61 protein-coding genes, 1 tRNA gene, 3 rRNA genes and 1 riboswitch (2 of these 66 running past the window's edge) are annotated in these 57,671 nt (G+C 37.2%); of the genes, 26 read left to right on the forward strand and 39 right to left on the reverse strand.

Annotation, left to right across the window (positions count from 1 at the left end; genetic code table 11):
* A protein-coding gene (lmrP, locus tag QJV49_RS06630; protein ID WP_225512970.1) for a multidrug efflux MFS transporter LmrP crosses the window boundary here: on the reverse strand, positions 1-181 show its 5' portion. The gene continues 1,046 nt to the left of window position 1, outside the view; only the first 181 of its 1,227 coding nucleotides appear in the window; it begins with the start codon at positions 179-181; the stop codon falls past the left edge of the window.
* Positions 182-369: 188 nt separating this feature from the next.
* Positions 370-1,716, reverse strand: coding sequence for a glucose-6-phosphate isomerase (locus tag QJV49_RS06635; RefSeq protein WP_010906353.1), 1,347 nt, complete (start codon positions 1,714-1,716; stop codon positions 370-372).
* A gap of 343 nt (positions 1,717-2,059) precedes the next feature.
* Here QJV49_RS06635 and QJV49_RS06640 point away from each other — a divergent pair, with 343 nt between their 5' ends.
* Positions 2,060-2,566, forward strand: a complete 507-nt coding sequence (locus QJV49_RS06640) for a YkgJ family cysteine cluster protein (protein WP_225512980.1) — start codon at positions 2,060-2,062, stop codon at positions 2,564-2,566.
* A gap of 33 nt (positions 2,567-2,599) precedes the next feature.
* Here the strand turns inward: QJV49_RS06640 and QJV49_RS06645 are convergent, their stop codons facing one another.
* On the reverse strand, positions 2,600-3,445 hold the full coding sequence (locus tag QJV49_RS06645) for an NAD(P)H-binding protein (protein ID WP_225512971.1): 846 nt from the start codon (positions 3,443-3,445) through the stop codon (positions 2,600-2,602).
* A 172-nt stretch (positions 3,446-3,617) separates the two neighbouring features.
* On the opposite strand from QJV49_RS06645, the gene QJV49_RS06650 reads away from it, so the two are divergent.
* Positions 3,618-3,950 (forward strand): helix-turn-helix domain-containing protein, encoded by a 333-nt coding sequence (locus QJV49_RS06650; protein WP_023164672.1) that lies wholly within the window; start codon positions 3,618-3,620, stop codon positions 3,948-3,950.
* A 112-nt stretch (positions 3,951-4,062) separates the two neighbouring features.
* Positions 4,063-4,395 carry a hypothetical protein gene (locus QJV49_RS06655; protein WP_281449115.1) on the forward strand — a complete coding sequence of 111 codons (333 nt, stop codon included), beginning with the start codon at positions 4,063-4,065 and terminating at the stop codon, positions 4,393-4,395.
* Positions 4,396-4,431: 36 nt separating this feature from the next.
* Here QJV49_RS06655 and QJV49_RS06660 read toward each other — a convergent pair whose 3' ends face one another.
* The 8 genes from QJV49_RS06660 to QJV49_RS06695 form a co-directional block, all read right to left on the reverse strand.
* Positions 4,432-7,074, reverse strand: a complete 2,643-nt coding sequence (locus QJV49_RS06660; protein ID WP_225512973.1) for a valine--tRNA ligase — start codon at positions 7,072-7,074, stop codon at positions 4,432-4,434.
* 255 nt (positions 7,075-7,329) lie between these two features.
* Positions 7,330-7,986 (reverse strand): FusB/FusC family EF-G-binding protein, encoded by a 657-nt coding sequence (locus QJV49_RS06665; RefSeq protein WP_015427198.1) that lies wholly within the window; start codon positions 7,984-7,986, stop codon positions 7,330-7,332.
* A gap of 255 nt (positions 7,987-8,241) precedes the next feature.
* A complete protein-coding gene (locus tag QJV49_RS06670; RefSeq protein WP_003132639.1) occupies positions 8,242-8,490 on the reverse strand; it encodes a DUF1912 family protein in 249 nt (82 codons plus the stop codon).
* Between the two features lie 38 nt (positions 8,491-8,528).
* The gene (locus tag QJV49_RS06675) at positions 8,529-8,873 is read right to left on the reverse strand and encodes an MmcQ/YjbR family DNA-binding protein (protein ID WP_225512974.1); all 345 of its coding nucleotides are present in this window, start codon (positions 8,871-8,873) and stop codon (positions 8,529-8,531) included.
* Positions 8,874-9,383: a GNAT family N-acetyltransferase gene (locus QJV49_RS06680; protein WP_225512975.1), complete on the reverse strand. Its 510-nt coding sequence runs from the start codon at positions 9,381-9,383 to the stop codon at positions 8,874-8,876.
* A gap of 155 nt (positions 9,384-9,538) precedes the next feature.
* Complete coding sequence (locus QJV49_RS06685) at positions 9,539-10,246, reverse strand: B3/4 domain-containing protein (protein WP_225512976.1); 708 nt, start codon at positions 10,244-10,246, stop codon at positions 9,539-9,541.
* 55 nt (positions 10,247-10,301) lie between these two features.
* On the reverse strand, positions 10,302-11,843 hold the full coding sequence (gene rlmD / locus QJV49_RS06690; RefSeq protein WP_003132635.1) for a 23S rRNA (uracil(1939)-C(5))-methyltransferase RlmD: 1,542 nt from the start codon (positions 11,841-11,843) through the stop codon (positions 10,302-10,304).
* A 227-nt stretch (positions 11,844-12,070) separates the two neighbouring features.
* The gene (locus QJV49_RS06695) at positions 12,071-15,406 is read right to left on the reverse strand and encodes a mucin-binding protein (protein ID WP_225512977.1); all 3,336 of its coding nucleotides are present in this window, start codon (positions 15,404-15,406) and stop codon (positions 12,071-12,073) included.
* 285 nt (positions 15,407-15,691) lie between these two features.
* Here QJV49_RS06695 and recX point away from each other — a divergent pair, with 285 nt between their 5' ends.
* Positions 15,692-16,507, forward strand: a complete 816-nt coding sequence (gene recX, locus QJV49_RS06700) for a recombination regulator RecX (protein ID WP_225512978.1) — start codon at positions 15,692-15,694, stop codon at positions 16,505-16,507.
* Between the two features lie 99 nt (positions 16,508-16,606).
* Here the strand turns inward: recX and rrf are convergent.
* The 7 genes from rrf to gnd all read right to left on the reverse strand — a co-directional run bounded on the left by rrf (position 16,607) and on the right by gnd (position 25,924).
* Positions 16,607-16,722, reverse strand: a 5S ribosomal RNA gene (gene rrf / locus QJV49_RS06705).
* A gap of 83 nt (positions 16,723-16,805) precedes the next feature.
* Positions 16,806-19,706 (reverse strand): 23S ribosomal RNA (locus tag QJV49_RS06710).
* A gap of 138 nt (positions 19,707-19,844) precedes the next feature.
* Positions 19,845-19,917 (reverse strand) — tRNA-Ala (locus tag QJV49_RS06715).
* Between the two features lie 93 nt (positions 19,918-20,010).
* A 16S ribosomal RNA gene (locus QJV49_RS06720) occupies positions 20,011-21,557 on the reverse strand.
* The 16S, 23S and 5S rRNA genes sit together here with 1 tRNA gene alongside, the layout of an rRNA operon.
* A gap of 312 nt (positions 21,558-21,869) precedes the next feature.
* Positions 21,870-23,285 carry a gluconate:H+ symporter gene (locus QJV49_RS06725; RefSeq protein WP_255597882.1) on the reverse strand — a complete coding sequence of 472 codons (1,416 nt, stop codon included), beginning with the start codon at positions 23,283-23,285 and terminating at the stop codon, positions 21,870-21,872.
* Positions 23,286-23,414: 129 nt separating this feature from the next.
* Complete coding sequence (gntK, locus tag QJV49_RS06730; RefSeq protein WP_225513133.1) at positions 23,415-24,926, reverse strand: gluconokinase; 1,512 nt, start codon at positions 24,924-24,926, stop codon at positions 23,415-23,417.
* Between the two features lie 92 nt (positions 24,927-25,018).
* Positions 25,019-25,924, reverse strand: coding sequence for a phosphogluconate dehydrogenase (NAD(+)-dependent, decarboxylating) (gene gnd / locus QJV49_RS06735; protein ID WP_225513134.1), 906 nt, complete (start codon positions 25,922-25,924; stop codon positions 25,019-25,021).
* Between the two features lie 558 nt (positions 25,925-26,482).
* On the opposite strand from gnd, the gene QJV49_RS06740 reads away from it, so the two are divergent.
* Positions 26,483-27,331, forward strand: a complete 849-nt coding sequence (locus QJV49_RS06740) for a MurR/RpiR family transcriptional regulator (RefSeq protein WP_225513131.1) — start codon at positions 26,483-26,485, stop codon at positions 27,329-27,331.
* Positions 27,332-27,368: 37 nt separating this feature from the next.
* Positions 27,369-27,677, forward strand: coding sequence for a DUF960 domain-containing protein (locus QJV49_RS06745; RefSeq protein WP_015427205.1), 309 nt, complete (start codon positions 27,369-27,371; stop codon positions 27,675-27,677).
* 81 nt (positions 27,678-27,758) lie between these two features.
* Here QJV49_RS06745 and QJV49_RS06750 read toward each other — a convergent pair whose 3' ends face one another.
* From QJV49_RS06750 to QJV49_RS06770, 5 genes are all read right to left on the reverse strand, one after another.
* Positions 27,759-28,532 carry a metallophosphoesterase gene (locus QJV49_RS06750; RefSeq protein WP_225513130.1) on the reverse strand — a complete coding sequence of 258 codons (774 nt, stop codon included), beginning with the start codon at positions 28,530-28,532 and terminating at the stop codon, positions 27,759-27,761.
* A gap of 198 nt (positions 28,533-28,730) precedes the next feature.
* On the reverse strand, positions 28,731-28,976 hold the full coding sequence (gene rpsR, locus QJV49_RS06755) for a 30S ribosomal protein S18 (protein ID WP_003131952.1): 246 nt from the start codon (positions 28,974-28,976) through the stop codon (positions 28,731-28,733).
* 173 nt (positions 28,977-29,149) lie between these two features.
* A complete protein-coding gene (locus QJV49_RS06760; RefSeq protein WP_003131953.1) occupies positions 29,150-29,650 on the reverse strand; it encodes a single-stranded DNA-binding protein in 501 nt (166 codons plus the stop codon).
* Between the two features lie 29 nt (positions 29,651-29,679).
* Positions 29,680-29,973 carry a 30S ribosomal protein S6 gene (gene rpsF / locus QJV49_RS06765; RefSeq protein ID WP_225513129.1) on the reverse strand — a complete coding sequence of 98 codons (294 nt, stop codon included), beginning with the start codon at positions 29,971-29,973 and terminating at the stop codon, positions 29,680-29,682.
* 190 nt (positions 29,974-30,163) lie between these two features.
* Positions 30,164-31,018, reverse strand: coding sequence for an undecaprenyl-diphosphate phosphatase (locus QJV49_RS06770; protein WP_241893070.1), 855 nt, complete (start codon positions 31,016-31,018; stop codon positions 30,164-30,166).
* Positions 31,019-31,197: 179 nt separating this feature from the next.
* A riboswitch (Lysine riboswitch) is annotated at positions 31,198-31,380 on the forward strand.
* Positions 31,381-31,535: 155 nt separating this feature from the next.
* On the opposite strand from QJV49_RS06770, the gene QJV49_RS06775 reads away from it, so the two are divergent.
* Entirely contained in the window at positions 31,536-33,002 is a 1,467-nt protein-coding gene (locus tag QJV49_RS06775) for an amino acid permease (protein WP_225513076.1), read from the forward strand.
* Positions 33,003-33,035: 33 nt separating this feature from the next.
* Here the strand turns inward: QJV49_RS06775 and dnaX are convergent, their stop codons facing one another.
* The 3 genes from dnaX to QJV49_RS06790 are packed head-to-tail and all read right to left on the reverse strand — an operon-like array spanning position 33,036 to position 35,903.
* Positions 33,036-34,694 carry a DNA polymerase III subunit gamma/tau gene (gene dnaX, locus QJV49_RS06780; protein WP_225513074.1) on the reverse strand — a complete coding sequence of 553 codons (1,659 nt, stop codon included), beginning with the start codon at positions 34,692-34,694 and terminating at the stop codon, positions 33,036-33,038.
* A gap of 48 nt (positions 34,695-34,742) precedes the next feature.
* Positions 34,743-35,384: a phosphotransferase gene (locus tag QJV49_RS06785; RefSeq protein WP_225513073.1), complete on the reverse strand. Its 642-nt coding sequence runs from the start codon at positions 35,382-35,384 to the stop codon at positions 34,743-34,745.
* Between the two features lie 30 nt (positions 35,385-35,414).
* Complete coding sequence (locus QJV49_RS06790) at positions 35,415-35,903, reverse strand: GAF domain-containing protein (RefSeq protein ID WP_003131959.1); 489 nt, start codon at positions 35,901-35,903, stop codon at positions 35,415-35,417.
* A 343-nt stretch (positions 35,904-36,246) separates the two neighbouring features.
* Between QJV49_RS06790 and QJV49_RS06795 the strand changes: the two genes are divergently transcribed.
* The gene (locus tag QJV49_RS06795; RefSeq protein WP_281449117.1) at positions 36,247-36,399 is read left to right on the forward strand and encodes a hypothetical protein; all 153 of its coding nucleotides are present in this window, start codon (positions 36,247-36,249) and stop codon (positions 36,397-36,399) included.
* 40 nt (positions 36,400-36,439) lie between these two features.
* A complete protein-coding gene (locus QJV49_RS06800; protein ID WP_281449118.1) occupies positions 36,440-36,712 on the forward strand; it encodes a chorismate mutase in 273 nt (90 codons plus the stop codon).
* 88 nt (positions 36,713-36,800) lie between these two features.
* On the opposite strand, the gene QJV49_RS06805 is transcribed toward QJV49_RS06800, so the two are convergent.
* The 8 genes from QJV49_RS06805 to QJV49_RS06840 all read right to left on the reverse strand — a co-directional run bounded on the left by QJV49_RS06805 (position 36,801) and on the right by QJV49_RS06840 (position 43,632).
* Complete coding sequence (locus tag QJV49_RS06805) at positions 36,801-37,247, reverse strand: hypothetical protein (protein WP_225513071.1); 447 nt, start codon at positions 37,245-37,247, stop codon at positions 36,801-36,803.
* 289 nt (positions 37,248-37,536) lie between these two features.
* Entirely contained in the window at positions 37,537-38,721 is a 1,185-nt protein-coding gene (locus QJV49_RS06810) for a site-specific integrase (protein WP_225513070.1), read from the reverse strand.
* A 257-nt stretch (positions 38,722-38,978) separates the two neighbouring features.
* Positions 38,979-39,284 (reverse strand): bacteriocin immunity protein, encoded by a 306-nt coding sequence (locus QJV49_RS06815; RefSeq protein WP_012898670.1) that lies wholly within the window; start codon positions 39,282-39,284, stop codon positions 38,979-38,981.
* A 121-nt stretch (positions 39,285-39,405) separates the two neighbouring features.
* Entirely contained in the window at positions 39,406-39,570 is a 165-nt protein-coding gene (locus QJV49_RS06820) for a hypothetical protein (protein ID WP_058224134.1), read from the reverse strand.
* Positions 39,571-39,931: 361 nt separating this feature from the next.
* Positions 39,932-40,273: a hypothetical protein gene (locus tag QJV49_RS06825; RefSeq protein WP_225513069.1), complete on the reverse strand. Its 342-nt coding sequence runs from the start codon at positions 40,271-40,273 to the stop codon at positions 39,932-39,934.
* 278 nt (positions 40,274-40,551) lie between these two features.
* Positions 40,552-40,875 carry a hypothetical protein gene (locus QJV49_RS06830; protein ID WP_058223674.1) on the reverse strand — a complete coding sequence of 108 codons (324 nt, stop codon included), beginning with the start codon at positions 40,873-40,875 and terminating at the stop codon, positions 40,552-40,554.
* Between the two features lie 782 nt (positions 40,876-41,657).
* Positions 41,658-42,203 (reverse strand): GNAT family N-acetyltransferase, encoded by a 546-nt coding sequence (locus tag QJV49_RS06835; protein ID WP_017865215.1) that lies wholly within the window; start codon positions 42,201-42,203, stop codon positions 41,658-41,660.
* A gap of 820 nt (positions 42,204-43,023) precedes the next feature.
* On the reverse strand, positions 43,024-43,632 hold the full coding sequence (locus QJV49_RS06840) for a helix-turn-helix domain-containing protein (protein WP_225513068.1): 609 nt from the start codon (positions 43,630-43,632) through the stop codon (positions 43,024-43,026).
* Positions 43,633-43,795: 163 nt separating this feature from the next.
* Here QJV49_RS06840 and QJV49_RS06845 point away from each other — a divergent pair, with 163 nt between their 5' ends.
* The 17 genes from QJV49_RS06845 to QJV49_RS06925 all read left to right on the forward strand — a co-directional run bounded on the left by QJV49_RS06845 (position 43,796) and on the right by QJV49_RS06925 (position 53,969).
* Positions 43,796-43,990 (forward strand): transcriptional regulator, encoded by a 195-nt coding sequence (locus QJV49_RS06845; RefSeq protein ID WP_225513067.1) that lies wholly within the window; start codon positions 43,796-43,798, stop codon positions 43,988-43,990.
* A gap of 175 nt (positions 43,991-44,165) precedes the next feature.
* A complete protein-coding gene (locus QJV49_RS06850; RefSeq protein ID WP_281449119.1) occupies positions 44,166-44,858 on the forward strand; it encodes a Bro-N domain-containing protein in 693 nt (230 codons plus the stop codon).
* A 74-nt stretch (positions 44,859-44,932) separates the two neighbouring features.
* Positions 44,933-45,127 (forward strand): DUF1655 domain-containing protein, encoded by a 195-nt coding sequence (locus QJV49_RS06855; RefSeq protein WP_025016970.1) that lies wholly within the window; start codon positions 44,933-44,935, stop codon positions 45,125-45,127.
* Between the two features lie 3 nt (positions 45,128-45,130).
* A complete protein-coding gene (locus QJV49_RS06860; RefSeq protein ID WP_225513237.1) occupies positions 45,131-45,655 on the forward strand; it encodes a hypothetical protein in 525 nt (174 codons plus the stop codon).
* Entirely contained in the window at positions 45,652-45,903 is a 252-nt protein-coding gene (locus QJV49_RS06865; RefSeq protein WP_225513235.1) for a helix-turn-helix transcriptional regulator, read from the forward strand. The genes QJV49_RS06860 and QJV49_RS06865 overlap by 4 nt, the downstream gene beginning before the upstream one ends.
* A complete protein-coding gene (locus QJV49_RS06870; protein WP_225513234.1) occupies positions 45,900-46,181 on the forward strand; it encodes a hypothetical protein in 282 nt (93 codons plus the stop codon). Before QJV49_RS06865 ends, QJV49_RS06870 begins: the two co-directional genes overlap by 4 nt.
* A gap of 42 nt (positions 46,182-46,223) precedes the next feature.
* The gene (locus tag QJV49_RS06875) at positions 46,224-46,463 is read left to right on the forward strand and encodes a hypothetical protein (protein ID WP_139008467.1); all 240 of its coding nucleotides are present in this window, start codon (positions 46,224-46,226) and stop codon (positions 46,461-46,463) included.
* Positions 46,460-46,714: a hypothetical protein gene (locus QJV49_RS06880; protein ID WP_225513179.1), complete on the forward strand. Its 255-nt coding sequence runs from the start codon at positions 46,460-46,462 to the stop codon at positions 46,712-46,714. Before QJV49_RS06875 ends, QJV49_RS06880 begins: the two co-directional genes overlap by 4 nt.
* The gene (locus QJV49_RS06885; protein WP_225513181.1) at positions 46,711-47,022 is read left to right on the forward strand and encodes a hypothetical protein; all 312 of its coding nucleotides are present in this window, start codon (positions 46,711-46,713) and stop codon (positions 47,020-47,022) included. Before QJV49_RS06880 ends, QJV49_RS06885 begins: the two co-directional genes overlap by 4 nt.
* The gene (locus tag QJV49_RS06890) at positions 47,019-47,345 is read left to right on the forward strand and encodes an HTH domain-containing protein (protein WP_225513183.1); all 327 of its coding nucleotides are present in this window, start codon (positions 47,019-47,021) and stop codon (positions 47,343-47,345) included. Before QJV49_RS06885 ends, QJV49_RS06890 begins: the two co-directional genes overlap by 4 nt.
* 117 nt (positions 47,346-47,462) lie before the next feature.
* Complete coding sequence (locus QJV49_RS06895; RefSeq protein ID WP_225513184.1) at positions 47,463-49,148, forward strand: hypothetical protein; 1,686 nt, start codon at positions 47,463-47,465, stop codon at positions 49,146-49,148.
* A gap of 371 nt (positions 49,149-49,519) precedes the next feature.
* Positions 49,520-50,104 (forward strand): hypothetical protein, encoded by a 585-nt coding sequence (locus QJV49_RS06900; RefSeq protein WP_225513185.1) that lies wholly within the window; start codon positions 49,520-49,522, stop codon positions 50,102-50,104.
* 171 nt (positions 50,105-50,275) lie between these two features.
* On the forward strand, positions 50,276-51,517 hold the full coding sequence (locus QJV49_RS06905) for a phage major capsid protein (protein WP_281449120.1): 1,242 nt from the start codon (positions 50,276-50,278) through the stop codon (positions 51,515-51,517).
* Positions 51,518-51,535: 18 nt separating this feature from the next.
* Positions 51,536-52,156 carry a hypothetical protein gene (locus QJV49_RS06910; RefSeq protein WP_225513217.1) on the forward strand — a complete coding sequence of 207 codons (621 nt, stop codon included), beginning with the start codon at positions 51,536-51,538 and terminating at the stop codon, positions 52,154-52,156.
* Positions 52,157-52,235: 79 nt separating this feature from the next.
* A complete protein-coding gene (locus tag QJV49_RS06915; protein WP_309568386.1) occupies positions 52,236-52,544 on the forward strand; it encodes a sigma factor-like helix-turn-helix DNA-binding protein in 309 nt (102 codons plus the stop codon).
* 15 nt (positions 52,545-52,559) lie between these two features.
* Positions 52,560-53,078, forward strand: coding sequence for an HNH endonuclease (locus QJV49_RS06920; RefSeq protein ID WP_225513214.1), 519 nt, complete (start codon positions 52,560-52,562; stop codon positions 53,076-53,078).
* Between the two features lie 690 nt (positions 53,079-53,768).
* Positions 53,769-53,969 (forward strand): hypothetical protein, encoded by a 201-nt coding sequence (locus tag QJV49_RS06925; RefSeq protein ID WP_003131983.1) that lies wholly within the window; start codon positions 53,769-53,771, stop codon positions 53,967-53,969.
* Between the two features lie 58 nt (positions 53,970-54,027).
* On the opposite strand, the gene glnA is transcribed toward QJV49_RS06925, so the two are convergent.
* From glnA to ruvA, 5 genes are all read right to left on the reverse strand, one after another.
* A complete protein-coding gene (gene glnA / locus QJV49_RS06930) occupies positions 54,028-55,368 on the reverse strand; it encodes a type I glutamate--ammonia ligase (protein WP_003131984.1) in 1,341 nt (446 codons plus the stop codon).
* Between the two features lie 61 nt (positions 55,369-55,429).
* A complete protein-coding gene (locus QJV49_RS06935) occupies positions 55,430-55,795 on the reverse strand; it encodes a MerR family transcriptional regulator (RefSeq protein WP_003131985.1) in 366 nt (121 codons plus the stop codon).
* A 100-nt stretch (positions 55,796-55,895) separates the two neighbouring features.
* Positions 55,896-56,333 (reverse strand): low molecular weight protein-tyrosine-phosphatase, encoded by a 438-nt coding sequence (locus QJV49_RS06940; protein WP_225512957.1) that lies wholly within the window; start codon positions 56,331-56,333, stop codon positions 55,896-55,898.
* A gap of 148 nt (positions 56,334-56,481) precedes the next feature.
* A complete protein-coding gene (gene ruvB / locus QJV49_RS06945) occupies positions 56,482-57,483 on the reverse strand; it encodes a Holliday junction branch migration DNA helicase RuvB (protein ID WP_003131994.1) in 1,002 nt (333 codons plus the stop codon).
* 126 nt (positions 57,484-57,609) lie between these two features.
* Positions 57,610-57,671, reverse strand: the 3' portion of a protein-coding gene (gene ruvA / locus QJV49_RS06950) for a Holliday junction branch migration protein RuvA (protein WP_003131995.1). The gene runs 532 nt beyond the window's last position; 62 of the gene's 594 nt are visible here — the last part of the coding sequence; its start codon lies beyond the right edge, outside the window — the gene reads right to left on this strand; its stop codon occupies positions 57,610-57,612.

A 57,671-nucleotide genomic window follows, 5' to 3' on the forward strand; every position in this document is an offset into this window, starting at 1 on the left:
TTCCAGCGACAAAAGTGGCCACCGCAGATAAGGCAAGCAAAATCCCTGTAATGGCACTTCCCAAATGTTGATTATAATAAATGGTCATTGAAGAAAAAACGGTGCCATATGAAAAGGCACCTAAGAAAACAATTCCTAAACGGAGTTGCAAATTTTTGTCTAAATTCCAAAACTCTTTCATATTATTCCTTAAATTTTCCGATTTTTTTAATTTATCTATAATTGTAGCACAAATAATAAACAAAAACTAGGTAGATTTTTAAAAGTTGTTAATAAAATACAGAGATTGAAAATATAACTTATGAAAATATACAAAAAATCACTGACAGAAATCTTGTCAGTGATTTTTATGACACTTTTAATCAAAGATTAAAGGCGGTCATTCAATTCTTTGCTGAGTTCTTCAAATCCTGGTTTACCAAGAAGAGCGAACATATTTTTCTTGTAAGCTTCAACACCTGGTTGGTTGAATGGGTTAATTCCGTTCAAGTAACCAGAAACACCTATAGCAAGTTCAAAGAAGTAAATTGCATATCCAAGTGTGAATTCGTCTTGTTCTGGCAATGTCACGATCATGTTTGGAACATTTCCGTCAGTGTGAGCAAGAAGCACACCGTCAGCTGCTTTTTTGTTAACGAAGTCAACATCTTTACCTTGTAAGTATCCAAGTCCATCAAGGTCAGCGTCAAGTTCTGGAATGTTGATGTTTTTACGTGGTTTTTCAATACGGATTGCTGTTTCAAAAACAGTACGTGTTCCTTCTTGAATCCATTGTCCTAATGAGTGAAGGTCTGTTGAGAAGTTAGCTGAAGTTGGGTAAATTCCTTTTTGGTCTTTCCCTTCTGATTCACCAGCCAATTGTTTCCACCATTCTGAGAAATATTGAAGGCTTGGTTCGTAATTGATCAAGATTTCTGAGAATTTGCCTTTACGATAAAGGATATTGCGAAGTGCAGCATATGCGTAAGCATCATTTTCATGAACATTTGTAGAAGTGTATTCTTTACGCGCAGCGTTAGCACCTTCCATCAAAGCTGTGATATCAGCACCTGAAGCTGCGATTGGCAAAAGACCAACAGCTGTCAATACTGAGAAACGTCCACCAACTGAATCTGGAACAACAAAAGTTTCCCAGTTATTTGCGTCAGCATTAACTTTTACAGCACCTTTTTCTTTATCAGTTGTTGCATAAATACGTTTGTTTGCTTCTTCACGACCGTATTTTTTAACTAACATTTCTTCGAAGACACGGAAAGCAATCGCTGGTTCTGTTGTTGTACCTGATTTAGAGATTACATTTACAGAGAAATCTTTGTCAGCAACGTAATCTACAAGGTCAGCCAAGTATGATGAAGAAATTGAGTTACCAGCATAAAGAATACGTGGTGCTTTACGTTCTTCGGCAGTTTGCAAGTTAACAAAGCTGTTGCTCAAAAAGTCAATTGCTGCACGTGCACCGAGGTATGAACCACCGATACCGATAACAATAAGAACTTCTGAATCAGATTGAATTTTTTTAGCTGCTTTTTGAATACGAGCAAATTCTTCTTTGTCGTAATCTTCAGGAAGGTCAAGCCATCCGATATAATCGCTCCCAGCACCTTTTCCTTCGTGGAGCAATTTAGCTGCCCCGTCGATTTGCCATTGGATTTCGTCTAATTCATTTTCAGCTACAAATGGAGTGAGTTTTGAATAGTCAAATTTAATATGAGCCATTTTAATTCCTTTCAATTTCTCGTTTTTTACGAGAATTTAGCTATTGAAGAACGACAACTTTTGCATTGTTTTATCTTCGAATTTTCTAGTTCATTTTATCACTTTTTCGGCTTTTTAACAATACTAAAGGTTATGTAAGCGCTTATTTGTTTAGCTTTCCAGCTCTGAAACTTTTCCAGCTCTGAGACAGCTTTTTTCGTAAAAATTTAGTTTAAGATTTCAATGAATAATTATTGTTATCAAAAGATTTACTGATAAGTTGACTCCCAATTTTTTTGAGGGTGTCAAATCTCTTTGACGACTGACAAATCAGTCTTTCATGCAAATTTTTGCTAAAATATTAATGATGAAATATACATTTGAAATTGACCTTGACCGTTATAAAAATCTAGCCCAACAAAAACAAAAGACACATAAGAAATTTTTAGCTGGGCTTGCCAAAAAACCACCAAAGCAATTAGATAAAATCGTTAAAGAAGTTCATGAAGAAGTTTTTTTAGAAATTGACTGCACCAAATGTGCTAATTGTTGCAAGACCTTAGGCCCTCTTTGGACAGAGGCCGATATTGAACGCGTCTCAAAACATTTAAAAATGAAAGTGAGTGACTTTGAAGCCACTTATCTGCGAACTGACGAAGATGGTGACAAAGTTTTTCAAACCATGCCTTGTCAGTTTCTTGGTTCTGACAATCTCTGTAGTATTTACGAAGTTCGTCCTAAAGCTTGTCGCGAATTTCCCCATACTGACCGTAAAAAGATTTATCAAATCAACAATTTAACGATAAAAAATACACTTTACTGTCCAGCTGCTTATGAATTTGTTGAGAAATTATCTTATAAACTCAAATAAAAATTACTGACAGCTCTGTCAGTAATTTTTTTATTATGCCAAAAGTTCTTTCAAAGCTTCTTTTGTATCTGTCAGTGAATGTCCCAAGGCTTCTTCAAAATCTTTAGATTCCACATCTAAATCTTTTGCTTCAATATCTTTTTGGAATCCAAGGAAAAGTTCTGCTACAAAATCTGGAAGTCCAGTTTCAACTAAATGACTGACAAAAGCTTTGTCATCAGCTGCGACTACTTCAAATTCCTTATCAGAAACTGCTTTGAGTGCTTGAGCAAGTTCGGCGTAGGTCAATCTTTTTCCTGAAAGCTCCAAAACTTCTGGAAAATCTGCTCCCGCAAGTGCTTTTGCCCCAACTTCTGAGTATTCGCGTTTCAAAGCCCATCCCACTTTACCTGTTGGTGCATTGTAAACAAATTTTCCAGTTGAAAGTGCAGCAGCAATAATTGGCATTTCATTTTCAAAGTACCAGTTATTACGTAAAAATGTGTGGGCAATTCCTGATTTTTCAATCGCCTTTTCAGTATAAATATGGTCAGCAGCTAAGTCACTTGTTGCCGTTTCTGTTTGAGGAAAACTTGTATAAGCAATATAAGAAATCCCAGCACTTTTGGCTGCATCAACCACATTTTGATGCTCAGCTTGACGATTTCCCGGCGCTCCTGAAACAAAAAGCAAACGGTCAATTCCTGTAAATGCTTGTTCTAAAGCAATTAAATCTGAATAATCTGCCAAACGTACATCAAAACCTGCCGCTTTGAGTGGGGCTGCTTTTTCTTCTGTGCGAGCCAAAACCGCAATATCAGAAATTGGAACCAATTCTTTCAAAAATCCGAGTGCATAAGTACCGTATCCACCTGTCGCACCTGTTACTAAATATTTCATGTTAAATCCTCCATTTATTTATTATTTTATATCTTATAAAGTAGCTTGCTTTTTTGACTACCTAAGTGTATAATATCATTGTACTACCACTATGTAAAGTAAGCACTTGAAAATTAGATACATCCCTTTTATATACTATTGTATAATATCAGCGATTTGAGGTAATAAAAAAATGAAAAAAATTTCTGAACTTCCAGATTGTCCTGTTGAAACAGCACTTGTTTTGATGGGCGACCGCTGGAAAATGCTCATTGTCCGTGATTTATTAGAGCGAACCATGCGCTTTGGCGAACTTCAACGTTCAGTTGGACATATTTCACAAAAAGTTTTGACCCAACATTTACGTGCCCTCGAAGAAAGCGGGCTGGTTCATCGTGAAGTCTATGCAGAGGTGCCTCCTCGTGTTGAATATTCACTGACAGAACTTGGAAGAACTCTCAAACCAATCCATGATACGATGGCAGCTTGGGGAAATCTTTATAAAAAAGAAATCAGCAAAGCTTAGAGATAAAAATTACTGACAGGAAATTCTGTCAGTAATTTTTGTTTAATCATTTATAAATTTCTGCGCACTTTTTCTTAAAAAGAATTATAATAAAAGTAAGTATGGAGGTTTGATGATGTCAAAAAATACTAAATTTTATAAATTTGGTCTTATTCTTAGTATCTTCTTAGTGTTTTTAACTTTTGTCAGTACAATTATTTGCTCAATCCTATCTGTAAATTTCGTCAGAATTTCTGCCATCTTAGAATGCTTTAGCATTGCATTACTACTCTTCTTTTTTCAGAAATATGGTGAACAAACGGTCAGTAAAGAAACTGATTTCTGGACTCCACGAAAATTTAATTTAGGCGTAAGTATTAATCCACATACAAAATCTAGTAAAAGAATCACTGCTTTCCTTATTTTATTTTTTGTTCTCTTAGGAATTTTTTTGATTTTACTCTAAAAAAACCAGTAGCTTAAAAGTTACTGGTTTTTTATATTAGTTTTCTTTCAATTCTGCAATACGAGCTTTCACAGTATCGAATTTTTCTTGATAATCAGCTAATTTATCTTTTTCTTTTTGAACAACTTCTGCTTTAGCATTCGCCACAAAACGTTCATTACCCAATTTTTTATTCACTAAATCTAACTCTTTTTGCCATTTAGCCAATTCTTTTTCAAGTCGAGCAATTTCTTCTTCGATGTTAATCAAACCGGCCAATGGTAAGTATAATTCTGCTCCAGTAATGACCGCTGACATCGCTTGTTCTGGAACCGCCAAGTCTTTAGCAATTGTTAATTCCGAAGGATTAGTGAAACGGCTGATATAAGGAGAAACAGCATTCAAGAAATCTGCATGTTCAGATTTAATCAACATTGGAACAGCTTTAGACAATGGAGTATTAACCTCAGCACGAATATTACGAACGGCTGTAATTAATTCAATTAACATCGCCACACCTTCGCTTGCTTTGTCATCATTAAATTCTGGACGTACTTTTGGATATTCGGCAACAACAATTGAACCAGAAGTGTTTGGTAATTTTTCAAAGATTTCTTCAGTGAAGAAAGGCATAATTGGGTGTAATAGACGTAAAACTTGATCTAAAACATGGAGCAATACTGCACGTGTAATGTCTTTTTCAGCTTCATCCTCACCAAACATGACTTCTTTTGTTAATTCCAAATACCAGTTTGCAAACTCATCCCAAATGAAATTGTAAAGAATATGACCAGCAACACCAAATTCAAATTTATCCATTTGTTCAGTCACGCGCCGGGCAGTATCATTCAAACGTGTCAAAATCCAACGGTCAGTGACATTACCAGCAGTTTTATTTGCAACTTTTGTCAAAGCCGAAGAAACAGCATCAGCGCTGACATCTTCTGCATTCATCAAAATATAACGTGAAACATTCCAAATTTTATTGATGAAATTCCAAGCGGCATCCATTTTATCATAAGAAAAACGTACATCTTGTCCTGGTGCAGAACCATTTGATAGGAACCAACGGAGTGCATCAGCTCCATACTTTTCAATCACATCCATTGGGTCAATTCCGTTACCGAGCGATTTAGACATTTTACGTCCTTCTTCGTCACGAATCAAACCATGAATCAAAACATTGTGAAATGGTGATTTACCAGTGAATTCTAAAGATTGGAAAATCATGCGTGAAACCCAGAAGAAGATAATATCATAACCTGTTACAAGGGTACTTGTTGGGAAATAACGTTTGAAGTCTGCTGAGTTTTCGTCTGGCCAACCCATTGTTGAAAACGGCCACAAAGCTGAACTAAACCAAGTATCAAGTACATCGGCATCTTGTGTCCAACCTTCTCCCTCAGGTGCTTCTTCACCAACATACATTTCACCCGCTTCATTATACCAAGCTGGAATTTGATGTCCCCACCAAAGTTGACGTGAAATAACCCAATCATGAACATTTTCCATCCATTGCATGAAAGTATCATTGAAACGTGGCGGATAAAATTCTACTGCATCTTCTGTTGTTTGATTAGCAATTGCATTCTTAGCTAATTCGTCCATTTTGACAAACCATTGTGTTGATAAACGTGGTTCAACAACCACTCCTGTTCGCTCTGAGTGCCCAACTTCATGGCGGACTGGTTTTATATCAACCAACTGCCCCAATTCCTTGAGGTCAGCAACAATTTGTTTGCGGGCTTCAAAACGGTCAAGTCCTTCATATTTTCCACCATTTTCATTGATGGTTCCGTCATTGTTCATCATGTTAATCATTGGCAAATCATGACGCATCGCAACTTCAAAGTCATTAGGGTCATGTGCAGGTGTAATTTTTACAACCCCAGTTCCTTTTTCCATATCAGCATGGTCATCTGTCAAAATCGGAATGACACGATTAATGATTGGGAGGATAACATTTTTGCCCACTAAATGTTTATAGCGTTCATCTTTTTCATTGACGATAACAGCTGTATCACCAAGGAAAGTTTCTGGGCGTGTTGTGGCAATTTCAACAAACTCATCACTTCCTTCAATTTGGTAAGTGATGTGGTAAAAAGCCCCATCAATTTCTTTGTGAATGACCTCAATGTCTGACAAAGCAGTCATCGCTTTTGGATCCCAGTTGATGAGTTTTTCGCCACGATAAATCCAACCTTTATTATAAAGTTGGACAAAAACTTTACGAACCGCTTGCGAAAGTCCTTCATCAAGAGTAAAACGTTCACGAGAATAATCAACAGAAATCCCCATTTTTCCCCATTGTTCCTTGATGGTTGCAGCATATTCATCTTTCCACTCCCAAACTTTATCAAGGAATTTTTCACGTCCAAGATCTTGTGGTAAAATACCATCTTCGGCAAGACGGGCAGCAACTTTTGCTTGAGTGGCAATCCCCGCATGGTCCATTCCTGGCAACCAAAGCGTATCAAAACCTTGCATCCGTTTTTGGCGAATGATGATGTCTTGTAACGTTGTATCCCAAGCATGACCCAAGTGGAGTTTTCCTGTCACATTTGGTGGTGGAATAACGATGCTATAAGGCTCTGCATCGGGATTTCCAGAAGGTTTGAAAACATCAGCTTCAAGCCATTTTTCGTAGCGTCCTGCCTCAACCTCTGTCGGGTTGAATTTTGGGGTTAGTTCGTTTGTCATGTTCTTCTCCTTTGGGTACAAAAAAAGCACCCTGATTTATTCTCCAGGGTGCTTCCGCACGGTACCACCTGATTTTCGTCAATTGACGACACTCATTTTATGCCTTAATTTTCTTGAAATGACGCAACCTTCATAAAGTTTGACTGAACACTTTCACCAGCCGTGTTCTCTCTATAAGTCTTGCTTTATTACTCCTCGTCAACTTGCTTTTATTTTAGCAGAATTCTTGTTTTTTTACAAGATACTTCTAAATTTTTATTTTTCTTTAATGATTTCTAAAAAATGCTCCAAGCCTTCTTTGGCTTGAATTTGCTGATTACATTGTTCAGAATCTAAGCAAATATAGGTACCATTTTTAGTATAGGTCCCGTCTGCGCCTCTTTTTGTTGTCGCTAGAAATTGAGTGACGATACTTGTTTTTTGGCAAATGGCACAGATATTTTTCATACTGCCAGAGATACTGCCATAGAAACCACGCCCGTCAGCGGTCAAAAGATATTTTCGGCCACTGGAAACTTCATTCCAAGCAAAGTAAGTGACATCACGTAAATCCCATTGACTTGTCGCTGGAATTTTTAACTTTTTAACTTTTTTGAAAGCTTTTTTCATTTGAGCTTCGCTCGGTAAATGAAAAGCTTCGACTAAAGTTTTAAGTTCTGTCAGTAATTTTTCAGCTTGTTCTCTTGATAATTTAGGATTATCAATGGCTGATAAGTATTCTTGAATAGCAACTTTTACTGACAGATTATTTTCACTGACAAGACTGTCAGCATTTTCAGCGATTTGCAAAATTTCTGTGGCGACTTGGGCGTAAACTGCCTCAACTGTCGATTTATCATTGACAGAGTGATAGACATTGACCAGGTCAAAGGTCAGGTATTTAATTCGATTATATTCATATGGTTTTAACATTTTCTTATTCCTTAAGATGTGAACCCGACTGCTTTGAAGTTATGAAAATTGAGAAAATGTGGTTCTGTGCAAGACACAGGTTCCATTTTGTCTATTTTCATCCACTTCAAGGAGGGTGAACTAAATTTGTTCTTATCCGCAAAGAAATAAGACTTTGCGGTAATCTAAGCGAGAGCTCTTACTCGCACTTGATTACCAACCATCTTCTTAAAATTCATTTGAATCTCCTTTTATCTAATGGTTAGAAGTCACTCATTAAAATGTTTTTGTTCCAAAATCCGGAACGTCATGGAAATCTTTACCATTTTTGTAGTTTTCAAATTTTCCTTGCAAAAATTGGTAAGCGTCTAAACGACTTTCATAGCGAATAGCTGCTTCTTTCGCTTCTTTTTTACCGTCTTCTGTGGCAATTTTTTCAGCTGCTTTCATGGCAAGTTCAGAAATTTGAACTTGTTGGTCCACCCATTCTTGAAAATCTTTTAAAAAATTTTGTTCGTAAGTCATTTTTTCTCCTATTAAAATTCAGAGCTGTTGGCTCATCATTATCTTTTGGGTTTGATTAAATCATAGCTTTGCTCAACCATTTTGCAAACTTGCTCATCAGCAACATCTCCATCAAGCAAAACATCATTCCAATGCGTTTTATTCATGTGAAATGCTGGATTAATATCCACAAAGAAATCTCGCAATTCGATTGCGATTTCTGGCTTCTGCTTGATTGCGATATTGACTCGGCCTTCTCGCTCAGAAATATAAGCAAATGATTTTTTATTCTTTAGATGTCGCATCACTACCGTCGGCTGACCCTTCTCCATTTTGGCAAAGGGAGTATCTGCAAAAGTCGGCCCAAGAGACAAGCAAAAATCAATAAGTTCTTTTTTATTCATCTATTTATTGAGCTCCAATTGATAAGCAAAACGGTCACCTTCAAATTGAACAAGCCCTCGTTTTACAAAGCCTTCACGTTCAAAGACATGTTGCATCAATTTATTGACCGGGTGGGTATCTAGGCGAAAATCAGAGTATCCTTTAGATAACATCAAGGTAAAAATATTTGAAAATAGATATTTTGTCAAAGATTGTCCACGAAATTCGTTAGATAAAGCAATTCGATGAATAGTCACATAATCAAAATTTTGATTTGACCAAGCGCCGTCAGTAATTTGAGTATAAGCTGGTTCTTCACCTGTAATAATTGCACAATAACCAGCTATTTTATCATCAGCTAGCAAGACATAGGCCTGTTCTTTCGCAAAATCCTCTTCAATATCAAAAACAGCTGGATAAGCATTTTGCCATTGGTCACTGCCAGAATCAGCCAAAAAAGCTCTTGCTTCTTCAATAATTTTCATAATTGAAAGCAAATCTTTCGGGCCTGCTTTTCTCATATAAATCATATACAACCTCAGATTTTTTCTATTTTATCATAAAAATAATTAATGACAGAACCGTCAGATTTACTGACGGCTCTTTTTTATTGACAGTATCATCAACTTTCCTACTAAAACTCTTATCTGTCAGTAAATCTAATTTTTTTAGATGTCATAAAACGCTAGTCTAAAGAAATTTCTGGATTTTCTTTAGTGACTAGGAGGACTTCTGCTGTTCCTCCTAAGTATTTTTCACTCAATTCAGCTAATTTTTGCGTTGCAGCCTCTAAAACTTGACCGCGTTCAGGGTCGACAGATTCAATAATCAAAAAAGCATTTTTGGTTTGTTCTGTCAGCATCGTTCTTTGACCATCACGCCAATTCCATGAACGACAAACTGCCCCTTCATCATCAAGATAGCAGATTTCGCCAGGCAGGGCATTGTCAGCTTCATCATCACCCAAAGCCAAGAAATGTTCGCCACCAGCAGCTTTTGTCAAACGTAGATTTCCTGCAAAAGTATCAATATCCTCACCACCAGCAGGTAGTCCATAGTTCAAACTAATACTATTGTAAATATCAACCAAAGGATTAATCGAGCCCACAGCTTTACCTTTATCTACTCGTTTAAGCAGATTTTCAATCGAACTTCTAGCCCCTTTTTTTGTTTTAAATTGTTGATAAGCCTTGCGCCAAACAGAGACTACAGGATTTTCACTAAAAACAGCCGCTTCTAAAAATTGCTCTGCATTTTCATTCGCTTCAGCAAGATTTTTTTTGATGTCAACACTTGATTCCATACTATTATCAATATTTTTAGCTAAAACAATTCCAATTTTTGTCTCAGGAAAAAGTTCCCAAAATTCAGGTTCAACTATAAATTTTTTCATTTTTTCTCTCATTTTTTCTAAAAGTTACTGATAAAAATTCTGTCAGCAAAATTTCTCAATATTTACCATATTTTTGCGGACGACGTCCACGTTTTTTACCTTTAGCAAAAGCTTCAGCTTTACGTTCTTCTTCCAAATGTTCAAATTTAACAATTTTCAAAGGTTCATCACGTTTTGTCAATTTAACAACTGCTTCAGTTCTTGCTGTATGTGGGAACATATCCACAGATTGGATGTATTCTACTTTATAATAATTGGCCAAAACGACTAAATCTTTTGCCAAAGTTGAAACGTTACAGCTGACATAAACCATTTTTTCTGGTGGGAATTTAGTAATTGTTTCAAGCAATGCATCATCAAGCCCTGTACGTGGTGGGTCAACAATCATTGCAGTTGCTCTATGACCAGATTTGTTCCAGTTTGGAATAATTCGCTCCGCTTTACCAATTTCATAGTGGCAATTTTTAAGACCCAATCGTTTGGCATTTTCACGCGCATCAAAAATTGATTCTGGTGTAATATCCATTCCATGAACCGATTTTACTTTTTTAGCCACCGCAAAACCAATCGTACCTACACCACAGTAAGCATCAATGACACGGTCATCTTTTTTAGGATTCAAAGCCTTAACTGCTTCACCATAAAGTACATTGGCTTGCTCAGAGTTCAATTGATAGAAAGCACGAGGACTTAATTCAAATTCATAATCCAAAACGCCTTCGGTAATTGTTTCTTTTTCATTGAACAAAATTTGTGTGCGTTCGCCATAAATTTCACTGGTTTTTCTTGGGTGGAAATTGACCGCAACCGTCACAATTTCTTCAAATTCTTCTGTCAGTGCTGACAACATTTTATCAAATTTAACAAAAGAATTTTTTTGACGTTTTGAAGGTTCTTCACGTAATTCTGGCCAAACTTGACCGTCCAAAATAATTGGTGTTGAAGTCACAAAAATAATTTGTACTTCGCCTGTTTTTTGTGAACGACGAACCATGACCGTACGAATTCCGCCGATTTTACGTTCATCATATACAGGTAAATCAAATTTTTCAATCAAACGGCAAATGTGATTGATAATTTCTTGGGTTTTCGGATCTTGAACCAAACAGTTATCTAGGTTAACCAAATGATGCGTTCCTTCTTGATAAAGTCCCGCAATCACTGTTCCGTCATTCAAACGACGCACTTGAAACTGCAATTTGTTACGATAACCAAGTGTATTTTCCATTCCCAAAGTTGCACGTAATTCATAATTACGCCAACCTGCTGGTTTATATTTTTCTAAGGCCTGACGCATAACATCACGCTTAAATTCTAATTGCATTGGATAAGAAAGATGCATGATGTGAGATTGACTCATTTCATGATAAGCTCTATCCTGTGGTTTCACGCGGTTTGGAGATTTTTCAATAATCTTAACCAATTTTGCACGACTAAAATTTCTAGCATTTTCAGTAATTTCAACTAAAACTTCTTCCCCTGGAAGCGCATAAGGAATAAAAACAAGTCGTCCTGAAATGACGCCAATTCCCTCCCCATTTATCCCCATTCGCTCGATTTCGAGTTGAAGTTTCTGTCCTATTTTTAAATTTATCATTCTTTAATTTTTTTCCCTCTAGTTCGTCAATTAAATGACCATTTTCAATCCGTTATAAAAAATCACTAATAAAGGATTGTGTGATACACTATTATAACATTTCACAATTTCTTTTTGTAGTCTTTTTCTACTTGAATCCTAAAAGATTTGAACTTATTTTTTCATCTATGAATATTACTCTCCAAATAAAAAGCCTGACACTGTCAGACCTTTTATTTTTTCTTTAATTATTGTTTTTTACGTCTAAGTAAAAGAGCAAGTGGCGAAACAATCACTGCCATGATTCCTAGCAGAGTCAAAACAATTTGTGATTTTTGACTATCACCAGTACTTGGGAGAACATCTGCTGGTTTACTATCTTTAACAGCCTTAGCCGTAGGTGTAGGTGTTTTTGATTGATTGTCAGAAGACGGTTGACTTGGTTTATCTGGGCGAACTGGAGGAACGATAATTCCCGCAGGCACCTTATGATAAACGACAGTTCTTTCAATGTCCGCTGTATCTACCGTAATTCCTGTCATTTCATCAATCTTGAGTTGACTTGCGATGTAATCTTTAATGACTGGTGAAAGAACTGCAGCAAATTTTCCACCATTGTCAGCTGTCCAGTCACTATAAGTTTTCTCACCCGTCACTTTGTCAGTAGTGATTGTCCGACTAAAGACAATTGTTGCCTTATAGTTGTCAGCAGCCTTATCCCCATTATCATAAACATAATGAATGACTTCATTAACTGATTTATTTTCAGTCTCAACTACTGTGCCATGTTTTAATCTCACAACATAATGTTGAGGGTCATCAGCAAATTTAGTTCCATCTTTTGGATAATCATTTGAAACTAACTCGTAGCCCATGTCTGTATAAGTTTTGATATCTGCATCAGTAGTGTAGTTAGAAGAATCACCCGTTCCACCAGACAAATCTTTCGTAGTCAACACTTTTCCAGTCGTTTCATCAATATAAGTAATATCAATGGTTCCTTGATTTCGACTATAAGTTACCGTCACCGAAATATCTTTTGTATCAGAAGTAATTCCTGTCATTTCAGAAACTTTAAGTTGATCAGCCGTATAGCCATCAATCACCGGAGACGTCACTGACGCAAAACTATCACCATTGTCAGCTGTCCAGTCACTATAAGTTTTCTCACCCGTTACTTTGTCAGTAGTGATTGTCCGACTAAAATCAACTGTAGCATTATGGTCATCAGCTGCTTTACTTCCATTATCTTGGTAAACATAATGAATCACTTGATTGACCGATTTATTCTCAGTTACTTCTGTTATTCCATGTTTTAATCTCACAACATAGTGTTGAGGGTCATCAGTAAATTTAGTTCCATCTTTTGGATAATCATTTGAAACTAACTCGTAGCCCATGTCTGTATAAGTTTTGATATCTGCATCAGTAGTGTAGTTAGAAGAATCACCCGTTCCACCAGATAAATCTTTCGTAGTCAACACTTTTCCAGTCGTTTCATCAATATAAGTAATATCAATGGTTCCTTGATTTCGAGTATAAGTTACTGTCACCGAAATATCTTTTGTATCAGAAGTAATTCCTGTCATTTCAGAAACTTTAAGTTGATCAGCCGTATAGCCATCAATCACCGGAGATGTTACTGACGCAAAACTATCACCATTATCAGCCGTCCAGTTACCATAAGTTTTGTCATTCGTTACTTTATCAGTAGTAATTGTCCGACTAAAGTCAACCGTAGCATTGTGGTCAGTAGCTGCTTCACCTCCACCTTCATAAACATAATGAATCACTTGATTGACAGCTTTTTTATCAGTTGATTCTGTTAAGCCGTGTTTTAATTTTACTACATAGTGTTGTGGGTCATCCGTAAAGACCGTCCCACCACTTGGGTAATCATCAGAAACTAATTCATAGCCTTTATCTGTATATGCCTTGATATCATCAGCAGTTGTATAATTTGACGGATCATCCGTTCCACCAGATAAATCTTTTTTAGTCAGAACCTGACCAGTTGATTCATCAATGTAAGTCACATCAATCGTTCCTTGGTTACGTTTATAAACAACCTTCTTCTCAATATCTGCTGAATTAGCTGTGATTCCTGTCACTTCATCAATCTGAGTTTGGTCAGGTGTTTCTCCTTTTATAACTGGTGAAATGACTTTAGCAAAACTATCACCATTTTGTGCTTGCCAATCGCCATAAGTCTTTTCGCCAGTTACTTGATTGGTTGTCACACTTCTCGTAAAGTTCAATGGTGGAGCTTTATAATCATCTGCTGCCTTACTTCCATCTTCATAAACATAGTGGATTGTTTCATTTACTTGTTTTTGCTCAGAACTAACAACTAATTTTTGTTTCAAATTAACAACATAATGTTGAGGTGTATCCGCAAAGACTGTGCCACCACTTGGATAATTATCTGAAACCAATTCGTAACCCGCATCTGTATAAGATTTAATGGTGTCAGTTGTTGTGTAATTAGAAGGATCTCCTGTTCCACCAGATAAATCTTTTTTACTTAAAGTCTGTCCCGTTGTTTGATCAATATAAGTGACATCGATAGTTCCTTGATTCCGAGTATAAACATAATTCACGATTTGGTCATTGGCAGCATAATTCCCTGTAGTTGCTGCTCCATTTGAAACCTTAAACGTATAACCTGGAATAGTCTTTTGACTTGTCGCATATGGAGTATCAATATCTCCACTTGTTGTTTCTGACGGAGCAATCGTCTTTCCTTGTTCATCCACATAATTTGCAATAACAGTACCTTGAGCTACCGTATAAGTGAAATTAACATTGCGCAATTGTTGCAAATTCATAAGTGCTCCAGTTGAAGCTGCAATTGAGAAAGACATTGCTTGATTTGTTCCAATAAAGGAAGAAACATCTTCTGTCCATGTTTTCCCACCATAAGTAACTGACATCACTCTAGTTGCACCGTCATAGCTCATCGTAAAGTCTACAAAATTATTATTTGACGGTTCAGAAATACTCTGAGCACTAGAAGCTATTGTTTTAGCTTGTCCATTCAAACCATCAACAAAAGCTCCAAATGGTTTTCCTTTAAAGTTTGAAGGGTCAGGTGTAAAACTGTTCTCACCAACACCATTATAGTAAGTATCAAGCTTGAAACCAAAAGCTCCATTAACACCACCAATACCTGCAGCTCCACCAGGCGCTCCTACGACATTTGTATCACCAGGGTGGAAAAGAAAACCTACACCATCTGCTCCACCAGCATTCTGTGCTTTATCTCCTAAATTAATTTTTCCAGTGAAAGTAAAGTTTTGTGACATATCAACTTTAGTCTTCAAAGTTACATTTCCTGCTTGACTTGCTTTATTGGGCGTCAAAGTTTGAGTATAGGTAGTTAAATCATAATCAAATCCAGCAGCAGAACCATTTCTCTGAAAATAGGTTAAAAAATCTTTAGGAAGAACTGTAACCTCTCTAGAAGTAGCAGCATAAACCCTTTGTATTTTAAAAGAGTCAGGAAGGTTTGTTAAAACAATTCCGCCACTTGCGAGAAGTGTTAAAGTTCCCATAGTTAAGAAAGCACTCGATTTTTTCTTCATTTCTTCATCTCCGTCATATTTGTAGATAGTTTGTTATAATTTTACTACAAAAAAAGGAAAAAGGGGGTATTTTGTCTTATTTTTATTACATCATCTAAATTTATACTTTTTAAAAGTTTGGATAAACCATCAAAATCACGCTACGGAAGGGGTTTCATCTGTAATCATAAAGAAATAATCATATTTTACAAACAGGTTTATAAGCTACATTTGTATTTCATGTAATGATTTTACTACAAGTGTTATCAGTGACAAATTTTAATTAATTTCGTATATAATATAGATATGGGAAAAATCGTAGCAATAAAAAAATTAAAGCATCTTTACCTTGTAGACTTATCAGGTTTTGATGGAGAAGATGAAAAAATATATATTTCTGAGGATACAATCGTGCATTTCTTCCTCAATATTGACAAAGAAATTGAGCAATCAGATTTAGAAGATATAAGAGCCTATGACCAGTTTGCCCGAGGTAAAGCATTAGCCCTCTATTATATATCCTTTAAAATGAGAACCAGTTCGGAAGTAAGAAGATATCTTAGAGAACACGAGATTGAAGATAGCGAACAGATTGACGAAGTCATAAATGTCCTATCTGAAAATAATCTAATCAATGATAGGGACTATGCTGAAAACTATATTGAAGGAAAAATTTCAATGGCAAGTACAGGTCCCTATCAAATCAAACAAAAATTAATGGCAAAGGGAATTGATGCTAGTACTATTAGTGAAGCACTTTCTAATATTTATAATGAAGAAAAACAAATAGATATCGCATACAAACTTGCTGAAAAACTAAGTAGAACTCATGGACACAGATTAACTTTAAAACAACTGAACGATAAAATAATCCAAAACCTAATGAACAAAGGTTTTTCATATTCCATCTCTTCTATCGCTTTAGAATCTCTTGAATTAAAAGTAGACGAGCAAAATGAAGACGAATTACTCCATAATGAATTAGAAAAAATTGCTAAACGATACAGTAAAAACTATGAAGGATATGAACGTAAACAAAAAATAACACAGGCTCTTGCAAGAAAAGGTTTTTCATATGCCGCTATTAATAGTGCATTACACGACTATACATTTCCAGAATAAATAAAAAAGCCCTTTTGGGCTTTTTTATCTATTTCCTAACACTTTTATCTTGACTATTGTTAGCAGAATAAAAAAAGGAGCCCTAGCTCCTTCTGTTTCACTTGGCCACTTGCCTATCTCCCAGGGGGCAACCCCCAAGTACTTCCGCCGTAGATGGACTTAACTTCTGTGTTCGACATGGGAACAGGTGTATCTCCATCGCAATGATGACCAAATCATTAAATGTTACCTTGAACATTCAAAACTAAATAACAATTCTTCTAACTTCTAAACCTTAAGCTTTTTATATTTGACTCTTTTGGTAAAGTCCTCGAGCGATTAGTACTGGTCCGCTCCAAGTCTCGCAACTCTTCCACTTCCAGCCTATCTACCAGATCATCTCTCTGGGCTCTTAATTCTTACGAATGGGTAATCTCATCTTGAGGTGGGCTTCGCACTTAGATGCTTTCAGCGCTTATCCCTTCCCTACATAGCTATCCAGCCGTGCTCCTGGCGGAACAACTGGTACACCAGCGGTAAGTCCATCCCGGTCCTCTCGTACTAAGGACAGATCCTCTCAAATTACCTACGCCCGCGACGGATAGGGACCGAACTGTCTCACGACGTTCTGAACCCAGCTCGCGTGCCGCTTTAATGGGCGAACAGCCCAACCCTTGGGACCGACTACAGCCCCAGGATGCGACGAGCCGACATCGAGGTGCCAAACCTCCCCGTCGATGTGAACTCTTGGGGGAGATAAGCCTGTTATCCCCAGGGTAGCTTTTATCCGTTGAGCGATGGCCCTTCCATGCGGTACCACCGGATCACTAAGTCCTAGTTTCCTACCTGCTCGAGTTGTAGCTCTCGCAGTCAAGCTGGCTTTTACCTTTACACTCTACGATTGATTTCCAACCAATCTGAGCCAACCTTTGAGCGCCTCCGTTACTCTTTAGGAGGCGACCGCCCCAGTCAAACTGTCCGTCAGACACTGTCTCCCTGGCCGATTATGCCAGCGGGTTAGAGTAACCATAAGTCAAGGGTAGTATCCCAACAACGCCTCAATAGAAACTAGCGTCCCTATTTCAATGGCTCCTACCTATCCTGTACATGACTTACAGGTACTCAATATCAAACTACAGTAAAGCTCCATGGGGTCTTTCCGTCCTGTCGCGGGTAACCTGCATCTTCACAGGTACTAAAATTTCACCGAGTCTCTCGTTGAGACAGTGCCCAAATCATTACGCCTTTCGTGCGGGTCGGAACTTACCCGACAAGGAATTTCGCTACCTTAGGACCGTTATAGTTACGGCCGCCGTTTACTGGGGCTTCAATTCATACCTTCGACTTACGTCTAAGCACTCCTCTTAACCTTCCAGCACCGGGCAGGCGTCACCCCCTATACATCACCTTGCGGTTTAGCAGAGAGCTGTGTTTTTGATAAACAGTTGCTTGGGCCTATTCACTGCGGCTGGCTTTTACACCAGCACCCCTTCTCCCGAAGTTACGGGGCTATTTTGCCGAGTTCCTTAACGAGAGTTCTCTCGATCACCTGAGGCTACTCGCCTCGACTACCTGTGTCGGTTTGCGGTACGGGTAGATATGACTTTACGCTAGAAGCTTTTCTTGGCAGTGTGACATCAGAGAGTTCGCAACCGTAGTTGCTTCCCCATCACAGCTCAATGTTAGAGAGAAATGCATTTGACACATCTCACACCTCACTGCTTAGACCAGAATCCATTAACTGGCATCTCTTAGCCTACTGCGTCCCTCCATCACGATCATATCTAGTACTGGAATATCAACCAGTTGTCCATCGACTACGCCTTTCGGCCTCGCCTTAGGTCCCGACTAACCCAGGGCGGACGAGCCTTCCCCTGGAAACCTTAGTCTTACGGTGGATAAGATTCTCACTTATCTTGCGCTACTCATACCGGCATTCTCACTTCTTAACGCTCCAGCACTCCTCACGGTATACCTTCTTCGCGGTTAAGAACGCTCTCCTACCATTGATAAAATATCAATCCAAAGCTTCGGTAATATGTTTAGCCCCGGTACATTTTCGGCGCAGGGTCACTCGACTAGTGAGCTATTACGCACTCTTTGAATGATAGCTGCTTCTGAGCTAACATCCTAGTTGTCTGTGCAACCCCACATCCTTTTCCACTTAACATATATTTTGGGACCTTAGCTGTTGGTCTGGGCTGTTTCCCTTTCGACTACGGATCTTAGCACTCGCAGTCTGACTGCCGAACATGTGTATTAGCATTCGGAGTTTATCTGAGATTGGTAATCCTAGACGGACCCCTCACCCAAACAGTGCTCTACCTCCAATACACTTACATTTCGACGCTAGCCCTAAAGCTATTTCGGAGAGAACCAGCTATCTCCCAGTTCGTTTGGAATTTCTCCGCTATCCACAAGTCATCCAAACACTTTTCAACGTGTCCTGGTTCGGGCCTCCAGTGCGTCTTACCACACCTTCACCCTGCTCATGGATAGGTCACTAGGTTTCGGGTCTACATCATGATACTAAGTCGCCCTATTCAGACTCGGTTTCCCTACGGCTCCGTCTCTTCAACTTAACCTCGCATCATAACGTAACTCGCCGGTTCATTCTACAAAAGGCACGCTCTCACCCATTAACGGGCTCGAACTTCTTGTAGGCACACGGTTTCAGGTGCTATTTCACTCCCCTCTCGGGGTTCTTTTCACCTTTCCCTCACGGTACTGGTTCACTATCGGTCACTAAGGAGTATTTAGGGTTGGGAGATGGTCCTCCCGGATTCAAACTGGATTTCGCGTGTCCAGCCCTACTCAGGATACTGCTAGGTATAAGCGCTATTTCGTCTACGGGATTATTACCCTCTTTGATTAACCTTCCCAGGTTATTCGACTATAATGCTTAAGTCCACGTTGCAGTCCTACAACCCCAAGAAGCAAGCTTCTTGGTTTGCCCTTCTTCGCGTTCGCTCGCCGCTACTTACGAAATCGTTTTTACTTTCTCTTCCTGCAGGTACTTAGATGTTTCAGTTCTCTGCGTTACCTTTACATGAGCTATGTATTCACTCATGAATAACTGCTAGTAGCAGCTGGGTTTCCCCATTCGGAGACCTAGGGATCAATGCGTACTTACTGCTCCCCCTAGAATATCGTCGTTAGTCACGTCCTTCTTCGGCTCTTAGTGCCAAGGCATCCACCGTGCGCCCTTATTAACTTTGCCATGATGATTTAAAATCATCGTTTTTCAAGTATAAGTTTGTAAATTCTTTAAAATTCACAGCTTTTGGTTTATTTATCGTTATTAGATATTGTTATTTAGTTTTCAATGTTCAAGTGATTTTAACGTCTTGTCTGACAATGGAGCCTAGCGGGATCGAACCGCTGACCTCCTGCGTGCAAAGCAGGCGCTCTCCCAGCTGAGCTAAGGCCCCACAATCAAGAAGTTGATTCTTGCTTAGGTTTATGACTAAACCCCTCAAAACTGAATAAAGTTGAATGCTCACGTCTTTGTATATATTCCTTAGAAAGGAGGTGATCCAGCCGCACCTTCCGATACGGCTACCTTGTTACGACTTCACCCCAGTCATCGGTCTTACCTTAGGAAGCGCCCTCCTTGCGGTTAGGCAACCTACTTCGGGTACTCCCAACTCCCGTGGTGTGACGGGCGGTGTGTACAAGGCCCGGGAACGTATTCACCGCGGCGTGCTGATCCGCGATTACTAGCGATTCCGACTTCATGTAGGCGAGTTGCAGCCTACAATCCGAACTGAGAATGGTTTTAAGAGATTAGCTAAACATCACTGTCTCGCGACTCGTTGTACCATCCATTGTAGCACGTGTGTAGCCCAGGTCATAAGGGGCATGATGATTTGACGTCATCCCCACCTTCCTCCGGTTTATCACCGGCAGTCTCGTTAGAGTGCCCAACTTAATGATGGCAACTAACAATAGGGGTTGCGCTCGTTGCGGGACTTAACCCAACATCTCACGACACGAGCTGACGACAACCATGCACCACCTGTATCCCGTGTCCCGAAGGAACTTCCTATCTCTAGGAATAGCACGAGTATGTCAAGATCTGGTAAGGTTCTTCGCGTTGCTTCGAATTAAACCACATGCTCCACCGCTTGTGCGGGCCCCCGTCAATTCCTTTGAGTTTCAACCTTGCGGTCGTACTCCCCAGGCGGAGTGCTTATTGCGTTAGCTGCGATACAGAGAACTTATAGCTCCCTACATCTAGCACTCATCGTTTACGGCGTGGACTACCAGGGTATCTAATCCTGTTTGCTCCCCACGCTTTCGAGCCTCAGTGTCAGTTACAGGCCAGAGAGCCGCTTTCGCCACCGGTGTTCCTCCATATATCTACGCATTTCACCGCTACACATGGAATTCCACTCTCCTCTCCTGCACTCAAGTCTACCAGTTTCCAATGCATACAATGGTTGAGCCACTGCCTTTTACACCAGACTTAATAAACCACCTGCGCTCGCTTTACGCCCAATAAATCCGGACAACGCTCGGGACCTACGTATTACCGCGGCTGCTGGCACGTAGTTAGCCGTCCCTTTCTGGGTAGTTACCGTCACTTGATGAGCTTTCCACTCTCACCAACGTTCTTCTCTACCAACAGAGTTTTACGATCCGAAAACCTTCTTCACTCACGCGGCGTTGCTCGGTCAGACTTTCGTCCATTGCCGAAGATTCCCTACTGCTGCCTCCCGTAGGAGTTTGGGCCGTGTCTCAGTCCCAATGTGGCCGATCACCCTCTCAGGTCGGCTATGTATCATCGCCTTGGTGAGCCTTTACCTCACCAACTAGCTAATACAACGCGGGATCATCTCTGAGTGATGCAATTGCATCTTTCAAACTTAAAACTTGTGTTTAAAGTTTTTATGCGGTATTAGCATTCGTTTCCAAATGTTGTCCCCCGCTCAAAGGCAGATTCCCCACGCGTTACTCACCCGTTCGCTGCTCATCCAGTCGGTACAAGTACCTTCCTTCAGCGCTCAACTTGCATGTATTAGGCACGCCGCCAGCGTTCGTCCTGAGCCAGGATCAAACTCTCAAATAAAGTATTTAAGTCACCGTAGTGACTGGCTTGTCTTTCATTATTGATTGACAGATTTTTGATGTCCTTAGACATCACATGAGTCATTCTTCTTTATTCAGTTTTCAATGGTCTAGCTTGTCGCTCTTCGACTCACGTCTCTCGCGACAACTATTATATTCTATCAAACCTACTCCGACTTGTCAACAATTAACTGTCCCTTTTACGGTTTTTTTTATTCTACGTTCGCTTTTCTTACTTCTTGTATTCGCTTTAATTCACACCAACACTCACTTTCTAATATTTAAAAAAATAAGTCAATTGCGACTTATTTTTTTAATGAATCCAAATACTCATCAACATAACCATTCCTAAACCTACAACTGCGATAATCGTTTCTAGTACTGTCCAAGTTTTTAATGTTTGTTTGACATCTAAATCAAAGTATTCTTTAAACATCCAGAATCCTGCATCGTTAACATGAGATGCGGCAATTGAACCTGCCCCTATTGCCAAAACCATTAGTGCGGCTGTATTTGGAGAAGCTGAAGCAAGCATCGGTTGAACTAAACCTGCTGCTGTTAAAGCCGCCACGGTTGCAGAACCTAATGCTACACGTAGAATGACGGTAATAATCCAAGCAAGTAACAATGGCGAAAGTGGTGAGTCTTTAAACATATTGGCGATTTGGACTGAAATTCCTCCGTCAATAAGAATTTGTTTAAGGGCTGCTCCACCACCGATAACTAACAATAGCATCGCAATTGACTTAACTGAATCTGCAATTGATACTGCAATTTCTGAATTTTTCTTACGTTGCATCCAACCCATAGTAACTAAGGCAAAGAGTAGTGAAATAATCATTGCCGATACGGGATTACCAATAAACATCATCACATTTTCAACAAAACTTGATGGGTAAGTAGTGGTCGTTACTACCTTTCCTGCTTTCATTGCACTTGTTGTTACTGCGGCAAAGGGTTTCCCATCATTAGTCGCGATAGAATAAATGGTGCTGATTGCCATTAAGATTACTGGCATTAATGCTGTCAAGATAGAAATTCCAAATCCTGGAGTTTCTTCTAATTTCCATTCTTTGATTTCACCAAAGGCGGATAGTTTATTTTTTACAACAAAGGCTTCCGGAACCCATTTTTTAGCAATTTTTGTGAAAACTGGACCTGCGATAATGACTGTTGGAATTGCTGCAATAATTCCGTAAAGGAGAACTGTTCCAGGATTTGCACCTAGTACACCGGCGATTGCAATTGGTGCTGGATGAGGAGGTAAGAATCCGTGAGTTACTGAAAGTCCTGCTGCCATTGGAATTCCGAGGTAAATCAGGGGAATGCTAGCTTCCAAGGCGACGGCAAAGACAATCGGAATCAAGAGAACCATCCCAACTTCAAAGAAGAGGGCAATCCCAATAATAAAGCTGGCAACCATAATTGCCCATTGAATTCTTTTTTTACCAAAACTGTTAATAAGCGTTTTTGAGATACGATAGGCTCCACCAGCATCAGCAATTAGTCTTCCAAGCATTGCTCCAAAACCAAAGACAATTGCTAACTCTCCGAGTGATCCGCCAATTCCGTTTTGAATGGAAACAGGGATTTGACCCAGTGGCATTCCAAGTCCTAACCCAACTAAAACTGCTACGACAATCAAGGACACAAAAGTGTTAATTTTAAATTTGATAATCATTAGTAGGAGGATTAAGACTCCAATTAAAAGTACAAGTAAATCAATCATATATTTTTTCCTTTCAAAAAATATTGAATATACTGTGCAAGCAACAATTGCTTGCGCTTACAATTCGCTTTTAAAAATTAGCTCAATACTTATTTTTAATATATTGGAGTATTGAGCTTTTAAAGAATTTTAATTTTCTTCTTCAAATTTTCTTTGGAAATTGGCGATATTTTCATACTCTGCCAAGAGAGAGCGAGAAAGTCGGATGAATATTGGACTTATTTCTCGGTAAATTTCGAAATTTTTTGGGTTGGGTTGGTAGGTTTCGTTTGTTCCTACCATCGTTTCGATTTCACTGATATCTTCAATTAAGCCGAGGGCTTTTTCAGCCATGATAATGGCGGCTAAACAGCCGGCTTCTCGGCTCTCTGGAACATTGATCGGTTGTTCAAAAATATCTGCTAGGATTTGTGTCCATAGTTCAGAGCTTGTAAATCCTCCTGTCGCTTGAATCATATTTAGGTCGCCTACTACTTCAACAAGGCTAAGCGCAACCATATAAATATTGAAGATAACTCCTTCAAGAACAGATCTGGCCATATGACTGCGATTATGTCCGTAGTTTAGGCCAAAAAACGAACCTCTGGCATTAGCATCCCAAATTGGTGCTCGTTCTCCTCCAAGATAAGGGTGGAAAAGCAATCCATCAGCCCCTGGGGAAATGTTTGCTGCAAGTTCCGTGACTTCATCAAAAGAAATTTTTCCATCAAAAATTTGGTCACGAGCCCAACGGAAAACATCTCCACCAGAGTTTACGGGACCACCGACTACCCAATGCTCTTTGTCTAATGCATAGGTAAATGTGCGTCCTTTTTCATCTGTTTTAGGTTTGTCAGTAACTACTCGAATCGCACCCGATGTCCCAATTGTTATGGCTGCAACGCCCGGTTTAATCGCATTTACTCCCAAATTTGATAATGGACCATCGGCTGCCCCCCAAATAAATTTGGTGCTGCTTTGAATTCCCATTTTCTTGGCATATTCGTGAGGAAGGTTTTCTTCTATCTCATAGGGTTCAACCACTTTGGGCAATTGACTTTCTTTGATTCCAGTCATCTCTAGCGCTTCTTTATCCCAATGAAGTTCAAATATATTGAAGATACCCGTACCTGTTGCGGTTGATAGATCTATTTTATTTGTTCCAAAAAGTCGTTGGAAAATGTATCCTTTAAGTTCCAAATAGTGGGCTGCTTTTTGATAAATGTCTGGATGTTCAGCTTCTAACCAGATGAATTTAGATAAAGGAGCCATTGGATGAAGAGGCGTTCCGGTTCTTCGATAAATATCAAAACCATTTTTAGAGGCTTTAATTTGTTCGGTGTATTTTACTGCTCTTGTATCAGCCCATGTGATTAATCTTGTAAGTGGCTGCCAATTTTCATCAAAAGCAATTAGCGAGTGCATTTGCGTACTAAATGAAACTGCTAAAAGTTCATCTTCATCTTCCAAATTAATTGAAACTTCTCTGATTGTCACTAACACTGCTTCAAAAATTTCTTCAAGAGATTCTTCCGCCATACCACTTGCATCACGATAGAGGGGATAGGCTTGGCTACTACTTGCAACTATTTTTCCATTTTTCTCAAAAAGCACTGCCTTAGTTGCTGTGGTACCTAAATCGACACCTATTAAATATTGCATTTAGGCTCCTTTTCTTCTATATATTTACTGATAGACTTTAAAATTCTTTCATCATCAGTAGTTTTTTTGCTGACAGAGTCTATGTCAGCAATTTATTTTTGCTCTACGTCATGTCCTCCAAAACCATTCCGCAAAGCGGCAACCACTTTTCCGGTCATGGTATCTTCTTGTAATGAGCGTTGACGCATCATTAGTGACAAGGCAATGACTGGAGCAGGAACGCCTAAGTGCAAGCTTTCTTCAACGGTCCATTTCCCTTCACCTGAAGATTGAACACGGCCGATAATTTGGTCTAGTTTAGGATCTTTTGAAAATTGTTCTTGGGCCAACTCCATCAACCAACTTCGAATAACTGAACCATGGTTCCATAATTTCGCAACGGCTTCATAATCATAATCAAAGGGTGACTGCTCCAAAATTTCAAATCCTTCAGCAATGGCTTGCATCATCCCATATTCTATTCCGTTATGAATCATTTTCAAGTAATGACCACTGCCAAGTTTTCCTGTATAAAGATAGCCATTTTCCATTGAGATTGCTTTGAAAATTGGTTCTATCATTGCCCAAGATTTTTCATCATCTCCACCAATCATAAAATTTCCACCTTGACGAGCTCCAGCCATTCCACCAGAGGTTCCGACATCAAAAAATTTAATTCCTTTTTCTGTCAGTAATTTATTTTGTTCTAAATTATCTTTGTAATTAGAATTTCCACCGTCTATCAGAATATCTCCAGCTGACAACTTTTCAGAGAGCATTTCAATCGTTGAATTTGTAGGAGTTCCTGCTGGGAGCATCAACCAAACAATTTTTGTTGCCGGCAATTCTGTCAGTAAATTTTCAATCGTGCTGACAGCGGTAATTTTGTCTGAGTAATTCTTAGCTTCCTCTACTGCTTTTGCATTAAGATCGTAAGCAACAACTTCAATCTCATGGTCAACGGCATTTTTCACAAGATTCATTCCCATTTTCCCTAAACCAATCATACCAAATTTCATCATTTTTTCCTCCGTGGCATCGCTTTCATTTTATAACTTTAGTATAAGTAATTTTTTTTCATTTGTCAACAATATTTTTTGTAAAATATTTTCTGATTTGTCAAAACAATTTCAATCAAGGGATTTTGAATTTTTGAGAAATAGCCGAATCTTATTTATGCTATAAGTCTCGCTGCTTATGCTTCGCTGGCCGTTTTGACTAGTTGCTGAAGCAACTGCAAAAAAAGTCAACACGATAGCTACGCTGGCCACTCTCACTAAGGCGTTAAAGCGCCTAGTCGGGTCGCAAGCGTGAAGACTCAGCACGGAAAAGTGAAAAGCCATGCTTTTATAATCCCCAACCTGAAAGCTCCCCCTCAGTCGCTTGAAGCCATGGCAATCTCCCTAGATACCTTATTACTCACTCTAGATGTAACAACTAGCATATCTATAAGTCAGTAAACTGACAACAGCTATCCTACGCATCGTTCGGTCATAATAAGATAATAGCCAGTACACGAAATATTGTTTCGTGTTACTGGCTATGATATAATGTAGTCAATTAGAAGGAGGCTTGATATGTCGCGTACTTTAATCAGCCGAATCCGAAGTTATTATGATAACCTCAGTAAATCAGATCAGGCAATTTCTGACTATTTAATTGCGAATATTGATAGTGCAGCGAGACTTTCAATTCAGGAATTTGCTCAAAAAACTCATGTCTCTACGGCTACAATTTCCAGATTTTCTAAAAAAATCGGCTTTAATTCCTTCCAAGAATTAAAACTCGCCATTCACGCCACTGACTCGACACGAAACGATGAATTTTTTAGCGAACTTTCACCAACTGACGATTACAAAGAAATACTGACAAAAAACTTCAACGGCAATATTTCATCATTAAATTCTACATTAAATCTTATCACCAACAGACAACTTGACCAAACCATGGAAATTTTGCTTAATGCCAGCACTTGCGGTTTTTTTGGTTTGGGTGGTTCAAACGCTGTCGCATTGATTGCTTTTCATAAATTTTTGAGAATGCCTTTGCACTGCGTTTATCATCAGGATTTTCATTTCCAACAAATGCAGGCTGCAAAATTAACGAGCGACGATTGTGCTTTTGTTATTTCACATACAGGAAAAAACAGAGATACAATGCACTTGGTTGAAATTTTGAAGAGTCGCGGGGTTCCAATTATTGCATTGACTTCTTTTGCGAGTTCACCTTTAGCCAAAGCGGCCGATGTCGCGCTAATTTCAATTTCTGAAGAAATTTCATTTCGACCTGAAGCTGTTGCTTCCACTGTTTCTCAAATTAGTTTGCTTGATGCCTTGTTTATGATGTACGGAATGAAAATGAAAAATATTTCTGAAGGAACCTTATCTGAAATCCGAAAAGTCATTCGAGATTCCCGTATTTCCTAGAATTTATCCATTTATTTTACAGAAAGGATGTGATTTTATGGCATTTTCTAACACTAGACGACGCTACGCAAGTTTTGATACTGTTGCGTCAATTCCCGGAGAAGTCATTGATGCCTTTTGGTTTATTATCGACCATCACCTCAAGGGGGTTTTTCCACTAGAAACAATTATCAATTTCGACTTGGTTAATTCGGATAATTTACTTTCTATTCGTTTTTCTCAAGACAATAGTCCAACAACCATCCTCGTTGATTTTGACTACCCTTTTAATCCTGAATGGCCTCTACACTACCGAGCCGTTGATAATATGGGACGCGAAACAATCATGACTGCTCGAGAAATGTAATGACAGAAATTTTAACAAATCTGTCAGTAAATTTTAAAACAAAAATGCAAAAAAATCTGTCAAAATTACTGACAGATTTTTTTAGATGTAGTAATAGACAATTTCTGGAGGCACCCCAAAACGAATAGGTAAGAAAGTCAAACCAATTCCACGATTAACATACAATTTTGTTCGGTCATTGAGCTGATACAAACCAGCATCAGCACTACTTGACCCCTTATTACGTAAACGCCAATTCCCTATCCGAATTTGCCCTCCATGACTATGACCAGAAAGAATTAAATCAAATTCCTTAATTGTCTCCATATCTAAAATAGTATCCGGTTCGTGAAGGGCTAAAAGCGAAAATGTTGCATCAATAGGCTCAAGTTCAAAATCAGGCCGTCCCTCACGCCAGTCATCAACCCCAGAAATAGATAAATTATCTTTGACAACTGATGAATTTTTCAACAGAACAAAACCAGCTTTTTCTAAAAACTCTTCAACAAACCTTGACGATTTTTCATCATCAAAATCATGATTACCAAGTATCGCAAATTTTCCAAGAGGAGCTTTAAGTTCTGACAAAATTGTCAGTAAATCAGTCCAATCTCGATTTTTTGCCCAAGCAACCTTATCAAACAAATCTCCAGAAAAAATAATTAAATCTGGCTTTTCATTAGTAATATTTCGAGCAAATTTTTTAAAACGACGACTAGTCGTGTGCCAAGCAAAGTGGGTATCGGTAAAATGAGCAATTTTTAAATTTTGTTTTTGAGCGATTTTTACATGTCTCACTTTCATCAAATGAGGCTCTATAAAAATTCCATAAATTAACAAACTTAAGAGCACTGCTCCTATTATCAATTCAATCATTTGTCCATTTTATCATAAATTCACTGACAAAAACATAGTATTAATCAAAAATACTTGATGAAGTTATCAATCTATTCTATTTTTCTGACAAATTTCTGGTCAGTAAATTCGGACGGAACCGAGCATTCTGTCAGTAAATATCAACTCTATTTGTCAAATTTTTATACAAAAAAAGACTACCGAAGCAGCCTTTCATTATTAGTTTTGATCTTCAGCTACGAATGGAAGCAAAGCCATTACGCGCGCGCGTTTGATTGCGTTAACCACTTTACGTTGGTTTTTAGCAGATGTACCAGTCACGCGACGTGGCAAGATTTTACCACGTTCTGAGATGAAACGTTTCAAAAGTTCAGTGTCTTTGTAGTCAACGACTTCGATTTTGTTTGCAGCGATGAAGTCAACTTTTTTACGGCGTTTGAAGCCGCCACGACGTTGTTGTGCCATTTTATTTCTCCTTATATTATTTTTAGATGTCTGTTTAAAGTTTTCTTAGGATTACGACGTTATTATGAAAAGCCGATTCTGCTTTTCATAATAACTAGTAAGAGGGTTAGGAAATCCGCCATAGCGGTTTCCGTGAAATAATTAGGCGCTTTAGCGTCAATTATTTCACCCTATTAGAATGGAAGGTCATCATCCGAAATTTCCATCGGTGAGCTACCAAACGGATCAGCATCACGACCGAAATTCGGTGTTGCATTATTGTTATTCGTTTGTGGCCGTGGAGTATTATTTGTAGATTGGCTAGGTGCAGAATATGAACCAGCAGAAGTTCCGCCTCCCATACCTTCACGAGCAGATCTACTTTCCAACATTTGGAAACTGTCAGCCACAACCTCAGTCACATAAACGCGTTGACCTTGTTGATTTTCATAGTTACGTGTTTGAATTCGACCAGTTACCCCAATCAAAGCTCCTTTTTTAGCCCAATTCGCCAAATTCTCAGCTTGTTGGCGCCAAATAACGCAGTTAATGAAATCAGCCTCACGTTCGCCATTCGCATTTTTAAATTGACGGTTTACAGCCAATGAAAATGTTGCGACAGCTTGATTTTGAGGGGTGTAACGAAGTTCAGGATCGCGAGTAATGCGTCCTACTAATACAACATTGTTAATCATGATGAACTTCTCCTTAGAAATAAAAGCTCTTAAGCTTCAACTTTAACGATCATATGACGAAGAATGTCAAGATTGATCTTAGCAAGACGGTCAAATTCGCTCAAAGCTTCTGAAGTTGTTTCAGCTTCAAAAGTTGCGATGTGGTAGATACCTTCGCGGAAATCATTGATTTCGTAAGCAAGTTTGCGTTTTTCCCAGTCTTTAGACTCAAGATTTTCAGCTCCGTTTTCAGTCAAGATAGTATCGAAACGTTCAACGAGGGCAGTTTTTGCTTCTTCATCAATGTTTGGGCGAATAATATAAAGAATTTCGTATTTAGTCATTGATTTTTCCTCCTTTTGGACTAATGACGCAGGTTGAGTCCTGCGCAAGTTGTGAGTTTTTCCCACAGAGTTATATTCTATCACTTTTTTCGATTTTTAGCAAGAATACATTTAAACTTTTCCTCAGCAAAGAGAACTATTTTAAAATAAAAATACCAACTGAAGAAAGTTGGCATAACTGAACTCATTCTCAACCTAGAAAGGCTTTAAACATTGCATAAATAAGAAGGATAATCCCTAACACAATTCGATATTTCCCAAAGAAAGTAAAATCGTGTTTTTTCACGTAATCGGTCAAGAACTTGATGGCAACCATTGATACCCCAAAGGCAACTATACAAGCCACTAACAAGACCCCTAATTGTTCAAAACTTAAAGAATTCCCATTTTTGAAAAAGTGAAGTATTTTGATGAAACTAGCCCCAAACATAACTGGAATACCCAAGAAAAAGGTAAATTCTGCGGCAACTTCACGACTTACACCAATTAATAAAGCACCGACAATTGTCGCACCTGAACGCGATGTCCCTGGAAGTAAAGAAAGCACTTGGAATAATCCAATATAAAGAGCGGCGCGATAAGGTAAACGGTCAATGTTCATAACGGAAAATTCATGGTTTGGTACCCACCGACGCTCAATGACAATAAATGCTACCCCATAAATAATTAACATGAAGGCAACAGGAACAAAATGGTAAAAATGTTTGTCCAACCAGTCATTAAGCGGTAAACCAATAATCGCTGCTGGTAAAGCTGCAATCAAAACTTTCAACCATAAACGCCAAGTTAATTGAATCTCACGTGGTGTTTTTTGTTTGTCAGCTGGATTTAACTTATTAAATGGATTCAGTTTATGGAAATAAAGAACAACAACTGACAAAATTGCTCCTAGCTGAATCACAACATCAAACATTTCTTTAAAAGCTGCTGATTGATTAAGACGAATAAATTCATCAGCGATAATCAAATGCCCTGTTGAGGAAATAGGTAACCACTCAGTGATTCCTTCAATAATACCTAAAATAATGGCACGAATAAAATCCATATTTTGCTCCTATAAATTTTTAATAAAAAACTCATTTCATCGACTGATACCACAGTCCTACTTTATAAGTATATCATAAAAGCCAAATGAATAAACTTACAAAAAAAGTGATTATTCATAACTATCCTTGTTTTCTCTTCCTTGACATCATCTAAAAATTGCGCTAGAATTACAACTAACACATCGATAGAGGTCGCAACTGATATGAATCTACGCCGAGTTGGAGCACAACAAAGACGCGTATTTAGAGGAGGAGAGGTTGCCGAAAGAATTTTGTTGCTCAGCAAAGTTCTTGGGCTAGTGGGGAAAACTCACTAGACTGTCGCAAATGGTTAATAACCATGCGGAGGGCTATTCGTTCAAGAAAATTTTTAAAATTTTGTCGGACCTTTAGCAATCTATTCTATCTAGTAGGATTGCTTTTTTGTTTTTCTCAGACTTTTCTAAACTAAACAGGAGTAAGGATAAGTCTGAGTCTAACAAGTCGGTGTAGAATAAATTTTATTAGGAGAGAATTTTGGAAAATTCTTCAAACTCAACTACCGAGACGCAAGTAAAACGCGGCTTAAAATCACGTCATGTTTCCATGATTGCCCTTGGTGGAACAATCGGAACTGGATTGTTTCTGACCTCTGGGGATGTCATTCATACCGCGGGACCCTTTGGTGCATTGACTGCCTATGTTCTTATCGGAGCAATGGTTTACTTTCTCATGACGTCACTCGGTGAAATGGCCACTTATCTACCAACATCTGGTTCTTTTTCAGACTATGGAACGCGTTATGTTGATCCAGCTTTTGGTTTTGCTCTAGGTTGGAATTATTGGTTAAACTGGGCAATTACCGTAGCGGTTGATTTAACAGCCGTTGCCCTTTGTATCAAATTCTGGTTACCAGATGTTCCAAGTTGGATTTTTTCACTGACAGCATTAATTATTGTCTTTGCAATCAATGCCTTATCAGTTAAAACTTTTGGCGAAACTGAATATTGGTTGTCAGCCATTAAAATTACTGTCGTTGTTTTATTCTTGATTATTGGTTTCTTATCTATTTTTGGAATTATGGGCGGTCATATTGATGTCGCTAAAAATCTTTCAGTCGGTAATCATGGTTTTGTCGGAGGACTTGGTAGTTTCACTACTGGGGGAGGAATTCTCGGCGTACTCTTAGTTGCTGGCTTCTCTTTTCAAGGAACAGAATTGCTCGGAATTACAGCTGGTGAAGCTGAAAATCCTGAAAAATCAATTCCTAAAGCCATGAACTCTATTTTCTGGCGTATCCTCGTCTTTTATATCTTATCTATCTTCGTCATGGCAGCCATTATTCCATTTACTGATCCCCACTTGGTTGGAGGAGACTCAGCTGCCCAAAGTCCTTTCACAATTGTATTTGAACGTGTTGGTCTCTCTATTGCAGCTTCTATCATGAACGCCGTTGTTTTAACTTCTGTCGTTTCAGCAGCAAATTCTGGAATGTATGCTTCTACTCGAATGCTCTATTCATTGGCTAAAGATGGTGGTGCACCAAAGATTTTCTCAAAAACTTCAAAAAACGGGATTCCTTTCATTGCTTTACTAGCTACAACTGCTGTTGCTTTACTCACATTCTTGACATCAATTTACGGAGTTAGCTTCTTTACATTCCTTGTCTCAGCCTCTGGTTTAACTGGATTTATTGCTTGGATTGGGATCGCCATTAGCCACTTCCGCTTCCGCCGCGCCTATGTCGCTCAAGGAAAAGATGTTAAAAAATTACCTTATCATGCAAAACTATTCCCATTTGGTCCAATCTTAGCCTTAATTATGACCGTTTTAGTCACACTCGGCCAAGACCCAATGCTTCTTTTTGGTAAAACTTGGGTGCAAGGTGTCATCATGTATGCCGCAATTCCACTCTTCTTCATCCTTTACTTGGGTTATAAATTTAAAAACAAAACGAAACTTATTCCCCTTAAAGAGGTTGATTTAAGTCGTCATAAAGATTAAAAAAAGTCGCTCAATGAGCGCTTTTTTATTAGTTTAATCATTAATTTCAACTACTTTTTCACCAAAGAGCTCTTTAGCTAAACTTACTGTTTCATCTGGTTCTTTTTCATCTTCTTCACCATCTTTAACATTTTCAGATTTCAAATTAGAAACATATTCTGCTCGAATTTCTTGCCAATCTTGTTCAGCAAGAGAAATAATTTCTGGCGAAAATCCAACAATCGAACTCAGGAGATTCCCACAAAAGAGTTGCAATTCTTCATTTTCACTGACCCTTTTAGCAAGATTCTCATGAGGAAAAGTCACCACAAGGAAATTTTCTGACGCAGCGACGGGCGCTGTATTATTAAGTAAAGCTCGGTCTGCCGGTTTAGTAACCGAAGCAACAAGTTCTGGCCACGCACTTAGAGCAGCTTTTCTAGCTTCATTTGTCGCCTCAGCCAAAGCTTTATAAATTAAATCTTTGTTAATTTGGCGTTTTTTAGACGCTATTGGTTTCGGACTGGCTTTAACTTTTTCTATCAGTAAATTATTTTGTGAATCAGAATTTACCTGAATTTGACCAGCTGAAACTTGAGCTTTCAATTGATTAATTTCGGTTTTTAAAGTAGCAATTTCTGCTGTCAGTTGGCTAGGGATTTCTCCTTGCGAAGCTGTCAGTAAATTATTTTGTCCAATTTCAGTCAAACGCATAGTCATGACATCTGCCGCAATTTTTGTCTGAGTCGTTTCCTTTATCGTTTTCAAACTTTCAATTGCAATATCAATCCATGAAAAAATTTGACCACGGTCATACTGAGAATTTTTATCCAAGAGTAAATCCCGAAGATATGCTAATAAATCTTCCGTAAATCGAAGCATATTTTTTCCTTCAGCAAAAATCTTATCAAGTTCCGTCAATGCTTTTGCTTCATCATGCTCAAAAAGTGCCGCAACATATGTTACTAAAGCATCTGCAGCAATCGACCCTGTGACAAGCAGCGCATCATTTTCTTCTAATTTTCCTGATGAAAACGATAAGGCTTGGTCTAATAAAGAGAGGGCATCACGCATTCCACCTTCAGCTGCTTTAGCAATAACATCAAGTGCTTTACCATCAAATTCAAGTCCTTCATCAGCCATTATTTTTGCTAAATAAGTCCGAATGTCTGCTCTTGTGATTGATTTAAAAGCAAAACGTTGAACACGCGAGATAATGGTTGCTGGAATTTTTTGTAATTCAGTAGTAGCCAAGATGAAAACAACATTTTCTGTAGGTTCTTCAAGTGTTTTCAAAAGTGCATTAAAAGCCCCTGTTGAAAGCATATGCACTTCATCAATAATATAAACCTTATAAGTGGCTTGACTAGCTGCGTACGTTGATTTATCTCGAATTTCTCGAATTTCGTCAACCCCATTATTTGATGCCGCATCAAGTTCAATGACATCATCTAAGCTTCCTTTAGTGATTGAGTCACAAATAAAGCAATTATTGCAGGGCTCTCCATCCACTTGATTAGGACAATTTATTGCCTTAGCAAAAATTTTAGCTGCTGAGGTTTTCCCTGTCCCTCTTGGACCAGAAAAAAGATAAGCATGTGAAATTTGATGATTGACAATCGCATTTTTTAATGTTGTTGCTACAACTTCTTGCCCCACCATTTCATCAAATCTTTGACTTCGATATTTTCTATATAATGCTTGATATGCCATTTTTCTCTTCCAATTTTTTACTTAGTATTCTTTTCAAATCTGCTTGTTTCAATAGAAATCTTGCCCAAGACTATAGTTTAAGTCTTTTAAAATTTCAGTTGAAGCATCACGTGATTGAATCAATTCATCAATATCTTGTGATTGATAATTTCTGAGGGCGTGTCTGAGGGCGAACATTCTTGCTCGATTAATCGTTGCCTCATCTGCTTCGGTTGCCGCAAAAAATATTTTACGTGCTTTTTCATCAAAAATCGTCCAAGCAATTGCTAAATCAAAAGCTGGATCACCAATAACAGCTTTGTCAGTAATTTTGACATTAACTAACTTTCCGTCAGTAACTTTTAAATTTTGCGTAAGCAATTCTCCCAAAACCCAAACAGGTTTCTTGGACCATTTTGTTTTTGCTGCAAAATCAAATTTTTCTTGCAAAAGGTCAGCAGGAACAACTTTTTGATAGACTTTCAAAAGTTCTATCATCTCAGCTTCAAAGAAAATCAAATCAGAACCAGCAAAAGCATTCTCAAAACTAGGTGACTTTGCATCTGTTGTTGGTAGCCGATGTAATTGATAGAGAAAACTTCCTAATTCTTGCGCAAATTCACGAACATCTCCAATATTACCTGGATTTACGGATGTTCCTTCTTTTTCCCCAAAACGGTCAGCAATAAATTTTTTTACTATTTTACTCATTTTTTCTCCGATACCCTTTAAAATTTTGATTTAACCTACTTCAAAAAATTTAAAATCAGTCATTTCACATAAAATGTTAGCAAATTCTTCAAGATATTTTTGGTCGATTTCATCATAAAAGCCAATTTCTGAACTGTCTAAGTCAAGAACACCAACTAATTTACCATCTTTAACCATTGGAACAACAATTTCAGACATTGCTCGACCGTCACAAGAAATATAATTTTTGTGTTTCTTTACATTTTCAACAATAATGGTTTGGCGATTCTGAGCTGATTCCCCACAAACCCCTTTACCCATTATAATTTCAACGCAAGACACCGACCCTTGAAATGGCCCTAAAATTAATTTTTCACCGTTGTAGAGGTAGAAACCTGTATAAACTTGCTCAGGCAAAAAGCTCCAAAGTAAACTACTTGCATTGGCTAAGTTTGAAAGTGTATAATTTTGTTCACTAAGAAGCGCTTTTAGTTGCAAATTAAGCAACTCATAACCTTCGATTTTTTCTTCTTTATTCATCTTGTTGCTCCTCAAAAATAATATAATCCATTATATCATTTTTTAAAGGCAAATTTTAGATTAGTTTTGATATAAGCATTCTTGCTTCTACTACGCTGTCCGTTTTGACTAGCTGCTCAAGCAACTGCCAAAAAGGCAACACGCGAAAGCGTGAACGCGCAGACGAAAAGGTGAAAAGCTATACTTTTCTAATCTGCAACCTGAAAGCTCCCTTTTCAGTCGCTTCCAGCTATGGCGTCCTTCCTGCCTTTTCACCTTGCCAGCTTGCTGGCTTAGAGCGAGCCCTTTTGTCCGTTGCTTTAGCAATGCTGACAAAATGGACACCTGTGGTATGGACAACGTAGTGAAACAAAGTAGATCCCTTATTACTTCTCTACGCTACGTTGTCCGCTCTCGCTATGTTGCTAAAGCAACAAGTCGAGCCGCACTCACTCGGCGGGAAATTATCGTTCCCGCTGAGTTCGGTCATAATGAGAGAAAGAAGCCAGCAACATGAAACGTTGTTTCGTGTTACTGGCTATGATATAATAAAAACCATGAATAAACTAGAAGAACTTCGGAACAACATTGACCAAGTGGACCAAGAAATCGTTCAACTTCTTGAGAAACGTATGACAATTGTTCAAGCAATTAGCCAAGAAAAACAGGCACAAAAAATTACTATTTTAGATAACTCTCGCGAACAAGCCGTATTAGATTTGGCTCGACAAAATATTAAAAATTCTGCTTATCAAGAAACAATCATTAATACTTTTAAAGATATTATGAAAAATTCTCGCCTTTATCAAAGAGAAAATCGTGAACAATAAGAAAAAGTTACTGACAAAAATTCTATCACTCCCATCTGTTCGCTTACGCAACTTACAGACTGAGCGATAATTTTGTCAGTAACTTTTTTTATAATTTAAATTGTCCGGCTAAACTGTCTCGCAACATCATGTATTCTAATTGCGGCAAATCAAGCAGAACCAATTTACTATTTTCTAAAAGATTATTTTCTTTCAAGCTGTTAAGAAAACCTTTAATTTCTGTTGTTCCCAAATAGAGACACTCAACAAAAATAATATGTTTTTCCTTGGTCATCTGACCGATAAATCGCGAAAAATCTTCTGGAGTCAGTGCCTGATCAATATCTGAACGACCAACTACCACTAAATCCTCGTTTTCATCTTTAACTGTAGCAGCAAGCTCTTTAAAGATTCCAGAATTTATCTTTTGATCTTTACTTTCCGCTTCAATAGACTCTTCAATTTCAGCATATGCGCCTCGGTCAATCATCGCGACAGTTGCAATTTCACCATATTTTAAAGCAGTCAGTGAATCTTTCAAATCATTGAGTTTCATATTTTCCTATGCAAATCTACTTTTAGTAAAAAGTATTAAGATTCGCTTCCTTTCTCGCATTAAATTCATAAAACCTATCTCAAGTTTACACTGACTTTGTGAATTTTTCAAAAAATATGGCTCTTTTTGTGATTTCAACTTTGATTTAAAGTTTTATCAGTAAAAAATAAGTGCCATTTGCTATAATAAAACTATATAACAAGAGAGAGCTATAAATCCCTTTGTAACAAGTATTCCACTAATTAAAACTATCTTTTTTTACGCTTTTTACTACGTTTGCCCCAAAAAATCATAATGCTTTTAAGATATTGCTGAACTTTTCAGCAGTCTCTTTTTTCTTATCCTTGGCAAGGTGGCTATATGTATCTAAGGTTGTTGTTATTTTAGAATGTCCCAATCGCTCTTGTATTTCTTTAGGGTTCACATCATTATTCATCAACAAACTAGCATGAGTGTGTCTGAAACCATGCAATCCGATATTTGGAAGTCTTGCTGATTTCAAGTGAGAAGAAAGGCGAAACCTCTCACTTTCATAAATCAATCTTTGACCGTCATAAGAGAATACTACACTATCAGACAAACCTATAACTTTATTATGGTTATTTTGGTATTTACGCCAATTGGCTAAAATTTGTAAAGTGGCATTATCAAGCGAAATAATTCTATTACTTCCTTTAGTTTTGGGACTATCTTGCACTTCTCTGCTCTGTAAAGTTGTCTTTGTTACATTAACAAGTTTTTCGGAGAAGTCAATATCAGACCAATTCAAAGCCAAAGCCTCACCAATACGTAAACCAGTAGCCAATAATAGACGATATAAGGCATTATGTAGCTGGTTCTCTATACTTGGCTCTAACGATTCAAGATATTCTAAGAACATTTTCAGCTCTTTATCATCAAAATACTTAATCTTACTTACAGTTCTTACCTTTAATTTAGGAGGAAAAACTTTAGTAGCTGGGTTGCTCTTTATTGCTCCTAGTTGCATGCCATAATCAAGAATACGTTTGATGATATTGAGCATTATCTTAAAATTTTTACCTTTACCTTTTTCACGCTTACCATTAACTATTACAGCCGTATTAGCATTTTTAGACCAATCGTTAACAATACTTTGTAATAACATCGGAGTTATTTTTGGTAAAACGTATGTCCCAAGAGCTGGTAAAATGTATACTTTTAGATAATTTTTCACTGAACGTACACTATTTGCTTTAACTGTCAGCTTATAACTTTCAAACCAACCCAAAGCCAAAGCCTCAAAGTTATCAAAAACGACTTTTTCCCTTGCAATTGTAGACCCATTATTGATAAAATTATTTATAGATTGGCGTGCTTTAATCTCACACATTTTTCTACTATTGGCACTTACACTTGTTCGTACTTGCTTACCAGTCAGACTATCTACGCCCAAATAAACGTTAGTTCGGTACACCTTTGTACCGTCTTTTTTTATATATTCTTTAATATTCATATTTTCTTCCTTTCCATTTTTGTACTAATGTCAGGCAAGGCATGTACAAGGATTGAGAAATATTGTTATTAGAGCTTATACGATTAATTAGTTAACTGGTTTATTAGTTTATAGAGTTATGAAATTCTCAACTGATATAGTATTATTTACGGTAACAAGAGTAACAAAGTATTATAAAGCTAGTTATATCAAGGGTTTATGCTGTTACCTTTCTCTATATTAAGAGTAACAGTAAGGTATCAAGGGTAACAAGATAATTAGAGAGGAATCCCTAAACTAGAGCCAGTACCTGGAAATGCTGGTAGAATCTCTGCAAGAGTTTTGGGCAATGTACTATAAAACTCACTTACACTTGGGGAGAGGTTACTATTTATGGCATCCAACGTAAAATTTGTCTGCATACGTCTTATGACATTGGGAATATACTCTCCTTTTTCTACTAGATTCTTTGCTTTAGTCAGCACTCTACGTTCTTCTTCTTTTATATCCTCACTAAGGATAAGATTATAAAGTGTATTTAAAAAATCTAATTTTATTTGAGATGTTTTATCATTGTCTGCCATAAATATCTCCTATCAGCTTTTAACGTGGTTCAGGTTTGCACGTATTGGGGGTAATTAAAAAAGATTCAATAATTTACTTATGGAATTGGTGGAAAAAGGGGGAATTTGTTATAAACGACTATTATTTCAATGATTCCGCAAGCGTTAGAGTTTTTCTATCAACTACTCTTATATCTTCATTTTCGAGCCGAACAATATAACAATTTTGCAAAGTTGTAGATTCGTCGCCAGTAACAATTGTGGCAGTTTGTCCGTCTGATAGTTTGATAACGTCGTCTTTTTTCATGGTGTAAATTCTTTCTAAGTTTATAGTGGATATAAACCACTTTGATTATATTGGGGAGTTTGAAATACTCCTTCACGGATGATATGAATTAAAAAATATATTCATACCTTTCATTTTCACAGATATGAACTTTCGTAAATTTCCGATAGTTGAGGTGAAACTAAAATTGGCTCGTCCTAAATAGCTGACCACAAAAGTGTGGCGAGCTACTTTACAGAAGATTCAGGAGAGCGCAAACTTGCGCTGACCTAAAGCAAAGGCTATGCCCTATTTGTTTTTGTTATGGCTCAAACCCATAACAAATTTAATCGGTTGATTGACTAGAGTCGTAAAGTGCGACCTCAGGTAGTTCAATTAAAACCTAAAGCAATGATGAAACCAAGAGCCATATAAATAATGCTCCAAGCAATGCTACGACAATAAACCAACTGGCTTTACCTTTCGGAGAATTGGGATTAATAGACCAACCAATGCCATATCTTCTTGGAATAAATAATGACTCTTTATCATCTTTGTACATCTCTTTATAGACAAAGTATGAACCTATAGATAATATAACTGAAAACAATATTAAAATAGCTCCCATAAAATCCTCTGTGCGTTCGGTTTTATCAAGTAGAGCCATCAATATCACCATAACAAGTATAGCTACTAAAGAAATCCATGAGATAATGTCATAAATTTTTGTTTTTGTTTGTTTCATTTTTATCTCCCAAGAGTTTAAATAACTCTTTATATAGGTTGTTAATTAATTTGGTTTATTTTCAAAATTAAACCTAAGCGGCATTTTCCAAAAGGGAAATAAACACTAGTTCCAATTTTGTTAGAGTCAACTAAAATTGCTGTTATGCGGTTTGTGAGTTTGCTCCCGACATCTTTGTCGGTCGCAAAATATGCTATTTCAGAGTGGACCTATAGAGATTTGTACAAAAATGTTCATATCCTATTATTGGTTTTCGAAAAAAGTGAAACCAAAAAACTTTACTCATCATCTATTTTAATGTAGTAGTGTTTAATAAAATATTTTTTAGAAATTACTCTACCGTTTGTTATATCTAAAAAATCCCCGATATCCCCCATAAAACAAACAGAACCAAAACTGTTAAAAGTCCCCAAAACACCCTTTAATCCAATTGCTATATTTCTTTTTGTATTAGGTTTTATTCCCATCATAGTAATTTTTAATCTATCCCCATACCAAGAAAGATAATTCTCTTTAAACGCTTGCTTAACCCAATCAGGTTGTTCATTTGTTTTACTAATTTCCCATACTTCGACTGATTTGTTTTTATATTTTACTTCCATAAAATCATATAACTTCTTTCTTTGATATCATAATATTTTGGTTAGGTAAAACTAGCAAGGTTCTGACAAGTTTAATCACAAAAATGTGAGAAAGTATCCGGCTATTTTGACCGCCCTAAAAAGGGTGTAACGAATCGTTACTACCTAGCAAGTCGCGAATCACGACCCCCTTAGGACAACCACGAAAATTTCCGTTTTGCCACTTGTGGCAGAAAGCTATGCCGACATCACGTCGGGTTACAACAACATACAAAATTTACATACTGTTATGACCTAATGCAAGGATTCGTTGCGTCAGCTCCCTTGCTAGTTGTTGGCAATTGTTGGCTTGAAATTGACTTGGTACGTCATTGTATTTATTATTATTTGTGTTTTTATATCATTGAAAAGTAGGAATAATAAAGATATATGGTAGAGAATAGTACCAATAATAGAACAATCAACCCGAGGGACTTTATAAAAATAGCAGGAGTACCAGTATAGAACTGCTTAATTATTCCTTTTTTTGAAAAAAGTATTCCAATGATTAAAAATAATACTGGAAGAATAAACACAAATTCTTTTCTAAACCAGCTATATACGCCACCTATACCGATTTTACTAGGGATATAAGCAGGTAGTTTGTTATAAAGATATAGGGATAATAGTAGAAAAGGTATAGTGCAAATGCAATAAGCAGTCACTATTTTTGAATAGATTTTATCAATGAATAATAAAAACTTCATATTCCATCTCCTACCAGTTTTTAGTGACTGGAAACACATAGATTTATAGTGTGATTTTTAGCCGTTTACTATTTTGGAATAAACATAGACATCTTTAAATTCATCTCCATAGACTAAATATTCTTTGAGTGTTGCCTCATGCTCAAAATCTAGTCTCTTAGCTACTGCACAACTCTTAAGATTTTCGGTTTCCGCCATAATTATGAACTTATGAATATTGAGCTCATTAAAAGATATTTCTACTAATCTTTTTACACTCTCCGTCATGATTCCATACCCTTGAAAATCTTTAGATATCCAATAACCTATTTCTGCGCGATGATTTTTTTCGCTAATATTGTGAAGATCCACCATTCCTATAGCTCTATCATTTAAAAGAATTGTTAAAAATAGGGCTTTATAACTGGCTGTTTCTTCTCTAGCAAATTTAATAAAGTTCAGTTCATCTTCTAATGAGTTCGTTTCATCGACCCCTGGAAGCCACCTAGAAATATACGAGCGGTATTTATCAACTATCTCGTACAAGTCTTTTGCATGCTCAACTTCAGGTAAAGTTAGTTTTACGATATCTTTTCCTGTTTTAAATTCTGTAAATATAAACATAATCTATCCCTTTCAAGTACTTTTTATTTTGCGTTCCTAAAGTTTAGGGTTACTAATTCTAAACTAACGAGAATACCCATAAAATAAAATTTACAGGGTTAAGAGTTTTTATAAAAGTGATATGTAAATCCTTTTTTAATTCATGTTTAAATGAATCGCTAAATGATGACTTACTATTTATTGTTGCGTAAACTGCCTTGCAAATATCTAGAAATAACACTAAGAAAAAGACTACAACATATAATAGTGGAACTGCTTTTAGAATTATTAAGATAAAATTAAACACATTACTCATACTGAACTCCTCTTTTATTTTAAATTTTTTGCATTCCTAAAATTTAGGACTTGTTATATAGTTTTGAACCTTAGCATTTCTAAGCATTGTTTTATCTCATAAGATGACAAAAATTAACAAATATAGCTTTTTTATACTGTTTTTGTCTGTCATCTTTTGCGTTACCAGTACTAAATAATATTAAAGGTTTAATCTTATAGCGAGTTGCTATAACCTTTAGAACGTGGGCAGTTTCCCTTTGGTTACTTATTGAACCTTTAGAGATATGTTAAGAAATGTTGAGATTCACAGCTATATACTGAAAAAAATAATTTCAAAAATAGCAAGGATTATAAACATTATTGATAAGATAATAGCCATTATTCCTATATCTATTTTTTTCATAACCCACCATCCTTTTTTAACCCACCAACTCAAACCAGCACAGCTCATACAGCAACGCACACGCCTCGTCATAAGCGTTGTGATGATAGCCGTAAAAGTCTAAGAAGTTGTATATAAAATATCGCTCTAGTTAAAACTCCCTTAAAAAGGGTTATCGTCATAATCTTGTGGATAAGGCTTAACATTATCAATGTAATCAATAATGCTTCTTGTGAGTTTTGCTAATATCAATTCTTGATTTTCTTCAATATCATTTTCTTCTGATAACTTCAACTCGGTGAGGCTCATTATGTTAAAAAAAATTTTTTTTAAATATATGTATCCATCAGCATTATAAACCGAATTTAGATACGAAGACGTGAGATATTGTAGCAATCTTAGCAGCTCTGTTTTTTGTGTGTTATCTGCTTCTTTTAGTAGACTTTGAAATTCATCAAGATTATCATTACCCCAGCGTGCTGAAAATTCTAATCCGGTAGTCTGTAGTGAACCTTTTTTTCTATCCTCTAAGAACTCAGTATCATTTTTATACATGGTTAATCCCAATATGTACTGCTGACTAGTATTAAAAATTTCAGCAAGTGCACCCCAAATTTCTTCATTTCTTGGGGTACTCGTACCATTTTCAAACTTAGAAAGCTGGCTATCCGTAAAAGATAGCCCTTTTTCTTTTAACTTCTCCGATAATTCCTTTAGAGTGATTTTAGGATTTGCTGAGTTTCTCAATTCTTTTATTCTGTTTTTAGCCATGATTAGATGACCTCCTGGCTAACATTATATAGCATTTGGATAATTAAGTAAATAAAAAATATTTATTTTAGAAATTTAATTCTTGACATTTCTATTTTAAACGTGTAAACTGTCACTTATAAACAATTATGTTTATTTTAGACGTGAACCGAAAGGAGATATTTTGTATCTAACACCAGAAATTAAAACAGCTCTACGCAAAAAGCGCGGAGTATTGAACTTAACTAAAGGCGAGGCAGCCGATCAGCTTGGAATTAACCGCCTTACTTACGGACGTCTTGAAAGCCCAACACGTAACGAGAAAGTACGTCAAAGCACGTATGAACCCATTACTGAATGGCTTGCTAAAGACTATTAATAATCATCAAAGAGAACAATCGTTGATAGTTATGAGTAATTTCTATCTAACGAACGTACACAAGGTATTCACGTCCTTGTAAGTATCTTTGCTGATTCTCACAGCCTACGCATGGCTCTAAACTACTGCCCCAACATGAACGCAATGTCTTTAAACGAAGTAGAAATGAGGACAAATGAACTTACAATTAGTCAATCAAGAGTTATTCAACGGTATTACCTGTGATGTTTGGCGTAATGATAATCATGAAATTTTCATGACAACTGAACAACTTGCTCAATGTATTGGATATCAAACTAGATATGGTATTACAAAACTAGTACAGAAAAATAAGTATCTCAAAAACAGAGAATTTTCAGTTAGTGCCAAATTGGCACACGGTGACGGAAAGCAATACGATACTCGAGTATTTACGTTTGAGGGAATCAAAGAAATTCTTTTTCTTGCTCCAAAAAGTGAAATGGCTCGAAAATTCCGTGAATGGACACGTAGCGTATTGAATACTTATTTCAAAGGCGAGTTAGTCAAAGCAAAAGAAATGGCGAAAGCTACTATCACACGTAGAGATTTGTCTACCGCCATTAAGGAAGGTCCACACTTTGAGCCGAACTATCACGTTATCTTTGCTAATATGCTGACGGCTCTGGTTACTAACGGCAAATATAAGAGTGTCCAAGGCATGAGAAAAGCGCTAGGACGTCCTAACGCAAAACTTAAACAAATGCTTGATAGCCCCGAAGAATTGCAATTACTGCAAACTTATGAATCGAGTATTACTAATTTACTAGATTTAGGTTTTGACCGACACCAAATCAAAGAATTTTTGACAAAAGAAAAATCCCTACCGCGACCAAACGAAAAGGATTAATACAAAATTAGCATGAGTCACGCACTAACGTGATTTCATGCTCTTATTTTACCATAATGAGAGGAATTTTCAACATGAATAAACCAGTAACCAAAGAAACTTATATCCTAGACGATTCAATCGCTTTCGAGCTTATGGACTTATTAAAAGCCAAAGCACGCCACTTTATCCAACTTAATGAGTACGTATATCGCTTGTTTGACGGTCAATCGGTAGTCACTTTCACTACTTTAGAAAATGATATTCAAGTAGAAATGGTTAAGGGGTAAAGCATGAAATTTAAAACATTTGATTTAAGAGTATACCGTCATAATGATGAAACACTGCTTTCATTTAATATCAAAGGCGGACGGATACCATTAAGCAGAATCCTTTATATTAAAAAAGGCAATCCTTTTAAGATGAAAATTTCTCATGAAATTGCTGAAAAATATCGTATTAAACAGGAAATCAAGCAAACTGACTATAAAGGATGTGTTACAGAGGGCGTTATGCAGTTAGCTGACATCATAGAGGAAAAGATTATCTTGACGGACTATCACACCGCAAATAAAGAAAATTGGCAAGACTGGATGCGCATTTTTGCTTATGAATACCTTTATGACGTAGCTTTTAACCGTGGTGTCCGTCACGAAAGACAACGTAGAAAAACCAAGCACAAGGCAATGACGGCATTTGATATTATCAGTTCCGAAGATGTTTCAGAGCTTTCTAATGAGCTAGGAATTAATGAAGATAAACTCACTTATGCAGTTATGGAAGTAATCGCTAAACGTAAGAATGGAGGCATGGCATGAAGTTTACTTCGAGATATACTTTAAAAGATCTACGAGAACTCAACCGCTTAACATTAAAACAAGTTGCTAGAAAAGTAAAACTGAATAAGGAACGTATAGCTGAACTAGAACAAGATAGTAGTTTTATCACAATTGATGAGATGTTTCGATTTTCAAAATTTTATGGCCTTTCAATAAAATATATTTTTATAGGAGAACAAGTTGATTTTGATAGAAAACTAAACGAATATTTAGGAGGCACTCCATGAATGACGACACTTTAACAACCCTTGTGGCGCATGGCTTAGTTGATAAAGTCATTCATTTATTTAATAAGTATCTTGGCACACAGCTCAAAATCAGAAATGAAAAACGAGTATTACCGTATATCTCTAAAAAGCGTGTTATGGAAGACTTAGATATATCAGACGGCACCCTTGATAATTGGGAAAAGCACGGCTTGAACCGCTATAAACCACGATACAAAACTTCACTTATCTACTATTTAATTGATGATATATGCAAATTCATCATCATAGATACTTAGCAACTTGTCAGGCAAGGCAAATTTTATTAAAGGATTGAGAAAATGACAAATATTATTAGAGCTTGCCCTTATGTGGCTGGCATTGATAGCGTAGGGTTACGAAGTTTAAAAGCCTATCATACAGAACTTACAGACAAGCAGATTGAAAAATTAGACCCATTAAACGCCAATACAGGCACAGTTGATTATTCTTTTAAAGTTCGTAAATATAAGCACGGTGTCCGATTTGAGGGCGAAAAAGAGGGCGGAGAAATCAGCTTATTTGATGAGGTAGCGAGATGATAGAACACCACCAAGGCTACACGGCTTTAAAACGGTACGGACGGAATAGTTTTAGTCCAGCAGGTAAACACCCGTTTAAGATTATTCACAACGCACGAGCGGTCAAATATGACTTGATACAGCAGTTTGAAGCGAGTGCAGGTATTATCTTACCCAGTGGAGTGAAAAGCAACTTATGCACGCAAGTAAGCCCAGTTTTAGGCAAACAACTGGCTGTGACGAAATTACAAATAAAGGAAAATAAAAAATGACATTAAAAAATTTAAGTGACGACGAGCAAAAAGAACTTTCTGAATTTATGGAGAGTGGCGCAGCATATCAAATGCTGAAAGCTCAACCTGATATTGAAATAAAAAATCTGACCATTGAAACTTTATACAAAGGCGATGACCTGCTGGCAGTTACACCCCAGTTTGACGAAATCTCAGACCTTGAAGCAGTTAGTATTTTGCTGAATGTGTTAATTGCGGACGCTAGGGACTGTACAGACATAGATAGCTTTATCAAGACTATTATTTCTATGTGGGGGACTTATGACGAAGCGGAGGGGAAATCATGAAATTAAGAGAACTACAAAATCTTGATCAAAACATTATTAAAATGCTGGCAGACCATAAGGGGATTGATAAAGCAATTAACGGTAAAATGTTGGCTCAATCTCTAAATGTAGATTTACGGACGTTGCAATCAAGAATTGAATTTTTGCAAGGCAAGGGTTGCGCCATTGGCTCGATTGATAACATTGGCTATTTTGTCCCTACTAATGAAGAGGAGCGCACCAAAGGCATTACGAAAAAAGAAAATATGGCTTATAGCACTCTAAAAGCGGTCATGGGCGTTCGAAGCGCCTCACTTGACTGGTTAGATGAAATGATTGATTAGGAGGACTGACAAAGTGAATTGTTATTTATGTGGTAAACCTCTAAAAGAAAATGAAGTCATTCCCTATCAAGAGCGGCAGATTTGTGATGAATGCGAGGCTAGATTGGAGTATGGGCTATGACAGAGCTAGAAAAGCAACGAGAAGCATGGGAGCGATTAGAAAATAACCTTAAAAAAGTTTTGTCTATTCCATGGGAAGAATTTGATAGTCCTGATAGTGGTAAAATCCCACGAGAATTGGATAAAGTCCATGTTTTGCATCGAGATATTTATAAATACCCGATTATTGTAAGTAAGAATCCTGATGTTCAGAATGGAAGGATGAAACATCCAAGTTTATACCTTAATAATGGTTTAACTGCTTTGGCCATTGGTTATGGTGAAGTTATTTCGAAAAAAGTACAAGGGAGTCCTGAAGAGGATAGCGAAAGAAAAGAAGCTACAATCAAGGACGAAAGTGCACCCCGATTTGTTAGTGCCATACTTGATTATTTGCATGGTACTATTGCTTTTCAAGATGGGGAACTCTTTGTAATCAATAGTCATCAACTTATTAAACTCTCTAATACTGCATTAGGTAAACGGTATAAGACAAGCAAAAAAAGTCTATTTCAAGCTGATGATGTAATGAGTATCTTAAAGTTCATTCACTCGAAGTTAGATATTCAGCCAGTTAAGACAATAAAAACAACTGTGATTGCAGGAACTGATTTTCAAATTGACTTCAAACAAAGAAAATTATCTAAAGATACACTTCCCAAAAATGATGAATGCTATTTTAAGTATTTTGAGGGGCAAAATTATGAGAGTGTTGCTGCATTAACTGTCACTTACGCTCAATTTTTGTCGGAAGTAACGGATGATTCGGATAGTCTTCATAATGCAAGTTTACAGCCAGCTTATCAAATGCTTGTAGCTTGCGGATTGATGAAAAAAGACAAGTTTTTTGTTTCTAAATCAAGAGAACGAACAGGTAAAGGGCTTAGAAATGGCATTATTTCTTCACTGTTTGATACAAAGACTGTTAATCTTAACGAGCTTTCTAATAAAGCAACTGGAGCAATGGCGTGGGCCAACCTAGATGCTAAAGAAATGTATCTAGCAACCGAAAGCGCTGGGCTAGATCGTCAGCTTGAAGTCATGCTTAAGATTATTGCGACTGAAACAGTGGCACAGGGGAGAAAACAAGGCCGAGATTATTCAGAAGTTGATTTAAGTGGTATTTTATCCATTGATACGAATGAGAAAGTTTTCTTTTCTTCTGGTATGAAAAGTAGGGCTGTAAATATTGCTTTTAAAGATAGACCAGTAGACGAAACAGACGAAGAGCGCAAAGCGTGGTTTGATCCGTATGCTAAACCATTGACTGAAAATAAAATTTCAGGGGGCTTATCAGCATTGCTTCATTCTTTCCTCTTTTGGAAGTCTCAGGCTTTCCGATTTAACTTTAAACAAGTAGAGATGAATAATTTTACTGGAGATGATGCTCAATTTGATGATGTGCAAATTTATGTTATGGATAAAATGATTGCGGGTGATGATGTCGTCTTAATTACGAATAATGATGAACTCAAGCAACTATTTAAAGAAACTTACACTGGATCATCAAGACAAATAGATAGAAAAAACGCATTAGATGAAATTGGAACGGCTGAACGTAAAAGTCAAGTTATTCATCCCTTAAATCCTGGACGTAAAAGTATTAGACATATTAGAAAAATCAATCCTAAACGTTTCCAAAAAGCAAGCACAGCTTATATGGAGCAGATAATGGAAGATGCAAAGTTTATTAATGACCCGTAATTTAACCCAGAAATAACCCGTAAACGCAAACTTGGGAATCCCTGATATTAAAGGGATAACCCCCAATAACCCGTATAACCCGCTTTTATCTTATAAGAGTTAACTATATATAAATATATTATATGTTTTATGACCTATACCAATTTCTTATAAAAAATAATTTTTATTTTATCTCTTATAAGGAAATTTTGACTTTTGGGGTTAATTCGGGTTATTCGTTGGTATAACTGTATTGTTGTCGGGTTAGAAAACGGGTTATAACCCGTAAAGTTTTCGGGTTACGTTAGAAAAATGAACCAAAACAAATTTAAATCTAAAATTGGTATAGTTAAAAAGTACTTGCTAAGAAATAATAAAATAGGAGAAAAAACATGAATAACAGTTACCCCAAATCATGGTCAAGAATCATGACTCAAACAATCGCAGAATTAAATAGAAAAAAGAATCTGACTCGGCTAGATTTAAAACGTGGAGCATTAGCACTTGTAAAAGGCTTGAATGTCCGAAATAAGAAAATCAATGTGGAAAGTGAAGCAGATTATATCAAAGCGGTTTGGGATAATTTCCAACTTTATGAAATGACTTTGTCAGTCATTGGGATGCTTACGCCTCAAGAAGTCATTGAAACATTCCCAATTTATAAAAGATATGATGGCCATAAATACGAGACAAAAGATTACTTTAGTGTACAAAAATCTTTAGCAGCGTATGACCTCAATCACCCCATCAATGCAGTGGATGATAAAGCTTTTGAATTTCTTTGGGATTACGACAACGATGATTTAGTAGAGTTCACGGTAGACTTCATGGGAGCTATGAGTCATATTAATCGCCTTGAGAAAGGTAAAGATTTATTTTCTCGATTCTTAGAGGAAACGCAAGGGATAAAATCTCGTGTGATTGAAATTAACGGGATTGAAATCATTACTTTTGATCATGATGATGAATTAGATTAAATAAAAAAGGTTGCCCAAAAAGAAAGGAAAGATTATGAGAGCAAGATCTCCAACAAAATCAGTTGTTTTAACTCATTTATAAAAAGCGCAATTAACGTAATGAAATACAGGCCTTATCTGTAGTTTCGATAAATTGGTATCTTTACCAATAGAAAATAAGGAATCAATACAATGAATCAAACACTGAATACACTCAATGAGCTGTGGATTGAAGCAGGCGAAAAAGTAGAAAATTATAACGATAAAATCAATCAAATGCTCAAAAATGAAAACTTCTCAGCTCAAACCTTAAGAGATTTAACCGCAAAGAGAGATCATGCACAAGCTCGTTGTGATGCACTTAGAAATCAAGTCGTCGAAGCACAAGCGACGCAAGTTGCTCATCTTCGCTCTAGCGGTCAACTTCCCTTAGGAAATGGAGAAAACCAAACGGATCAATCTTTTATTTCAGATTTCAAAGCCCTAATGAGAGGCGATTCTAAAATCACAAATCTAGTCACTTCCTCTAAAGATGAATCAGGCGAAGCGGCTGGCTTAACCATTCCCCAAGATCTCAGAACTTCCATTAATCTCTTGAAACGCCAATATGATGTGATGGAGCAATATGTCAATGTTGAAAATGTAACTACAGCCTCAGGTTCTCGTGTTTATGAGAAATGGACAAATATTACCCCACTTACAAAATTAGATAGCGAAGATGAAATCATTGGGGCAAATGATGATCCCAATCTTAAGCTTGTTAAATATCAAATTGGGCGCTATGGAGGAATCACAACAGCGACCAACTCCCTACTTAAAGATAGTGCCGAAAACATTATGTCATGGTTGACGGGTTGGATTGCTAAGAAAGTCGTTGTTTCTCGTAATAAAGAAATCATCTCACTCATGCAAGCAGCTCCTAAAAAACCAGCCCTCTCTACTTTTGATGATATTATCACTATGATTAATACGGCAGTCGATCCAGCAATTAAAGCGACTTCTATTTTAATTACCAACACGAGCGGACTCAACCAACTTACTTTAGTTAAAGATGCACTAGGGAATTATTTGTTACAACCTGACCCCGTTCAACCTGATCGCTATTTAATCAAAGGAAAACGAGTGGTTGAAATCAGCGATCATTGGCTTCCAAGCGCTGGAGAAGCAAGCAGCCCGCTTTATCCGCTCTATTATGGCGATTTTAAACAAGCCATGACTTTATTTGACCGTGAAAACCTGTCACTACTCCCAACCAATATTGGAGGAGGTGCCTTTGAAACCGATACGACAAAAATTCGTGTGATTGACCGCTTTGATGTTCAACTTACGGATACAGAAGCTTTTGTGGCAGGTTCATTTACAGCGATCTCAGATCAAAAAGGAAATATCAATACTGCAGCTACACCTACACCTACACCTACAACTACCAACTAATCATAAGGAGAAAAAATAATGGACATTCGTCATATTGAAGAAAAAACAAAAGAATTAAAAGCACAATCAATTCCTCTGATTCAAGCCGTTGAAAAAACACAAGCCTTAGTCAATGAGTTAAGCACAAAACTTGAGAATATGAAAGTCGATAAACAACAGCCAGATATTGATGCGACTCTTGCACAAATGGCTAAAGAACGAGATGCTCGTGTTTTACTTGATGAACTGACTGAACATCTTACCAAGCAAAAAGAATCACTTCATCAATTTTGGAATAATGAAGAAACCAATTATGCCATTAAAACTGAGGCTAATCGCTCACAAGAATACTTGAGCCCAACAGAATCGCAATTAATTGAGGGATTAATTGATAATACTTTAAAACGAAAATTAAAAGCTTATGGTAAAGAAGTGGAGGAAGCTCGAAATAAAGCCATTGAGATTGTGAACTATTTGAAAGAAAATAATTATGATCAGTCCGTTGGTAATGCCCTCCATCCGTTAGTTGAAGCCAAAAACTTTTATTACTTTAGAATGGCTCAGTTGATTAGTTCTACTTTTCAACATGAATTAATGGAGTATTTGCTTGAGGAGGGGCTGATTACAAATTATCCTGGCTATTATACTCCACGCCGGTAATAGCTTAATCATTGATAGTTAAAAGCTGAGAAAGCCCATATTCATCGTGGTTTCTTAATTATCTGAAAGGATTTATCTAATGAATGAGGTAGAGTTTAATATCAGATTATATCTTATAGGCATGATGAAATCATGGACGAATAGGATAGATAGCACAGACCGCCTCACGCCACAACGTTTTGTATTTAACGCCATGACAGAGTTGTTTGATTCATTGAGTGAGGATGAGATAGAGATGATCAGGCTTAGATACTTGAAACGCTTGACACTATCAGAAGTCGCAAGTCGTTACTCGATAACCGAGCGTACTGTTAGAAATCATACCAACCCAACCGTTAAGCAAGTGAAAGAGATTATCACTAGAGCAACAGAAACAATGAATGGATAGAAAAGAGGAAATAGAATGCCAATGACTGGACGCTGCCGTGAGCCTAACTGCCACGCTGTAGTTGTTAGACCACTATACTATTGTACTAAGCACGCTGATAAAGAAGCAGGATATCAAGCAAGCAGAGAACGATGGACTAATCGTACTGATAATAGTAAACGATACAAAGACTATAACAAACGTAAGCGTGAGTATAGCGACATTAAAGTAGAGCAGAATAAGTTCTACCAGAGCAAGCAATGGAAGTCTCTACGTGATGTAGTAAGACGTAGAGATAACTTCCTTTGTCAGTACTGCAAAGCACATAACAGAGTAAGAACAGGTAAGATAGTGGACCACATCGTGCCAGTTGAGTTTGACTTGAATGGTAAGACCATCATGGATAACTTGGCTTTCTGTTGTAGCAAATGCCACACAAGGAAAACTAAGTGGGAACAAATTTATTATGGAACTGGTTACGGAAATAAAACTAAAAATGTAATCCCCATAAAAAATGTAAAAGATGTCCCTGATTTTCAAAAAAACGAACGATAATTTTTAACAACCCTCCCCCGTATATTTTTACAGGGAAAGCACACACATAGGTCTCGTCTTGCGTGAAAACCCAATTTTGAAAATTTTTATATAGGGGGGGTCAAAACACTAAAACATTGATTTAATCACGTTTATAGGCAAAAAAAGGGAAAATCACTTCCCTTTCTTGCCTTTTTTTACGTCGTTTTAGCACTGATAATCGTTGGTAGCGTGTCTTACAAATAGATTTAGCTTATTTCTTTCATTTTTACTGTATAACTTTTAGGGGTCAATTATCCTTGTAATCGTTGTGGTTGAGCGATTTCATTTCAGAAAAAAAGTTTTCAAAAATCACTTTTTTCGAAAGGGAGCCACTATTGGTATACGGTTCTCCTAAAACAAATAGGGGCGGGGGTATTCATTTTTTAATAATTTTTTTTACGCTTTTATACAAAAAAGTCAGCAAAATTAAAAGCCGTATATCGTGGATATACAGCCCCTTGCCTGACAAAAATTTGTTCATTTTTTTAACGCTTTTTACTACGTTTGTGTTTTTTTACGCTTTTTACTACGTTTAAAAACATGTATATTGTGGTCTAATGGGTCGTATTTTTGTTGCATAATTGCATAAAACAACCTTTTTACCTTCTATTTGGTTCTAATGGGTTGTCGTGGTATACTAAAACTATAACAAAGAAAGGACTTTTTATTATGAAATTTAAATTTAAAGGAATCAATTATTACGAGGACTCAGAAAACAATTATGTCGGTGCTACAAACACTTGCTCAATCGTCAAAGAATTCGCTGATTTCCAAGCAGCTATTGACTATGTTGCTGAACACAAAGGATTCTTGATTGCCGAAGACGGAAAAACTGCCTTCAACGTTTTGACAATTACTGAAAACAACTAAAATATTTAAATGGTCCAAAAAATCACTGACAGGCTTTGTCAGTGATTTTTTATATCAATTAATAAAGTTCTAAATAGTTATCAATTTCCCATTGTGATACAAATTGTGCATAGCTTGCCCATTCAATGCGTTTTGCTTCAACAAAGTTAACCAAAACGTGTTCTCCAAGCGCCTCAGTCACAATTGTATCTTCACGCAATGCTTTAACGGCATTGTGCAAAGTAGATGGCAAATCTGTAATACCATGTGCTTTACGTTCTTCTTCTGTCATTACGTAAATATTTGATTCAATTGCTTCTGGCGCTTCCAATTTATGTTCAACACCGTCAAGACCAGCTGCCAATAGAACAGCCAACGCAAGATATGGATTTGCTGTTGGGTCAACCGCACGAAGTTCAACACGAGTTGACAAACCACGTGAAGCAGGTACGCGAATCAAAGGTGATCTATTACGTCCAGCCCAAGCGACATAAACGGGCGCTTCATAACCAGGAACCAAACGTTTATATGAGTTAACAGTTGGGTTTGTAATTGCTGTAAAGTTATAAGCGTGTTTCAAAAGTCCAGCAATAAAGCTATGTGCGACATCTGAAAGTCCCATATCTCCTGTTGGGTCAGCAAAGGCATTGGCACCATCTTCTGTAAATAAAGACATGTTACAATGCATTCCAGAACCGTTGATTCCGTGAACTGGTTTTGCCATAAACGTTGCATGTAAACCATGTTTACGCGCAATTGTTTTAACAACAAGTTTAAAGATTTGAATATTATCACAGGCTTTCAAAGCGTTGGCATATTTAAAGTCAATTTCGTGTTGACCGATTGCTACTTCGTGGTGAGAAGCTTCAACTTCAAAACCAAGATCTGTCAATACATTTACGATTTCACGTCTTGTGTTTCCAGCGAGGTCAGTTGGTGCAAGGTCAAAATAACCACCTTTATCATTCACTTCAAGTGTTGGTTCATCATTTTCATTAAGTTTGAAAAGGAAGAACTCTGGTTCAGGTCCAAGGTTAAAGCTCTTGAAGCCTAATTTTTCCATTGATTTAAGGTTACGTTTCAAGACACCACGTGGATCTCCAGCGAAAGGTTCACCTTCTGGAGTGTAAACATCACAAATTACACCTGCCACTTTACCATACTCATCTCCCCAAGGAAAAACAATCCAAGTGTCAAGGTCTGGATAAAGATACATGTCTGATTCATTGATACGAACGAATCCTTCGATTGATGAACCGTCAAACATCATTTTGTTTTCAAACAATTTGTCCAATTGTTCATCTGTAGCTGGAACTTCAACGTTTTTAAGTGTTCCAAGAATGTCTGTAAACATCAAACGCAAGAATTTAATATCCTTTTCTTTGACGTCGCGACGAATGTCTGCTGCTGTGATTGTCATGCTTTACTCTCCTAGTTAAATTTTCGCTGTAAACTTAGTTGACAAATAAAGTAAACTAAACTTACATCCGCGGTTGGGTAAAATGAGTGGGATCAGGAGTTCCAAATCTACCCTGTTGGGCAAATTCGCGTTCAAGTGCATGGTGGACTTCTCCGATAGATAAAGTTTGAGCCTTCTTAGCATCCCTTTTGGCATAAATTTCTTTGATATCTGCAATATTATTACCTTCTTGCAATAAGTCAGCAATATCAAATAGAGCATCTATGTCATTGAGCGAATACATGCGACGATTACCGTCACTTCGCTCCGGGAAAATAAGCTCTTGCTCTTCGTAATAACGAATCTGCCTTGCGCTTAGGTCAGTGAGTTTCATGACAGTTCCTATTGGAAGTACTGCCATAGAGCGTCTTAATTCACGTTCTTTCACCAAATCTCGCCTCCATGCCTTTCATTATAGACCTTGTTATTAGCAATGTCAAGTTTTAATGTGAGATTTTCTCACATCAGTTTATTTTATTTGCAATATTTTATACAATTTCATCCAATAATTTTTGACAACCCGTCTTAACAAGTTGATAAGTTTCTTGGAAATCGCCCGTGAACCATGGATCTGGAACATCTTGTTCTAAAAGCATCACAATTTTTTGACTCGTTCCTTCTGGTGCCATTTTTTTAAGATTTTCCAAATTGGATTCATCCATTGCGATAATTTTATCAAACTCATAAAAATCTTTACTACTGATTTTTTGACTTCCCTTGTGAAGGTCAAAAGCAATCTTTTGTTCTTTTAATTTTGTTTGGGTTCCGGAATGAATTGGATTTCCATGCTCCCAAGAAGAAGTTGCTCGACTTTCAATCAAAAACTTTGATTCATTTCCTGTCTTTTCAACTAAATCTTTCATGACAAATTCTGCCATTGGGCTACGACAAATATTTCCTAAACAGACAAAAACAATCTTTTCCATGACTTCCTTACTTTATATCATTTATAAATTAACTAATTTTGAGCATTTATTCTATTATACCCTATTTCACAAGATATTACTGACAGAATTCTAAAATGAAAAAGTCTGCCAAAATTTGACAAACTTTTTTACTGACAGATACTAACTGTCAATCTTCTTCATTATAAACGTAACCTAAGTGTTCATAGGCTCTTTGTGTCACCTTACGTCCCTGTTTAGTTCTCATCAAAAATCCTTTTTGAATCAAATAAGGTTCATACATATCCTCGACCGTTTCACGGTCTTCGGCAATATTTACCGCCAAAGTTCCAATTCCAACAGGACCACCGTGGTACATTTCAATCATTGTGCGGAGGATTTTTTGGTCAATATAATCTAAACCAGCAGCATCAACATCAAGAATAGACAAGGCCTTATCGGTAATTGCTTTATCCACTCGGCCATCTCCCATTATTTGGGCAAAATCACGCACTCGTTTAAGTAAACGATTGGCAATCCGCGGAGTTCCTCGACTACGTAAAGCAATCTCTAAAGCGGCATTATCAATGACTTCGACTTCAAAAATATCAGCTGTTCTTTTAACAATTTCTTCTAAATCACGCTCTTGATAATATTCCATGTGACTTGAAATGCCAAAACGGGCACGCAATGGATTAGAAAGCATTCCAGCTCTTGTTGTTGCCCCGACTAGAGTAAATGGTGGCAAATCTAAATGAACCGAGCGCGAACCATCACCAGAACCAAGCATAATATCAATGTAGAAATCTTCCATAGCACTATAAAGAACTTCTTCAACTTGCATTGGCATCCGATGAATTTCATCAATAAAGAGCACATCTCCAGGTTCCAATTCATTCAAAATTGCAACTAAATCCCCTGGCTTTTCAATGGCAGGACCCGCTGTTTGTTTAATATTGACTCCCAACTCATTGGCAATGACAAATGCCATTGTTGTCTTACCAAGTCCTGGAGGACCAAAAAGTAACACGTGATCCAAAACTTCTTCACGCATTTTTGCTGCTTTAATAAAGATTTCTAATTGTTCTTTGACTTTATCTTGACCAATATATTGATTAAAAAATTGCGGACGTAGAGATTTTTCAATACCGTAATCTTCTTCCATTGGCTCTTTGTTTAATATATCGTTCATCTTATCTTGTAATTCTCCTTTTAGAGATGATTTTTGATGACTTATGAGAATCTGTCAGTAAATTTTACTGACAGAAAGACTTGCATGACTGTTTTTGATGTCTGTCAGTTCTTTCTTCAAACTTTTTTATTTCATCATAAGTTTTAAGGCTGATTTGATATATTCTTCGCTGGTCAGGCCTGTTTCTT

It is taken from the genome of Lactococcus sp. NH2-7C (assembly GCF_029953655.1).
Classification (GTDB): domain Bacteria; phylum Bacillota; class Bacilli; order Lactobacillales; family Streptococcaceae; genus Lactococcus; species Lactococcus lactis.

Excerpts from the sequence above, each read along its gene's own strand:
- QJV49_RS06850 (WP_281449119.1), top strand. The coding sequence starts at position 44,166 with ATGAACTTACAATTAGTCAATCAAGAGTTATTCAACGGTATTACCTGT.
- QJV49_RS06925 (WP_003131983.1), top strand. The coding sequence starts at position 53,769 with ATGAAATTTAAATTTAAAGGAATCAATTATTACGAGGACTCAGAAAAC.
- ruvB (WP_003131994.1), bottom strand. The coding sequence starts at position 57,483 with ATGAACGATATATTAAACAAAGAGCCAATGGAAGAAGATTACGGTATT.
- QJV49_RS06655 (WP_281449115.1), top strand. The coding sequence starts at position 4,063 with ATGATGTCAAAAAATACTAAATTTTATAAATTTGGTCTTATTCTTAGT.
- QJV49_RS06880 (WP_225513179.1), top strand. The coding sequence starts at position 46,460 with ATGATAGAACACCACCAAGGCTACACGGCTTTAAAACGGTACGGACGG.
- glnA (WP_003131984.1), bottom strand. The coding sequence starts at position 55,368 with ATGACAATCACAGCAGCAGACATTCGTCGCGACGTCAAAGAAAAGGAT.
- QJV49_RS06680 (WP_225512975.1), bottom strand. The coding sequence starts at position 9,383 with ATGATTTATATGAGAAAAGCAGGCCCGAAAGATTTGCTTTCAATTATG.
- rpsF (WP_225513129.1), bottom strand. The coding sequence starts at position 29,973 with ATGACTAAATACGAAATTCTTTATATTATTCGCCCAAACATTGATGAA.
- QJV49_RS06920 (WP_225513214.1), top strand. The coding sequence starts at position 52,560 with ATGCCAATGACTGGACGCTGCCGTGAGCCTAACTGCCACGCTGTAGTT.
- QJV49_RS06840 (WP_225513068.1), bottom strand. The coding sequence starts at position 43,632 with ATGGCTAAAAACAGAATAAAAGAATTGAGAAACTCAGCAAATCCTAAA.
- rpsR (WP_003131952.1), bottom strand. The coding sequence starts at position 28,976 with ATGGCACAACAACGTCGTGGCGGCTTCAAACGCCGTAAAAAAGTTGAC.
- QJV49_RS06675 (WP_225512974.1), bottom strand. The coding sequence starts at position 8,873 with ATGAATAAAAAAGAACTTATTGATTTTTGCTTGTCTCTTGGGCCGACT.
- QJV49_RS06885 (WP_225513181.1), top strand. The coding sequence starts at position 46,711 with ATGACATTAAAAAATTTAAGTGACGACGAGCAAAAAGAACTTTCTGAA.
- QJV49_RS06725 (WP_255597882.1), bottom strand. The coding sequence starts at position 23,285 with ATGATTGATTTACTTGTACTTTTAATTGGAGTCTTAATCCTCCTACTA.
- QJV49_RS06855 (WP_025016970.1), top strand. The coding sequence starts at position 44,933 with ATGAATAAACCAGTAACCAAAGAAACTTATATCCTAGACGATTCAATC.
- QJV49_RS06820 (WP_058224134.1), bottom strand. The coding sequence starts at position 39,570 with ATGAAAAAAGACGACGTTATCAAACTATCAGACGGACAAACTGCCACA.
- QJV49_RS06750 (WP_225513130.1), bottom strand. The coding sequence starts at position 28,532 with ATGATTGAATTGATAATAGGAGCAGTGCTCTTAAGTTTGTTAATTTAT.
- QJV49_RS06670 (WP_003132639.1), bottom strand. The coding sequence starts at position 8,490 with ATGACTTACGAACAAAATTTTTTAAAAGATTTTCAAGAATGGGTGGAC.
- QJV49_RS06640 (WP_225512980.1), top strand. The coding sequence starts at position 2,060 with ATGATGAAATATACATTTGAAATTGACCTTGACCGTTATAAAAATCTA.
- QJV49_RS06800 (WP_281449118.1), top strand. The coding sequence starts at position 36,440 with ATGAATAAACTAGAAGAACTTCGGAACAACATTGACCAAGTGGACCAA.
- QJV49_RS06645 (WP_225512971.1), bottom strand. The coding sequence starts at position 3,445 with ATGAAATATTTAGTAACAGGTGCGACAGGTGGATACGGTACTTATGCA.
- QJV49_RS06695 (WP_225512977.1), bottom strand. The coding sequence starts at position 15,406 with ATGAAGAAAAAATCGAGTGCTTTCTTAACTATGGGAACTTTAACACTT.
- QJV49_RS06860 (WP_225513237.1), top strand. The coding sequence starts at position 45,131 with ATGAAATTTAAAACATTTGATTTAAGAGTATACCGTCATAATGATGAA.
- QJV49_RS06660 (WP_225512973.1), bottom strand. The coding sequence starts at position 7,074 with ATGACAAACGAACTAACCCCAAAATTCAACCCGACAGAGGTTGAGGCA.
- QJV49_RS06900 (WP_225513185.1), top strand. The coding sequence starts at position 49,520 with ATGAATAACAGTTACCCCAAATCATGGTCAAGAATCATGACTCAAACA.
- gnd (WP_225513134.1), bottom strand. The coding sequence starts at position 25,924 with ATGAAATTTGGTATGATTGGTTTAGGGAAAATGGGAATGAATCTTGTG.
- QJV49_RS06865 (WP_225513235.1), top strand. The coding sequence starts at position 45,652 with ATGAAGTTTACTTCGAGATATACTTTAAAAGATCTACGAGAACTCAAC.
- QJV49_RS06905 (WP_281449120.1), top strand. The coding sequence starts at position 50,276 with ATGAATCAAACACTGAATACACTCAATGAGCTGTGGATTGAAGCAGGC.
- QJV49_RS06760 (WP_003131953.1), bottom strand. The coding sequence starts at position 29,650 with ATGATTAACAATGTTGTATTAGTAGGACGCATTACTCGCGATCCTGAA.
- QJV49_RS06915 (WP_309568386.1), top strand. The coding sequence starts at position 52,236 with ATGAATGAGGTAGAGTTTAATATCAGATTATATCTTATAGGCATGATG.
- QJV49_RS06825 (WP_225513069.1), bottom strand. The coding sequence starts at position 40,273 with ATGAAACAAACAAAAACAAAAATTTATGACATTATCTCATGGATTTCT.
- QJV49_RS06940 (WP_225512957.1), bottom strand. The coding sequence starts at position 56,333 with ATGGAAAAGATTGTTTTTGTCTGTTTAGGAAATATTTGTCGTAGCCCA.
- QJV49_RS06665 (WP_015427198.1), bottom strand. The coding sequence starts at position 7,986 with ATGTTAAAACCATATGAATATAATCGAATTAAATACCTGACCTTTGAC.
- recX (WP_225512978.1), top strand. The coding sequence starts at position 15,692 with ATGGGAAAAATCGTAGCAATAAAAAAATTAAAGCATCTTTACCTTGTA.
- QJV49_RS06805 (WP_225513071.1), bottom strand. The coding sequence starts at position 37,247 with ATGAAACTCAATGATTTGAAAGATTCACTGACTGCTTTAAAATATGGT.
- QJV49_RS06745 (WP_015427205.1), top strand. The coding sequence starts at position 27,369 with ATGGCATTTTCTAACACTAGACGACGCTACGCAAGTTTTGATACTGTT.
- QJV49_RS06740 (WP_225513131.1), top strand. The coding sequence starts at position 26,483 with ATGTCGCGTACTTTAATCAGCCGAATCCGAAGTTATTATGATAACCTC.
- QJV49_RS06870 (WP_225513234.1), top strand. The coding sequence starts at position 45,900 with ATGAATGACGACACTTTAACAACCCTTGTGGCGCATGGCTTAGTTGAT.
- QJV49_RS06815 (WP_012898670.1), bottom strand. The coding sequence starts at position 39,284 with ATGGCAGACAATGATAAAACATCTCAAATAAAATTAGATTTTTTAAAT.
- QJV49_RS06895 (WP_225513184.1), top strand. The coding sequence starts at position 47,463 with ATGACAGAGCTAGAAAAGCAACGAGAAGCATGGGAGCGATTAGAAAAT.
- QJV49_RS06810 (WP_225513070.1), bottom strand. The coding sequence starts at position 38,721 with ATGAATATTAAAGAATATATAAAAAAAGACGGTACAAAGGTGTACCGA.
- gntK (WP_225513133.1), bottom strand. The coding sequence starts at position 24,926 with ATGCAATATTTAATAGGTGTCGATTTAGGTACCACAGCAACTAAGGCA.
- QJV49_RS06770 (WP_241893070.1), bottom strand. The coding sequence starts at position 31,018 with ATGGATTTTATTCGTGCCATTATTTTAGGTATTATTGAAGGAATCACT.
- QJV49_RS06790 (WP_003131959.1), bottom strand. The coding sequence starts at position 35,903 with ATGAATAAAGAAGAAAAAATCGAAGGTTATGAGTTGCTTAATTTGCAA.
- QJV49_RS06685 (WP_225512976.1), bottom strand. The coding sequence starts at position 10,246 with ATGAAAAAATTTATAGTTGAACCTGAATTTTGGGAACTTTTTCCTGAG.
- QJV49_RS06875 (WP_139008467.1), top strand. The coding sequence starts at position 46,224 with ATGACAAATATTATTAGAGCTTGCCCTTATGTGGCTGGCATTGATAGC.
- QJV49_RS06635 (WP_010906353.1), bottom strand. The coding sequence starts at position 1,716 with ATGGCTCATATTAAATTTGACTATTCAAAACTCACTCCATTTGTAGCT.
- QJV49_RS06890 (WP_225513183.1), top strand. The coding sequence starts at position 47,019 with ATGAAATTAAGAGAACTACAAAATCTTGATCAAAACATTATTAAAATG.
- dnaX (WP_225513074.1), bottom strand. The coding sequence starts at position 34,694 with ATGGCATATCAAGCATTATATAGAAAATATCGAAGTCAAAGATTTGAT.
- rlmD (WP_003132635.1), bottom strand. The coding sequence starts at position 11,843 with ATGATAAATTTAAAAATAGGACAGAAACTTCAACTCGAAATCGAGCGA.
- QJV49_RS06650 (WP_023164672.1), top strand. The coding sequence starts at position 3,618 with ATGAAAAAAATTTCTGAACTTCCAGATTGTCCTGTTGAAACAGCACTT.
- QJV49_RS06785 (WP_225513073.1), bottom strand. The coding sequence starts at position 35,384 with ATGAGTAAAATAGTAAAAAAATTTATTGCTGACCGTTTTGGGGAAAAA.
- QJV49_RS06830 (WP_058223674.1), bottom strand. The coding sequence starts at position 40,875 with ATGGAAGTAAAATATAAAAACAAATCAGTCGAAGTATGGGAAATTAGT.
- QJV49_RS06910 (WP_225513217.1), top strand. The coding sequence starts at position 51,536 with ATGGACATTCGTCATATTGAAGAAAAAACAAAAGAATTAAAAGCACAA.
- QJV49_RS06835 (WP_017865215.1), bottom strand. The coding sequence starts at position 42,203 with ATGTTTATATTTACAGAATTTAAAACAGGAAAAGATATCGTAAAACTA.